Source organism: Pantoea sp. RCC30.1 (genome assembly GCF_058148845.1).
In genome coordinates this window covers 224,676-282,055 of record NZ_JBXUHX010000002.1, presented here as the reverse complement: position 1 = coordinate 282,055, position 57,380 = coordinate 224,676, and the positions used below count along the sequence as shown (strand labels likewise).

At 55.2% G+C, this 57,380-nt stretch carries 52 protein-coding genes, 1 pseudogene and 1 other annotated feature (1 of these 54 only partly in view); of the genes and pseudogenes, 30 read left to right on the top strand and 23 right to left on the bottom strand.

The features are described 5' to 3' along the window. The 5 genes and pseudogenes from trpA to AC2LB6_RS03880 form a co-directional block, all read right to left on the bottom strand. Nucleotides 1–500: the 5' portion of a tryptophan synthase subunit alpha gene (trpA, locus tag AC2LB6_RS03900; protein WP_490092533.1), read on the bottom strand. It extends 304 nt beyond the left edge of the window; 500 of the gene's 804 nt are visible here — the first part of the coding sequence; its start codon is at nt 498–500; the stop codon falls past the left edge of the window. Next, nucleotides 500–1,690 (bottom strand): tryptophan synthase subunit beta, encoded by a 1,191-nt coding sequence (trpB, locus tag AC2LB6_RS03895; RefSeq protein WP_490092532.1) that lies wholly within the window; start codon nt 1,688–1,690, stop codon nt 500–502. Before trpB ends, trpA begins: the two co-directional genes overlap by 1 nt. Before the next feature lie 46 nt (nt 1,691–1,736). Continuing rightward, nucleotides 1,737–3,098 carry a bifunctional indole-3-glycerol-phosphate synthase TrpC/phosphoribosylanthranilate isomerase TrpF gene (trpCF, locus tag AC2LB6_RS03890; protein ID WP_490092531.1) on the bottom strand — a complete coding sequence of 454 codons (1,362 nt, stop codon included), beginning with the start codon at nt 3,096–3,098 and terminating at the stop codon, nt 1,737–1,739. 2 nt (nt 3,099–3,100) lie between these two features. After that, a pseudogene (gene trpD / locus AC2LB6_RS03885) lies at nt 3,101–4,695 on the bottom strand (bifunctional anthranilate synthase glutamate amidotransferase component TrpG/anthranilate phosphoribosyltransferase TrpD). Beyond that, nucleotides 4,695–6,260, bottom strand: a complete 1,566-nt coding sequence (locus AC2LB6_RS03880; RefSeq protein WP_490092530.1) for an anthranilate synthase component 1 — start codon at nt 6,258–6,260, stop codon at nt 4,695–4,697. The pseudogene trpD and the gene AC2LB6_RS03880 overlap by 1 nt, the downstream one beginning before the upstream one ends. 23 nt (nt 6,261–6,283) lie before the next feature. Beyond that, nucleotides 6,284–6,385 (bottom strand) — a sequence feature (Trp leader region). Between the two features lie 153 nt (nt 6,386–6,538). On the opposite strand from AC2LB6_RS03880, the gene rnm reads away from it, so the two are divergent. Next, nucleotides 6,539–7,423: an RNase RNM gene (gene rnm / locus AC2LB6_RS03875; RefSeq protein ID WP_490092529.1), complete on the top strand. Its 885-nt coding sequence runs from the start codon at nt 6,539–6,541 to the stop codon at nt 7,421–7,423. A 12-nt stretch (nt 7,424–7,435) separates the two neighbouring features. Next, nucleotides 7,436–8,056: an L-threonylcarbamoyladenylate synthase gene (locus AC2LB6_RS03870; protein ID WP_490092528.1), complete on the top strand. Its 621-nt coding sequence runs from the start codon at nt 7,436–7,438 to the stop codon at nt 8,054–8,056. A 12-nt stretch (nt 8,057–8,068) separates the two neighbouring features. Here the strand turns inward: AC2LB6_RS03870 and AC2LB6_RS03865 are convergent, their stop codons facing one another. After that, nucleotides 8,069–8,716 carry a serine protease gene (locus AC2LB6_RS03865; RefSeq protein WP_490092527.1) on the bottom strand — a complete coding sequence of 216 codons (648 nt, stop codon included), beginning with the start codon at nt 8,714–8,716 and terminating at the stop codon, nt 8,069–8,071. 780 nt (nt 8,717–9,496) lie between these two features. On the opposite strand from AC2LB6_RS03865, the gene rluB reads away from it, so the two are divergent. After that, nucleotides 9,497–10,387: a 23S rRNA pseudouridine(2605) synthase RluB gene (gene rluB / locus AC2LB6_RS03860; protein WP_013358018.1), complete on the top strand. Its 891-nt coding sequence runs from the start codon at nt 9,497–9,499 to the stop codon at nt 10,385–10,387. Between the two features lie 54 nt (nt 10,388–10,441). On the opposite strand, the gene cobO is transcribed toward rluB, so the two are convergent. Together cobO and AC2LB6_RS03850 are read right to left on the bottom strand one after the other, a co-directional pair. Next, complete coding sequence (gene cobO / locus AC2LB6_RS03855; RefSeq protein WP_490092526.1) at nt 10,442–11,032, bottom strand: cob(I)yrinic acid a,c-diamide adenosyltransferase; 591 nt, start codon at nt 11,030–11,032, stop codon at nt 10,442–10,444. Next, nucleotides 11,032–11,793 carry a YciK family oxidoreductase gene (locus AC2LB6_RS03850; RefSeq protein ID WP_490092525.1) on the bottom strand — a complete coding sequence of 254 codons (762 nt, stop codon included), beginning with the start codon at nt 11,791–11,793 and terminating at the stop codon, nt 11,032–11,034. Before AC2LB6_RS03850 ends, cobO begins: the two co-directional genes overlap by 1 nt. A gap of 173 nt (nt 11,794–11,966) precedes the next feature. Between AC2LB6_RS03850 and sohB the strand changes: the two genes are divergently transcribed. Beyond that, complete coding sequence (gene sohB, locus AC2LB6_RS03845; protein WP_490092524.1) at nt 11,967–13,013, top strand: protease SohB; 1,047 nt, start codon at nt 11,967–11,969, stop codon at nt 13,011–13,013. Between the two features lie 27 nt (nt 13,014–13,040). Here the strand turns inward: sohB and AC2LB6_RS03840 are convergent, their stop codons facing one another. Beyond that, entirely contained in the window at nt 13,041–13,289 is a 249-nt protein-coding gene (locus AC2LB6_RS03840; protein WP_490092523.1) for a YciN family protein, read from the bottom strand. A 371-nt stretch (nt 13,290–13,660) separates the two neighbouring features. Between AC2LB6_RS03840 and topA the strand changes: the two genes are divergently transcribed. The 5 genes from topA (at nt 13,661) to acnA (ending at nt 21,440) form a co-directional block, all read left to right on the top strand. Beyond that, the gene (gene topA, locus AC2LB6_RS03835; protein ID WP_490092522.1) at nt 13,661–16,285 is read left to right on the top strand and encodes a type I DNA topoisomerase; all 2,625 of its coding nucleotides are present in this window, start codon (nt 13,661–13,663) and stop codon (nt 16,283–16,285) included. Between the two features lie 238 nt (nt 16,286–16,523). After that, entirely contained in the window at nt 16,524–17,498 is a 975-nt protein-coding gene (gene cysB / locus AC2LB6_RS03830; protein WP_490092521.1) for an HTH-type transcriptional regulator CysB, read from the top strand. 496 nt (nt 17,499–17,994) lie between these two features. Next, the gene (locus AC2LB6_RS03825) at nt 17,995–18,153 is read left to right on the top strand and encodes a YmiA family putative membrane protein (protein ID WP_003853864.1); all 159 of its coding nucleotides are present in this window, start codon (nt 17,995–17,997) and stop codon (nt 18,151–18,153) included. A gap of 4 nt (nt 18,154–18,157) precedes the next feature. Further along, a complete protein-coding gene (locus AC2LB6_RS03820) occupies nt 18,158–18,337 on the top strand; it encodes a hypothetical protein (protein ID WP_490092520.1) in 180 nt (59 codons plus the stop codon). A 421-nt stretch (nt 18,338–18,758) separates the two neighbouring features. Continuing rightward, nucleotides 18,759–21,440 (top strand): aconitate hydratase AcnA, encoded by a 2,682-nt coding sequence (acnA, locus tag AC2LB6_RS03815; RefSeq protein WP_490092519.1) that lies wholly within the window; start codon nt 18,759–18,761, stop codon nt 21,438–21,440. 30 nt (nt 21,441–21,470) lie between these two features. Here acnA and ribA read toward each other — a convergent pair whose 3' ends face one another. Beyond that, nucleotides 21,471–22,064 carry a GTP cyclohydrolase II gene (gene ribA / locus AC2LB6_RS03810; RefSeq protein WP_490092518.1) on the bottom strand — a complete coding sequence of 198 codons (594 nt, stop codon included), beginning with the start codon at nt 22,062–22,064 and terminating at the stop codon, nt 21,471–21,473. A gap of 227 nt (nt 22,065–22,291) precedes the next feature. Between ribA and pgpB the strand changes: the two genes are divergently transcribed. From pgpB to yciH, 5 genes are all read left to right on the top strand, one after another. Continuing rightward, nucleotides 22,292–23,050, top strand: coding sequence for a phosphatidylglycerophosphatase B (pgpB, locus tag AC2LB6_RS03805; protein ID WP_136198461.1), 759 nt, complete (start codon nt 22,292–22,294; stop codon nt 23,048–23,050). A 134-nt stretch (nt 23,051–23,184) separates the two neighbouring features. Continuing rightward, nucleotides 23,185–23,493: a LapA family protein gene (locus AC2LB6_RS03800; protein WP_010244487.1), complete on the top strand. Its 309-nt coding sequence runs from the start codon at nt 23,185–23,187 to the stop codon at nt 23,491–23,493. 6 nt (nt 23,494–23,499) lie between these two features. Further along, entirely contained in the window at nt 23,500–24,669 is a 1,170-nt protein-coding gene (gene lapB, locus AC2LB6_RS03795; protein WP_490092517.1) for a lipopolysaccharide assembly protein LapB, read from the top strand. Nucleotides 24,670–24,866: 197 nt separating this feature from the next. Then, nucleotides 24,867–25,586 (top strand): orotidine-5'-phosphate decarboxylase, encoded by a 720-nt coding sequence (pyrF, locus tag AC2LB6_RS03790; RefSeq protein WP_490092516.1) that lies wholly within the window; start codon nt 24,867–24,869, stop codon nt 25,584–25,586. Continuing rightward, entirely contained in the window at nt 25,586–25,909 is a 324-nt protein-coding gene (gene yciH, locus AC2LB6_RS03785; protein WP_039660138.1) for a stress response translation initiation inhibitor YciH, read from the top strand. Before pyrF ends, yciH begins: the two co-directional genes overlap by 1 nt. 78 nt (nt 25,910–25,987) lie before the next feature. Here the strand turns inward: yciH and osmB are convergent, their stop codons facing one another. Next, a complete protein-coding gene (gene osmB, locus AC2LB6_RS03780) occupies nt 25,988–26,203 on the bottom strand; it encodes an osmotically-inducible lipoprotein OsmB (RefSeq protein ID WP_136198436.1) in 216 nt (71 codons plus the stop codon). A gap of 352 nt (nt 26,204–26,555) precedes the next feature. Here osmB and araD point away from each other — a divergent pair, with 352 nt between their 5' ends. From araD to AC2LB6_RS03765, 3 genes are all read left to right on the top strand, one after another. Then, a complete protein-coding gene (gene araD / locus AC2LB6_RS03775; RefSeq protein WP_490092515.1) occupies nt 26,556–27,254 on the top strand; it encodes an L-ribulose-5-phosphate 4-epimerase in 699 nt (232 codons plus the stop codon). A 216-nt stretch (nt 27,255–27,470) separates the two neighbouring features. Continuing rightward, nucleotides 27,471–28,454 carry a 2-keto-3-deoxygluconate transporter gene (gene kdgT / locus AC2LB6_RS03770; protein WP_490092514.1) on the top strand — a complete coding sequence of 328 codons (984 nt, stop codon included), beginning with the start codon at nt 27,471–27,473 and terminating at the stop codon, nt 28,452–28,454. 145 nt (nt 28,455–28,599) lie between these two features. Then, nucleotides 28,600–29,466 carry a crotonase/enoyl-CoA hydratase family protein gene (locus AC2LB6_RS03765; RefSeq protein ID WP_003853843.1) on the top strand — a complete coding sequence of 289 codons (867 nt, stop codon included), beginning with the start codon at nt 28,600–28,602 and terminating at the stop codon, nt 29,464–29,466. 12 nt (nt 29,467–29,478) lie between these two features. Here AC2LB6_RS03765 and pdeR read toward each other — a convergent pair whose 3' ends face one another. From pdeR to AC2LB6_RS03740, 5 genes are all read right to left on the bottom strand, one after another. Next, nucleotides 29,479–31,464: a cyclic di-GMP phosphodiesterase gene (pdeR, locus tag AC2LB6_RS03760; protein ID WP_490092513.1), complete on the bottom strand. Its 1,986-nt coding sequence runs from the start codon at nt 31,462–31,464 to the stop codon at nt 29,479–29,481. A gap of 159 nt (nt 31,465–31,623) precedes the next feature. After that, nucleotides 31,624–31,914 (bottom strand): YbdD/YjiX family protein, encoded by a 291-nt coding sequence (locus tag AC2LB6_RS03755; protein ID WP_490092512.1) that lies wholly within the window; start codon nt 31,912–31,914, stop codon nt 31,624–31,626. Further along, nucleotides 31,907–33,976 (bottom strand): carbon starvation CstA family protein, encoded by a 2,070-nt coding sequence (locus AC2LB6_RS03750; RefSeq protein ID WP_490092511.1) that lies wholly within the window; start codon nt 33,974–33,976, stop codon nt 31,907–31,909. The genes AC2LB6_RS03755 and AC2LB6_RS03750 overlap by 8 nt, the downstream gene beginning before the upstream one ends. A gap of 200 nt (nt 33,977–34,176) precedes the next feature. After that, entirely contained in the window at nt 34,177–36,111 is a 1,935-nt protein-coding gene (locus AC2LB6_RS03745; protein ID WP_490092510.1) for an exoribonuclease II, read from the bottom strand. A 112-nt stretch (nt 36,112–36,223) separates the two neighbouring features. Further along, entirely contained in the window at nt 36,224–38,527 is a 2,304-nt protein-coding gene (locus AC2LB6_RS03740) for an FdhF/YdeP family oxidoreductase (protein WP_490092509.1), read from the bottom strand. Nucleotides 38,528–38,787: 260 nt separating this feature from the next. Between AC2LB6_RS03740 and AC2LB6_RS03735 the strand changes: the two genes are divergently transcribed. The 4 genes from AC2LB6_RS03735 (at nt 38,788) to AC2LB6_RS03720 (ending at nt 44,060) form a co-directional block, all read left to right on the top strand. Next, complete coding sequence (locus AC2LB6_RS03735; RefSeq protein ID WP_490092508.1) at nt 38,788–40,374, top strand: PTS transporter subunit EIIC; 1,587 nt, start codon at nt 38,788–38,790, stop codon at nt 40,372–40,374. 179 nt (nt 40,375–40,553) lie between these two features. Further along, a complete protein-coding gene (locus tag AC2LB6_RS03730) occupies nt 40,554–42,098 on the top strand; it encodes a methyl-accepting chemotaxis protein (RefSeq protein ID WP_490092507.1) in 1,545 nt (514 codons plus the stop codon). A 142-nt stretch (nt 42,099–42,240) separates the two neighbouring features. Continuing rightward, on the top strand, nt 42,241–42,972 hold the full coding sequence (locus tag AC2LB6_RS03725; RefSeq protein WP_490092506.1) for a YoaK family protein: 732 nt from the start codon (nt 42,241–42,243) through the stop codon (nt 42,970–42,972). Between the two features lie 191 nt (nt 42,973–43,163). After that, complete coding sequence (locus tag AC2LB6_RS03720; protein ID WP_490092566.1) at nt 43,164–44,060, top strand: LysR family transcriptional regulator; 897 nt, start codon at nt 43,164–43,166, stop codon at nt 44,058–44,060. 5 nt (nt 44,061–44,065) lie between these two features. Here the strand turns inward: AC2LB6_RS03720 and AC2LB6_RS03715 are convergent, their stop codons facing one another. From AC2LB6_RS03715 to AC2LB6_RS03690, 6 genes are all read right to left on the bottom strand, one after another. Beyond that, on the bottom strand, nt 44,066–45,175 hold the full coding sequence (locus tag AC2LB6_RS03715; RefSeq protein WP_490092505.1) for a CMD domain-containing protein: 1,110 nt from the start codon (nt 45,173–45,175) through the stop codon (nt 44,066–44,068). A 209-nt stretch (nt 45,176–45,384) separates the two neighbouring features. After that, nucleotides 45,385–46,173, bottom strand: a complete 789-nt coding sequence (gene fabI, locus AC2LB6_RS03710; RefSeq protein ID WP_090960651.1) for an enoyl-ACP reductase FabI — start codon at nt 46,171–46,173, stop codon at nt 45,385–45,387. A gap of 141 nt (nt 46,174–46,314) precedes the next feature. Then, nucleotides 46,315–47,118, bottom strand: a complete 804-nt coding sequence (sapF, locus tag AC2LB6_RS03705; protein WP_490092504.1) for a putrescine export ABC transporter ATP-binding protein SapF — start codon at nt 47,116–47,118, stop codon at nt 46,315–46,317. Between the two features lies 1 nt (nt 47,119). Further along, nucleotides 47,120–48,115 (bottom strand): putrescine export ABC transporter ATP-binding protein SapD, encoded by a 996-nt coding sequence (gene sapD, locus AC2LB6_RS03700; RefSeq protein ID WP_490092503.1) that lies wholly within the window; start codon nt 48,113–48,115, stop codon nt 47,120–47,122. Further along, nucleotides 48,116–49,006: a putrescine export ABC transporter permease SapC gene (sapC, locus tag AC2LB6_RS03695; RefSeq protein ID WP_490092502.1), complete on the bottom strand. Its 891-nt coding sequence runs from the start codon at nt 49,004–49,006 to the stop codon at nt 48,116–48,118. It abuts the gene before it with no gap. Between the two features lie 296 nt (nt 49,007–49,302). After that, on the bottom strand, nt 49,303–49,506 hold the full coding sequence (locus AC2LB6_RS03690; RefSeq protein ID WP_490092501.1) for a hypothetical protein: 204 nt from the start codon (nt 49,504–49,506) through the stop codon (nt 49,303–49,305). Nucleotides 49,507–49,806: 300 nt separating this feature from the next. Here AC2LB6_RS03690 and AC2LB6_RS03685 point away from each other — a divergent pair, with 300 nt between their 5' ends. The 9 genes from AC2LB6_RS03685 to AC2LB6_RS03645 all read left to right on the top strand — a co-directional run bounded on the left by AC2LB6_RS03685 (nt 49,807) and on the right by AC2LB6_RS03645 (nt 56,957). After that, on the top strand, nt 49,807–50,766 hold the full coding sequence (locus AC2LB6_RS03685) for a LysR family transcriptional regulator (RefSeq protein ID WP_490092500.1): 960 nt from the start codon (nt 49,807–49,809) through the stop codon (nt 50,764–50,766). A 353-nt stretch (nt 50,767–51,119) separates the two neighbouring features. Then, nucleotides 51,120–52,574 (top strand): NAD(P)-binding domain-containing protein, encoded by a 1,455-nt coding sequence (locus tag AC2LB6_RS03680; protein ID WP_490092499.1) that lies wholly within the window; start codon nt 51,120–51,122, stop codon nt 52,572–52,574. Continuing rightward, nucleotides 52,571–53,053, top strand: a complete 483-nt coding sequence (locus tag AC2LB6_RS03675; protein ID WP_490092498.1) for a CMD domain-containing protein — start codon at nt 52,571–52,573, stop codon at nt 53,051–53,053. The genes AC2LB6_RS03680 and AC2LB6_RS03675 overlap by 4 nt, the downstream gene beginning before the upstream one ends. Then, nucleotides 53,050–53,616 (top strand): peroxidase-related enzyme, encoded by a 567-nt coding sequence (locus AC2LB6_RS03670; protein ID WP_490092497.1) that lies wholly within the window; start codon nt 53,050–53,052, stop codon nt 53,614–53,616. Before AC2LB6_RS03675 ends, AC2LB6_RS03670 begins: the two co-directional genes overlap by 4 nt. A 12-nt stretch (nt 53,617–53,628) precedes the next feature. Beyond that, the gene (locus AC2LB6_RS03665; protein ID WP_490092496.1) at nt 53,629–54,366 is read left to right on the top strand and encodes an amino acid ABC transporter ATP-binding protein; all 738 of its coding nucleotides are present in this window, start codon (nt 53,629–53,631) and stop codon (nt 54,364–54,366) included. A gap of 20 nt (nt 54,367–54,386) precedes the next feature. Beyond that, nucleotides 54,387–55,202, top strand: a complete 816-nt coding sequence (locus AC2LB6_RS03660; protein ID WP_490092495.1) for a transporter substrate-binding domain-containing protein — start codon at nt 54,387–54,389, stop codon at nt 55,200–55,202. Between the two features lie 79 nt (nt 55,203–55,281). Then, nucleotides 55,282–55,971 (top strand): amino acid ABC transporter permease, encoded by a 690-nt coding sequence (locus AC2LB6_RS03655; RefSeq protein ID WP_490092565.1) that lies wholly within the window; start codon nt 55,282–55,284, stop codon nt 55,969–55,971. Nucleotides 55,972–55,987: 16 nt separating this feature from the next. Then, nucleotides 55,988–56,680, top strand: a complete 693-nt coding sequence (locus AC2LB6_RS03650) for an ABC transporter permease subunit (RefSeq protein WP_314984011.1) — start codon at nt 55,988–55,990, stop codon at nt 56,678–56,680. 73 nt (nt 56,681–56,753) lie between these two features. Continuing rightward, nucleotides 56,754–56,957, top strand: a complete 204-nt coding sequence (locus AC2LB6_RS03645; protein WP_490092494.1) for a hypothetical protein — start codon at nt 56,754–56,756, stop codon at nt 56,955–56,957. Between the two features lie 174 nt (nt 56,958–57,131). Here the strand turns inward: AC2LB6_RS03645 and AC2LB6_RS03640 are convergent, their stop codons facing one another. Further along, nucleotides 57,132–57,338 (bottom strand): TraR/DksA C4-type zinc finger protein, encoded by a 207-nt coding sequence (locus AC2LB6_RS03640; protein ID WP_490092493.1) that lies wholly within the window; start codon nt 57,336–57,338, stop codon nt 57,132–57,134. Nucleotides 57,339–57,380 lie beyond the last annotated feature (42 nt).

Below are 57,380 nucleotides of genomic sequence, written 5' to 3'. Positions count from 1 at the left end.
GCAATCTCACGCAGCAGTTCATCGCTGGCGTTAGGTGGACAGATAAAGATAGGCGCCACGCCATGGCGCAGAGCCGCCTGACGGAAAGGCGCAGACTCTTCAACCGGCACATCCGCCACCAGCACTGAATCAACACCGGCTTCTGCACAACGGGCATAGAACTCATCCACGCCGTTAGTGAAGACCAGGTTGGCGTACATCAGCAAACCAATCGGCAGCTCCGGGTATTTACGGCGGATAGTCGCCAGCATCTCAAAACACTGGCTGGTGTTGGTGCCCGCCGCAAAGGCACGCAACGTCGCGTTCTGAATGGTCGGGCCATCCGCCAGCGGATCGGAGAAGGGAATACCCAGCTCCAGCGCATCGGCGCCACCGTCAACCAGCGCATCAATCACACGCAGTGAAAGCTCAGGGGAAGGATCGCCCAGCGTAACAAAAGGAACGAAAGCGCCTTCGTTATTCGCTGACAGACGGGTAAAAAGTTGATTGTAACGTTCCATCAGATTTCTCCCTGCGCTGTCAAAATGTCATGAACGGTGAAAATATCTTTGTCGCCACGGCCAGATAGGTTGACCACAATCAGTTGCTCTTTTTCCGGCTCAGCGTGAATCATCTTCATGGCGTGTGCCAGGGCGTGAGACGACTCCAGCGCCGGAATAATCCCCTCCGCACGGCACAGGAGTTTAAAGGCATCCATTGCTTCGTTATCGGTAATGGAGACATACTCCGCACGACCGATGCTGTTGAGGTGCGCATGCTGCGGACCCACCGATGGGAAGTCGAGACCAGCAGAGATTGAGTAAGACTCCTCAATCTGGCCATCATGGGTCTGCATCATCGGCGATTTCATACCGAAGTAGATGCCAACGCGACCGTGCTTGAGCGGTGCGCCATGCTCGCCGGTTTCAATGCCATGGCCCGCAGGCTCTACGCCGATCAGCTTCACGCTGGCCTCATCGATAAAGTCGGCAAACATCCCGATGGCGTTGGAGCCTCCCCCCACACAGGCGAGGATTGCGTCGGGCAGGCGTCCCTCTCTTTCCAGAATCTGCTTTTTAGTCTCTTCGCCGATCATGCGCTGGAACTCACGGACAATAGTCGGGAAGGGATGCGGACCCGCCGCGGTGCCGAGCATGTAGTGCGAGGTCTCGTAGCTGCCAGACCAGTCGCGCAGCGCTTCGTTACAGGCATCTTTCAGCGTGGCGGAGCCGCTGTGAACCGGGATCACTTCTGCGCCCATCAGACGCATACGGAACACGTTAGGTGACTGACGCTCGACATCTTTCGCGCCCATATAGATGCGGCATTTCATGCCCAACAGCGCACAGGCCAGCGCGGAAGCCACGCCGTGCTGACCGGCACCGGTTTCGGCAATGATTTCGTTTTTGCCCATGCGTTTGGCTAACAGCGCCTGACCCAGTACCTGGTTGGTTTTGTGCGCGCCTCCATGCAGCAGATCTTCACGCTTCAGGTAGAGGCGGGTTTTCGTGCCTTTTGTCAGATTTTTGCACAGAGTCAGGGCAGTAGGACGACCCGCGTAGTTCTTCAGCAGGTCGGTAAATTCGGCCTGAAATTCAGGATCTTTCTGGGCGTCGACAAACGCCTGTTCCAGCTGGCGCAGGGCTGGCATCAGGATCTGCGGAACATACATTCCGCCAAATTCGCCAAAGTAGGGATTGAGTAACGTCATTTTTTATCTTCCTTTCTCGGGCCCGCCGTTGAGCAGGCCAGGCAAATCAGTAGGCACGCAGTGTCTGAAACACAGCGGCAATTTTACGGGCATCTTTGATGCCAGGCGCGCTTTCCACGCCAGAGTTGAAGTCCAGTCCGGCACAGCCTAGCTGCGCGGCTTCTACACAGTTATCTGCGCTCAGGCCACCGGCCAGCAGCACATTGTTCAGGTTCTGACCCTGTAACAGCGACCAGTCGAAACGCTGTCCGGTGCCGCCATCGCCATTATCAAACACATAACGGTCAACATGTGGCCAGTCGCGCGCCGGTAAGGCACCTTCAATGCGCAGCGCCTTCCAGATTTGGATCTCTGCTGGCAGTGCCTCGCGCAGTTCAGCCACAAATTCCGGTGTCTCACTGCCATGCAGCTGCACGGCTGACAGTGAAAGTTCGGTGGCCAGCGTGACAACGTCACTGATAGAGTTATTGCGGAATACGCCGACGAAGCGCAGCGGTGCGGCGGCGATCACGATTTGCGCCGTGGCTGTGTCAATCAGGCGCGGTGAACCTTCAGCGAAGATCAGCCCGCCGTAAATTGCGCCGGCTTCATAGGCGGCACGCGCATCTTCGGCACGGGTTAAGCCGCACACTTTATTGCTGCCCAGCGTGACACGACGCACCGCGCCTGTCAGGTCCGCTTCTTCCATCAGGGCAGAGCCGATCAGGAAGCCATTCGCGAAGTGGCTCAGCTCGCGGATATCAGCATAGCTGTTAATACCCGATTCGCTGATCACCGTAACGCCGTGCGACAGGCGTGGCGCCAGCTGGCGGGTACGGTTGAGATCGATAGAGAGGTCACGCAGATCGCGGTTGTTAATCCCAACGACTCTGGCCTGCAGCGCGATAGCCCGCTCAAGTTCCTCTTCGTTACTCACTTCCGTCAGAATGCCCATCTTCAGGCTGTGTGCCACGGCGGCCAGCTGACGATACTGCTCATCATCCAGCACCGACAGCATCAGCAGGATCGCATCCGCCTGGTAGTAACGGGCCAGATAGATCTGATAAGGGTCGATGATAAAATCTTTGCACAGCACCGGCTGGGTGATAGCGGCGCTGACAATCGGCAGAAAGGCGAAGTCGCCCTGAAAATATTTCTCATCGGTCAGCACGGACACCGCGGAAGCGTAATGGCGGTAAACCCCGGCAATGGCGGCTGGATCGAAATCCTCGCGAATCACGCCCTTAGACGGCGACGCCTTTTTACACTCCAGGATAAACGCGGTTCTTGCACCCTGCAGCGCGTCGTAAAAATGACGGCGGGCAGGTTCAATGCTGTTCTGAAAGGTGGAGAGAGGCTGCTGCTGCTGACGGGCTTCAACCCAAATCGCTTTGTCCTGAACAATTTTTTCTAACACGGTGCCTTTCATGATTATCCTCTTGCTGCCAGTGCGACTACACGCTCATAAGCCTGTCCGCTGCGGATGGCGTTAAGCGCCTGCTGTGCGTTTTCACGCAGATCTTCCTGACCGAACACTTTAAGCAACATCGCCACGTTGACGGCGACCGCCTCTTCATGGGCCTGCTGGCCATTACCCTGGAGTAAAGCCGTCAGAATGTCACGATTTTCTTCCGGCGTGCCGCCCGCCAGCGCTTCTTTGGGATGGAAGCCAAAACCAAAGTCTTCTGGCGAGAGTTGATAGCGGGTAATTTCCCCCTCACGCAGCTCAGCCACATGGGTCACATCGTGCAGCGCCACTTCATCCATGCCGCCACCGTGAACGACCGCCGCACGCTGATAACCCAGCACTTTCAGGGTCTGCGCAATCGGCATCACCAGCTCCGGGCTGTAGACGCCAATCACCGCCAGCGGAGGACGCGCCGGGTTGATCAGCGGACCTAACACATTAAACAGCGTGCGGGTCTTCAACTGCTGGCGAACCGGCATCGCGTGGCGAAAGCCGGTGTGATACTGCGGCGCAAACAGGAAGCAGACGTTCAGATCGTCCAGCGCCTGGCGCGCGCGGTCAGCGGGCATATCAAGATTGATACCAAAAGCGGCCAGCAGATCCGACGAACCCGATTTACTGGAGACGCTGCGGTTGCCGTGCTTCGCCACTTTCAGACCGCAGGTCGCGGCCACAAAGGCGCTGGCCGTCGAGATATTAATGCTGTTACTGCCATCTCCGCCGGTGCCCACGATGTCGGCAAAAGCGTAATCAGGGCGGGGAAACGGCTTAGCATCTTCCAGCAGCGCCGTAGCGGCTCCGGCGATCTCTTCCGGCGTTTCACCGCGTACTTTCATGGCGACCAGCGCGGCAGCGAGCTGCGTTGGCTCCAGCTGTCCGGTAATAATGGCGCTGAACAGCTGATGACTCTCAGCCTGATTCAGCGTCTGCGCCTGGTAAAGTTTTTCCAGTATCTGTTGCATCATTATTCTCCCTGTTACTTCGCCAGCGCCCAGGCCAGCGTCTGCTCAAGCAGACGCGCGCCCTGAGAAGTCAAAATTGATTCAGGATGGAACTGAAACCCGCAGACGCGATCGGTTTCATGTCGAACGGCCATTACCATCCCGTTGTAACTGGCGTTGACTGTCAGCTCATCCGGCGTGTTGCTGCCTACCAGCGAGTGATAGCGCGCCACAGGCAGTGGATTGCTCAGGCCGGTAAACATCGCCTCGCCGTCATGGACGATAGATGAGGCTTTGCCGTGCAGGATCTCGCCTGCCTGACCCACATGGCCGCCATAGGCTTCCACAATTGCCTGATGTCCCAGGCAGATGCCGATAATCGGCAGACGGCCGCGCAGCACCCGCAGCAACTCCGGCATACAACCAGCATCTTTTGGCGCGCCTGGGCCAGGGGAGAGCATCAGCACCGGGTTTTCCATCCGCTGCAGCTGTTCAATTAACAGTTCTGCAGGCAGGTTGTTGCGGTAGATCACCACGTTGTGACCAAAGGTCCGCAGCTGATCAACCAGGTTGTAGGTAAAAGAGTCGATGTTATCGAGCAGCAGAATATCAGCCATCAGAAGATCTCCTTGCAGTGATGGGCAGTCGCGATAGCGCGCAGAACGGCGCGGGCTTTATTGCGGCTTTCATCCGCTTCAGCCTGCGGATTTGAATCCAGCACCACACCGGCGCCCGCCTGAACGGTGGCGACACCATCTTCGACATAGGCCGAACGAATAACGATACAGGTATCGAGATCGCCCTGAGCAGTGAAGTAACCCACCGCGCCGCCGTAGCTGCCGCGACGGGTGCGTTCAGCACCGGCGATCAGCTGCATGGCACGAACTTTTGGCGCGCCGCTCAGCGTGCCCATGTTCATACAGGCGCGATACGCGTGCAGAACATCGAGGTCGGCGCGCAGCGTGCCCACCACGCGGGAAACCAGATGCATTACAAACGAGTAGCGGTCGACTTTGGTCAGGTCAGCCACATAACGGCTGCCGGGCACGCAGATACGCGCCAGATCGTTACGCGCCAGATCCACCAGCATCAGATGCTCAGCCAGCTCTTTATGGTCGGTGCGCATCTCCAGCTCAATGCGGCTGTCGAGATCGCGGTCCAGTGATCCATCGGCATGGCGGCCACGCGGGCGGGTACCGGCAATTGGGTAGATCTCAATCTGACGTGAAGTCGCGTCATACTTCAGCGAGCTTTCAGGCGACGCGCCAAACAGCGAGAAATCCTGATCCTGCATAAAGAACATGTACGGGCTTGGGTTGCTGTTTTTCAGCGTGTCGTAGGCGGCCAGCGGTGACGGGCACGGCAGCGAGAAGCGGCGCGAGGGCACGACCTGGAAAATTTCGCCGATGCGAATCGCCTGCTGCATGGTGCGAACCACGTCGCAATACTCTTCATCACTCTGGCTGGTGGTCAGCGTCATCTGTTCAACTGACTGGACCGGCAGAGCGGGCGCTGGCTGCAGCATCTGACCATGCAACTGTTCGATGCGGCGTTGCAGGCGCTGGAACTCACTGGTGGACGGGCAGAACAGGCTGGCCTGCAGACGCGCACTGCGGGTCTGGTGATCGATCACCAGTAAAGTCTCTGCCAGGTAAAAACAGTAGTCGGGACAACGCTGCTGATTATCCAGCTCCGGCAGGGTTTCAAAACCGGCCACCAGATCGTAAGCAAACAGGCCACCCAGCAGCACGGCTTCGCGCTCGTCGGCAGAGGAGTTAACCAGCTGTGGAATCAGACGCAATGCATCAAACACCGACAGTGCCTTAAGGCGGGAATCTTCGTCCTGCTGATGGTCGGTGCTCTGCGGGAAAGTCAGCTCGCGTCCATCGGGACGGACCTGATTGATGACGGAGGCAGGCAGAGCCTCATCCAGCAGCGGCAGCACGGCGCGGCCATTTTCTGACAGCGCCTGAACGGTAACCGTATTACCCATGGCGCTGATACGCAGCGCACTGTCGACAATCAGCAGACTTTTTAAATTGCGCTTGCTGTCGATGTCAGCAGATTCGAGCAGCAGGGTTGCCGGACGTGCGCCGCACAGCTGATGAAACACTGCGGCCGGATCTTCGCGGTAGGGCGCGTTGCCGGTAATCAACTTCACTGTAGGTTTCGCATTTGGCATGATGATTTCTCTGAATTTCGCTCAAAAAAAAGCCCGCTCGGTGGCGGGCTCAGGTATTAGCACAGCGTTTACGCAAAGTGTGCACGACCCAGTCGCCCGTTTTCGGGAACATCGCGCCAACCGTTTAAATGCGTGATTACAACAGCCATGATTAAATACCCGTTACGTGTGAACTTGTGTACTAGTTAACGGGTTCAGGGCGGAAATGTCAATAGCCTTTTTCACTGAGCGTTAAAATCGTTATCATGCTGGCCGGTTTAGTTTCAGCAGGAGTTCTCTTGAGCGATATCGCCCGTTTCCCGGTTTATGATTTACACAGCCACACGCGTGCCTCCGATGGCTTACTGACGCCAGCCGCGCTGGTGCAGCGAGCCGTTGAGATGCGTGTCGGCGTACTGGCGATCACCGATCACGACAGCGTTGCAGGGGTAGAGGAAGCGCAGCAAACGGCACTCGACCACGATTTACCAATAAAAGTGCTGGCAGGCGCAGAGATCTCCACGCTGTGGGAGAACCATGAGATTCACATCGTCGGCCTGAATATTGATATCCACCATCCGGCGATGGTGACGTTTCTTGCCGGACAACACGCCTGTCGGCAGACGCGGGCGGAAGAGATTGGTGAGCGACTCGCGAAGGCGCGTATACCGGATGCGCTGGCGGGTGCGCTGCGACTGGCGGATGGCGGCATCATTACCCGTGGTCACTTTGCTCGTTTTCTGATCGAGCAGGGCAAAGCGGAGAACATGGCGCAGGTATTCAAAAATTATCTGGCGCGTGGCAAAACCGGCTACGTGCCGCCACAATGGTGTACAATTAAACAAGCTATTGATGCGATTCATCATTCTGGTGGTTGTGCCGTGCTGGCCCATCCTGGCCGTTACGGATTATCGGCGAAGTGGCTCAAACGGCTGGTCGCCCATTTCCGTGAAGCGGGCGGCGATGCGATGGAAGTTGCGCAGTGCCAGCAGCCACCCAATGAACGCACGACACTGGCGCAATACGCCAGAGATAATGAACTGGCCGCATCACAAGGTTCTGATTTTCATCAACCCTGCCCGTGGATTGAGTTGGGCCGCAAACTCTGGCTGCCCGCGGCGGTTGAGCCGGTCTGGGAACGCTTCCCGGATCTCGCTCCCAGCCTGGCAATCATGGAAAGGTGACACGAGGTTTTTATGAGTCAATTGTTTCACATTCATCCGGACAACCCACAGCCGCGCCTGATCAGTCAGGCGGTTGACTACCTGAACAAAGGCAGCGTCATCGTATATCCTACCGATTCCGGCTATGCGCTGGGCTGTCGGCTGGAAGAGAAGGGCGCGATGGAGCGCATTTGCCGTATCCGTCAGCTCGATGGGCAGCACAACTTCACCCTGATGTGTCGGGATCTCTCTGAGCTGTCGGTCTATTCGCAGGTGGGCAACTCCGCCTTTCGCCTGCTGAAAAACAACACGCCAGGCAACTACACCTTTATTCTCAAGGCGACGAAAGAAGTGCCGCGTCGCCTGATGAATGAGAAGCGTAAGACCATTGGTCTGCGCGTGCCCTCCAACCCCGTGGCGCTGGCGCTGCTGGAAGCCCTGAATCAGCCGATGATGTCGACATCACTAATCCTGCCGGGCAACGATTTCACCGAGTCCGATCCGGAAGAGATTCAGCACAGTATTGGTAAGCTGGTCGATCTGATTATTGACGGCGGTACGCTGGGACAGCAGCCGACCACGGTGGTCGATCTGACCACCGATGCGCCGGAAATCGTGCGTGAAGGTGTGGGCGATACCCGCCCGTTCCTGTAATTAAGTCGGGCTTCAGACACCGCGGGTCGGTGTCTGAGCCAGATTCGACTCTAACCAGTTCTTAAACTGGCCGTAAGGAATATAAAGTGACACATCTTTCAGGATCACTTTGTTATTACGACCATTCTTAATCGAATCAGAATAGCCAACAATAACGCCGCTTAGCGTATCATCACGGTTATAAACACCGCCGCCCGACATTCCCTGAACCACGCCTGCGTTAGACGCCATTGCTATACAGGGACTCTTATTCCAGTCATTCCGAATCGCCGTGCGGGCTAAGTTCACCCCTGAGGATTCAACCGGCATCGCGGAAATAAAGCTGTAGCCATACATTTTAACGGGATCGCCGATGTCACCGCTGCGGAATTTAGCCAACGTGCCGGCATCATTTTTATGATAAATAATCGCAAGGTCGCAATAAGGATGATAAGACTTCACGCGCTGCACGGCAGTTTTAGCAACATGCGCAGCGGTGAGGCTATATTCAGGCGTCAGAGGTATGCTGGTGCCCAGCGTGCCGAGACCGAGGATCGTCGGAATGCCAGTCACGCTCATATCAACGTGCTGCATCGCCGTTCGACTGTACTCAGTGTGGCCCACAGAGCAACCGCTCAGGACCAGTGCAGCAAGCACCGGGCACAGAAACAGGTTTCTCATGATGGTTTTCTTTGTTCAGGCATGTCGGGAAATCCCTGGTGAAGATTTTTGACATGCAAGCAAGGTTCATCACTGAACCGTATTAACGCAACAGTCCGGATGCGCCGGTTTATTGGATTAATGTAAAAACGCTATTTTTATTTACGTATGAAATAAGCCAGAAGGTAATGTCGCAAGACCGCTTTATCGCGTGCTTTGCTTTTTTATTGTGCTGCTGAGATAAAGTGTATCAGCTTAATAGTGTCATGCAATTTATTAAATCTAATAAAAACAAAATGTCATGAGAAATAAGGTTTTAAATAAATCTTCTTTAAGAATAATCTGGCTTTTCCAAATTCACTGTTCACTTATGGTGGCTAAAATCAATCGACTAGTGCTTTATGCTGACTTTAATGTTTTTTGCAGGGGATTAAAAGCAAGAGTTAAACTCGGGAAGTGTAAGATAGTGCTAAGGTTTTCATCCTTAGAACATCACTTTGATGAAAAAGGAGTGGTTAGAAAATTTAATTGTCATCAGCTATAAAGTTTTCGACACTTTCGTTTTATTAAGCACATTTTCTTATCATATAGGGGGCATTATTTAATTCAGTATTAAGGATTATAAGATCTCAAATTATCAGAGGTTAAACCTTCTTTATTTATCGTTGGGTCATTCATAAAGCGCGTTACATCAGCGTTAAATGTCTGTATAATGGGGCAAACTTGCTAAGTTAACCTGTTGATTTAGAAAGGATTATCACCCAATTATGACGCCTGGGAAGGCGACAAAGAGGAAGCTCAATGAGCGAAAAGTTACAGAAAGTCTTAGCGCGTGCCGGTCATGGCTCGCGTCGTGAAATCGAATCAATGATTGCTGCTGGCCGTGTCAGCGTTGACGGCAAGATCGCTACCCTGGGCGACCGCGTTGAAAGCAGCAAATCCCTGAAAATCCGTATTGATGGCCATCTGGTATCGATTGCTGAATCAGCAACCGAAGTTTGCCGCGTGCTTGCTTACTACAAACCGGAAGGTGAACTCTGTACCCGCAGCGATCCTGAAGGCCGCCCAACGGTGTTTGACCGTTTGCCGCGTCTGCGCGGTTCACGCTGGATTGCCGTTGGCCGTCTTGATGTGAATACCTGTGGTCTGATGCTCTTCACCACCGACGGTGAACTGGCGAACCGCCTGATGCATCCGAGCCGTGAAGTGGAACGTGAATATGCGGTTCGCGTGTTTGGTCAGGTCGACGATGATAAAATTCGTCAGCTGAGCAAAGGCGTTCAGCTGGAAGATGGTCCGGCTGCCTTTAAAACCCTGAAGTTTGGCGGCGGAGAAGGCATCAACCAGTGGTACAACGTGACCCTGACTGAAGGACGTAACCGTGAAGTGCGTCGTTTGTGGGAAGCGGTCGGCGTGCAGGTTAGTCGTCTGATGCGTGTCCGCTACGGCGATATCACGTTACCAAAAGGCCTGCCACGCGGTGGCTGGACCGAACTGGATCTGCCAGCGGTGAACTACCTGCGTAACCTGGTGGAGCTGGATGATGAAACCGTCACCAAGCTGGTGGTCGAGAAAGATCGTCGTCGCACCAAGGCGAACCAGATTCGTCGTGCGGTGAAACGTCACAGCAAAGTGAGCAGCACCCCCCGTGCGCCACGCCGCAATCCGGGCAGCAAACGTAACTCCGGTTAATCCCGTTGCCCGATCGCGAAAAACGCAGCCCCAGGGCTGCGTTTTCTTTTTCTGCTACCAGTCAATCCCCTGCTGAGCCTGTATACCGGCATCAAATGCGTGCTTCACTGGCCGCATCTCCGTTACCGTATCCGCCATTTCAGTCAGGCTGCGATGACAGCCACGTCCGGTAATTATCACGCTCTGATGGGCCGGACGCTGTTGCAGGGCGGTAATCAAATCGTCCAGCGGCAGATAATCCATGCTGACCATATAGGTGATTTCGTCGAGCACTACCAGATCGAGCTGATCATCGGCCAGCATCCGTTTTGCATGCTGCCACACGGCCAGACAGGCAGCGGTATCCGTTTCGCGGTTCTGCGTGTCCCAGGTAAACCCGGTTGCCATCACCTGAAACTCGACACCGTGCTGTTCCAGCAGGTTACGCTCGCCATTTGGCCAGTCACCTTTAATAAACTGAATCGCCGCCGCACGCTTGCCATGTCCGGTGGCGCGGAGAGCCGTGCCAAAGGCTGCAGTGGTTTTGCCTTTGCCATTGCCGGTGAACACCATCAGGATGCCACGAACTTCGGTGGCCGCCGCAATGCGCGCATCGACCTGCTCTTTTAACCGCTGCTGGCGCTGTTGATGACGATCATCAGCCATTATTCCGCGGCTCCCGGTTTTCTGCCCGGCTGTGCATCAAAGCTGATACCGGTTTTGCGTCGGCTGTCATCACCCATCAGATAAAGGTAGAGCGGCATCAGATCGGCGGGGGTTTTCAGCTTATTAGCATCTTCCTGCGGGAATGCGCTGGCGCGCATTTTGGTGCGTGTGCCGCCGGGGTTAATACAGTTCACCCGCAGCGACTGAGTTTTATACTCATCAGCCAGCACCTGCATCATGCCTTCGGTGGCAAATTTAGAGACGGCGTAAGCGCCCCAGCCTGCGCGACCAGTGCGACCAACGCTGGAGGTGGTAAACACCAGTGAACCTGCATCTGACTTTAACAACAGCGGCAACAGCGCCTGCGTCAGGAAGAAGGTGGCATCCAGGTTGATGTTCATCACCTGCTGCCAGACCCGTGGGCCGAGTTCCGCCAGCGGCACAATCTCACCAAGGATACCGGCGTTATGCAGCACGCCGTCAAGACGCGGAAACTGCTGTGACAGCTGTTCTGCTATCTGGTGGCAACGTTCCGGTGTTGCATCGGCCAGATCGAAAACCACGGAATGAGCAGGGCATTGATTAAGTTGACTGATGGCCTGTTCGACCTGCTGAAGTTTCTCAGGATTTCTGCCCATGAGGATCACTTCAGCGCCATAACGGGCGTAAGTCAGCGCCGCTTCCCGGCCAATGCCATCTGAAGCGCCAGTAACCAGGATAATACGGTGATTGAGCAGGTCGCTTTTCGGTTGATAATGCACAGTGGGTTCCTCCGGCGAAAACAGCATGATTCCGCTTTATGCCTGAATTTATGAATGGGCGCAATCGCCAACCCACGCATTCTGTGCCAGCTGCTGGCATTTCAGGCGACGGAGCAGGGCAAAACGGCTAAACTGGCGAACTGTTTTTGATTCTCAATTACTAAGGCGACCTGATGGATTTTATTTCAACGTATGGACTATTTTTAGCGAAAGCGGTGACACTGGTGGTTGCCGTCGCTGCGATTGTCATGATTATCATGAATGCCGCGTTACGCAAACGGGCACAAAGCGGTCAGCTTCGCCTGACTCATCTGGGTGATGACTATCAGCAGATGAAAGAGGATTTACAGCTGGCAAAAATGCAGCCTCAGGCGCAGAAAGTCTGGCTGAAGAATCATAAAAAAAGCGAAAAGCTGAAAGCCAAAGCGGAAAAGCAGGCAGCGAAGCAGGGCCGTACTGACACAGTTAAACCGACGCTCTATGTGCTCGATTTCAAAGGCAGCATGGATGCTGGTGAGGTGGCCTCACTACGTGAAGAGATTTCAGCCGTGCTGGCGGTGAAGCAGCCTGGCGATGAGGTGCTGCTGCGTCTTGAAAGTCCTGGCGGAGTGGTACATGGCTATGGTCTGGCGGCCTCGCAGCTGCAGCGTCTGCGCGATCAGGGGCTGCGCATCACGGCAGCCGTGGATAAAGTGGCGGCCAGCGGCGGTTACATGATGGCATGCGTGGCCGATCGTATTGTGGCAGCGCCGTTCTCGATCATTGGCTCCATCGGCGTGGTTGCGCAGATCCCGAACTTTAACCGCCTGCTGAAGCGTAACGATATCGATGTTGAGCTGCATACTGCAGGGCAGTACAAGCGCACGCTGACGCTGTTTGGTGAGAACACCGAAGAGGGACGTGAGAAATTCCAGGAAGATCTCGACGAAACGCACCTGCTATTCAAGCAGTTTGTTCACCAGATGCGCCCGACGCTCGATATTGACCGGGTGGCAACCGGTGAACACTGGTATGGCCGACAGGCGCTGGATCTGGGTCTTATTGACGAAATCGGCACCAGCGATGATCTGATCATCCGTCAGATGGATCAGTTCAACGTGCTCGGCGTGCATTACGCCCGCCGCCGCAAAATGATGGACCGCTTTACCCAGAGCGCCGGTTCGGTGGCAGAGGGCCTGCTGCTGAAACTCTGGCAGCGCGGCGAGAAGCCACTGCTCTGATGCGAAACCCGGCCCGTGCCGGGTTTTTTATTCCAGGTGGTAGAGCGGCGACAGCACCACGGCAAGGTATTTAAAGACGTTAAACACCGCTGTGGTTTTCGCGGTTGGCAATCCCTCTGCATCGAGAAAAAACGGTCCGCGAAATACCAGCACATCCCCTTGCTGAATCACCTCATCCGCCTGCATGCCCGCCAAATAATCATCATGTTCTTTGATCAGCGCATTGGCCTTTTCCAGCAATGTCTGGCGGGAAATAGCTTCAGTCGATCTTTGCATCTATTCACTCCTTTTTCACAGCATCCTGATTCCTTCTATATTACTGTCCAGTCAGGCGGCGTGACAAATCGGTCTGAACGATGAAAACCTGGCGTAAGTTCGGGCTGAGTGCTAATTAAGTTGCGTAACAGATTTTATCAGGTAGAGTGTGGGCGATTCCGATTTCAGGGATTTTGCACCGGGATGTGCGAAGAGTTCAGATTGAAAAAGCATGTTTTATCATGTAGTTGCATAACGCCATATCGTCTGATCTGAGATTGACCCCTCCGCCTTGAAATGTTAAACAGGCGCAGCAATATTGAACCCAATGGGTTTTTGGGCATCCAATCCTCTCCCGTTAAGCAGGATGTTTTCATTAGGTAAAGGTAAATATGGGTAAAGCACTCGTTATTGTTGAGTCCCCGGCAAAGGCTAAAACAATCAATAAATACCTGGGCAGTGACTACGTGGTTAAATCCAGCGTTGGTCATATCCGGGATCTGCCGACCAGTGGTTCAACCGCGAAGAAGAGTGCTGACGCCTCGACTGAAAAGAAAGCCAAAGACGCTGCGACTGACAAGAAAGTCAAAAAAGTTAAAAAAGATGAGAAAGCCGCACTCGTTAGCCGCATGGGTGTTGACCCTTATCACGGCTGGGAAGCGAATTATCAGATTCTGCCCGGCAAAGAGAAAGTCGTTGCGGAACTGAAGGCGTTAGCCGCCAATGCTGACCACATCTATCTCGCAACCGACCTTGACCGCGAAGGGGAAGCCATTGCCTGGCACCTGCGGGAAGTGATCGGTGGTGACGACTCACGCTTCAGCCGCGTGGTCTTTAACGAAATTACCAAAAATGCGATTCGTCAGGCGTTTGAAAAGCCGGGCGAACTGAATATTGATCGGGTGAATGCTCAGCAGGCGCGTCGTTTCATGGACCGCGTGGTGGGCTACATGGTCTCGCCACTGCTGTGGAAGAAGATCGCCCGTGGTCTCTCTGCCGGCCGGGTGCAATCCGTTGCCGTTCGCCTGGTGGTGGAACGTGAACGTGAGATCAAAGCCTTTGTTCCCGAAGAGTACTGGGAAGTTAATGCCGCGCTGACCACGCCGAAAGGCGATGAGCTGTCGATGGACGTAACGCACAAAGGCGATAAAGCCTTCCGTCCGGTCAACCGCGACGAGACTTATGCCGCCGTCGCGCTGCTGGAAAAAGCACGCTATGAGATCGTCGATCGTGAAGATAAGCCGACCAGCAGCAAGCCGGGCGCGCCTTATATCACTTCGACGCTGCAGCAGGCTGCCAGCACCCGTCTAGGCTTTGGCGTCAAGAAGACCATGATGATGGCCCAGCGCCTGTACGAAGCGGGTCACATCACTTACATGCGTACCGATTCGACCAACCTGAGTCAGGATGCGGTGGCGATGGCGCGTGGCTATATCGAAAGCAATTTCGGTAAAAAGTATCTGCCTGAAACTGCCATTACCTACGCCAGCAAAGAGAACTCCCAGGAAGCGCACGAAGCGATTCGTCCTTCTGATGTGGAGGTTTTGGCTGAACAACTGAAAGATATGGAAGCGGATGCGCAGAAACTCTATCAGCTGATCTGGCGTCAGTTTGTGGCCTGTCAGATGACACCGGCCAAATATGACTCCAGCACCATTACTGCGGCGGCGGGTGAATTTAAACTCAAAGCGAAAGGCCGCATTCTGCGGTTCGACGGCTGGACGAAAGTGATGCCAGCGCTGCGTAAGAATGATGAAGATCGTACGCTGCCTGCGGTAACGGTGGGTGATGTTCTGGACCTGCAACAGTTACTGCCTGGCCAGCACTTCACCAAACCACCGGCGCGCTTCAGCGAAGCGTCACTGGTGCGTGAGCTGGAGAAGCGCGGCATTGGCCGTCCATCGACCTATGCTGCCATCACCTCGACCATTCAGGATCGTGGCTACGTGCGGGTGGAAAACCGCCGTTTCTATGCGGAAAAAATGGGTGAAATCGTCACCGATCGTCTGGAAGAGAACTTCCGCGAACTGATGAACTATGATTTCACCGCCCGCATGGAGAGTAGCCTCGACCAGGTTGCCAACAACGAAGCGCAATGGAAAGCGGTGCTCGACCACTTCTTCACCGACTTTACTCAGCAGCTTGAACTGGCTGAGAAAGATCCTGAAGAGGGCGGTATGCAGCCGAACCAGATGGTGCTGACCTCCATTGAGTGTCCGACCTGTAGCCGTCAGATGGGGATTCGTACCGCCAGTACCGGCGTCTTCCTGGGCTGTTCCGGCTATGCGCTGCCACCTAAAGAGCGCTGCAAACAGACCATCAACCTGATTCCGGAAAATGAAGTCCTCAATATTCTGGAAGGGGATGATGCTGAGACCAACGCCCTGCGTGCCCGTCGTCGCTGCCAGAAGTGTGGCACGGCCATGGACAGCTATCTGATCGACAACGAACGTAAACTGCATGTCTGTGGTAATAACCCGGAATGTGATGGTTACGAAATCGAGAAGGGCGAATTCCGCATCAAAGGCTATGACGGCCCGATAGTGGAGTGCGAGAAGTGTGGTTCTGAAATGCACCTGAAGATGGGACGCTTTGGTAAATACATGGCGTGTACCAACGAAGAGTGCAAAAACACCCGCAAAATACTGCGTAGTGGTGAAGTCGCACCGCCAAAAGAAGATCCGGTTCCACTGCCAGAACTGGCGTGTGAGAAGTCAGATGCTTACTTCGTGTTGCGTGACGGCGCAGCGGGTGTTTTCCTCGCGGCCAACACCTTCCCTAAATCACGCGAAACGCGTGCGCCGCTGGTGGAAGAGCTTCAGCGTTTCAGGGATCGTCTGCCTGAGAAGCTGAAATACCTGGCTGACGCGCCAGCAGCCGATCCGGAAGGCAACAAAGCGATGGTGCGCTTCAGCCGGAAGACCAAACAGCAATATGTCTCCTCTGAAAAAGAGGGCAAGGCAACGGGCTGGTCCGCCTTCTATATAGATGGCAAATGGCAGGTCGCGAAGAAGTAATCCCTACAGGCCAGCGTTTGCTGGCCTTTTTTGCGCTATTACGGTTTCGTCAGTGACATACAGGCCAGCGCTCGCTGGCCTTTTTCTGAGCCTTATATCAATCCGTTCTACTCTCTCACTTAAACTGATATAGTTGTTATAGCATTTCCGACCTTTCCTGATGCATAGCATCTCTTTACCCTCGCGACTATACGTCAACCGGGGATGCGACTCTGTAACTTACCGGGATGGAATAGATATGAAATTACAGCAGTTGCGCTATATCGTTGAAGTGGTCAATCACAATCTCAACGTCTCTTCGACGGCGGAAGGTCTCTACACCTCTCAACCCGGCATCAGTAAACAAGTGCGTATGCTGGAAGATGAACTGGGCGTGCAAATCTTTGCCCGCAGCGGTAAACATCTCACCCAGGTCACACCTGCAGGGGAAGAGATCATCCGTATAGCGCGTGAAGTTCTCTCCAAAGTGGATGCGATCAAATCAGTGGCCGGTGAGCACACCTGGCCGGATAAAGGCTCGCTCTATGTCGCAACCACGCACACCCAGGCACGCTATGCGCTGCCAGGGGTGATCAAAGGCTTTATTGAACGCTATCCTCGCGTCTCTTTGCACATGCATCAGGGTTCTCCGACTCAAATCGCCGAAGCGGTCTCCAAGGGCAATGCGGATTTTGCGATTGCCACCGAAGCGCTGCATCTCTATGACGATTTAATCATGCTGCCGTGCTACCACTGGAACCGGGCGATTGTCGTCACGGCTGATCATCCGCTGGCGGGGAAAGGGCAGGTGACTATCCAGGAGCTGGCTGAATATCCGCTGGTGACTTACACCTTTGGCTTTACCGGGCGTTCAGAACTGGATACGGCCTTCAACCGGGCAGGATTAACGCCACGTATTGTTTTCACCGCTACCGACGCCGACGTTATCAAAACTTATGTCCGGTTAGGTCTGGGCGTGGGTGTTATCGCCAGCATGGCGGTGGATCCGGTGGCCGATCCTGACCTGATTCGCATAGAAGCCGCCGACATCTTTACCAACAGCACCACCAAGATTGGCTTCCGCCGCAGCACCTTCCTGCGCAGCTATATGTATGATTTTATCCAACGTTTTGCGCCACACCTGACGCGCGACGTGGTGGATACCGCGGTGGCGTTGCGCTCTAATGAAGACATTGAGGCGATGTTTAAAGATATCAAACTGCCGTTTAAATAGAGTTTACGCTTCTCACTTACACTTAAGGCTGCCCGGTGCAGCCTTTTTTGTCTCCAGGCTTTAGCGCCAAAAGAGACTCAAAAGTTTTTATGATTTTTTTGTAAATGAAACATTGATCACATGTTTCCCCATCGGGCTTTCTTAAATGCGAATTACAACACATTTTTAACTATGTCACTTTGCGGCTAGCCAGGATAATTCCCATACTCCAGTTAAGAGCCAACGTGGGAAGCCAGTAAAAATAAGGTTCTTAAGTGTTACCTATAGTTTTAAGTGGATCTGTTTTTAAATTAACTCAAATTTTTTAGCTGTCTGTTTAAATAAATATTTGTTCCGGAGTTAATGATTTCTAACGTTACTGAAGTCTATTGATTAATACCGTTAATCGTTTTACTCAATAAAAATAACTGGATTTTTGGCCTTAACGCGTTTAGGATTACTCCTAAATCTTAATCGATGTTATCAATCATTTTGTTGAGAGTGATTATCAAAAACTATGAATACACGACTGACTGTACAACCGGGTTTCCCGGCAAAAAGCACCAAGGTTGAGCGTACTGGCAACACTCGTCGCAATGCCTGGTTAACTGTATTCGCTGCCTCTGCGCTGTTCTGGGTGGTTGTAGCGTTAATGATCTGGCGTATCTGGGGCTAAAGCCATGTGGGCAAACACACTCAGCCATAAACGTTCCCTGACCTCACGTCAGCACAAGCCGGTTACCTGCAAAGGAAAAGAACCACTTGCAAAGGACGAGAAAGTGTCTATCCCCGAGTCATGGGATTTGAGTGATAACCAGAGACTTTTTATTGAGTCATTTCTGGACCCTATAAATAAATAACGTTTTCATACCAGCGGTTAGTGACTGTTCTTTTATTACCGGAGTTTCCGGCGGGCTTTTTTAAATGCCCCTTTCCACATCCTGTACGACCAAAGGGTGTCGCCTTTTCAGATAGGGTGACCGCAAAAACTTTTACGCCCGATTCCGGCGAAGGAGTGAACCAAATGAATATGATAAAAATGTCCTGGCTCAGCGCGTATGCTTTCTCCTTTGCGTTCTGGTCTGCGGCGGTGTGGATAACGCTCTAATTTGAATTAAAATCACCTTTTTTATGATGCCTCGTGACTTCACGGGGCATTTTCGTTTATGCGCGATTGTAGCAATTTGTGTTGTAATCAAAACGTTAACGAATTTGTGGTCTATCTTTAACATAAACCTTTGTCTCTCTAAGGTTTAAGACCATGAATGAAAAGGAGGAGCTATGTCGTCTACCCTACGCGAGCAAAGTCAGGAAATACTGCAGGTCGACACCAATAAATATCACATCTTCAGTCTTCCCCGCGCTGCTCAACAACTCGGCAATATCGATAGCCTGCCCAAATCTCTCAAAGTTTTGCTGGAAAATTTACTGCGCTGGCAGGATGGTGACTCCGTTACTGCAGAGGACATTCAGGCGCTGGTTGACTGGCAAAAAGATGCCCACGCCGATCGTGAAATCGCCTATCGTCCCGCCCGCGTATTAATGCAGGATTTTACCGGCGTACCCGCCGTGGTTGACCTGGCGGCGATGCGCGAAGCGGTGAATCGCCTGGGTGGCGATGTGGCCAAAGTAAATCCGTTATCGCCCGTCGATCTGGTTATCGATCACTCGGTCACGGTTGATCATTTTGGCGACGATGACGCCTTTGAAGAAAACGTCCGGCTGGAGATGGAGCGTAACCATGAGCGCTACGTCTTCCTGCGCTGGGGCCAGAAAGCGTTTGATAAATTCCGCGTCGTGCCGCCGGGAACCGGCATCTGCCATCAGGTGAACCTCGAGTATCTCGGCAAAGCGATCTGGCATGAAACAGTTAACGGTGAAGAGTATGCCTGGCCCGATACGCTGGTCGGCACGGACTCCCACACCACCATGATCAACGCGCTGGGCGTGCTGGGATGGGGAGTAGGGGGAATCGAAGCCGAAGCCGCCATGCTCGGTCAGCCTGTCTCCATGCTGATCCCCGATGTGGTGGGTTTCAAACTCACTGGCAAACTAAAGCCAGGGATTACTGCTACCGACCTGGTGCTGACCGTCACCCAGATGCTGCGTAAACATGGTGTTGTGGGCAAATTCGTTGAGTTTTACGGTGATGGCCTGGCCGATCTGCCGCTGGCAGACCGCGCGACCATCGCCAACATGGCACCGGAATATGGCGCGACCTGCGGTTTCTTCCCGGTTGATGACGTCACCCTGAGCTACATGACACTGACCGGCCGCGATGCCGAACAGGTCGCCTTAGTGGAAGCCTATGCCAAAGCGCAAGGTCTGTGGCGCAATCCGGGCGATGAGCCGCGCTTTACCAGTACCCTGGCGCTGGATATGAACGAAGTGGAGTCAAGCCTCGCCGGACCAAAACGTCCGCAGGATCGGGTATCACTGGGCGATGTGCCGGCTGCGTTTGATGCCAGCAATGAGCTGGAAGTGAATCAGGCGCAGAAAGCGCATAAAAATGTCGAATATACCGACAGCGATACCGGACTGACTCATACGCTGACCGATGGCGCGGTCGTGATCAGTGCGATTACCTCCTGTACCAACACCTCTAATCCCAGCGTTCTGATGGCGGCTGGCTTACTGGCGAAGAAAGCGGTCGAGCGTGGTCTGAAACGCCAGCCGTGGGTTAAAGCTTCACTGGCGCCAGGTTCTAAGGTGGTTTCCGATTATCTGGCCGTCGCGCAACTGACCTCGTATCTCGACGCGCTGGGCTTTAACCTGGTCGGTTATGGCTGCACTACCTGTATTGGTAACTCCGGCCCGCTGAAAGATGAGATTGAGTCTGCGATTAAAGCGGGCGATCTGACGGTAGGGGCTGTGCTGTCCGGCAACCGTAACTTTGAAGGTCGTATTCATCCGCTGATTAAAACCAACTGGCTGGCGTCACCACCGCTGGTGGTGGCCTATGCGCTGGCCGGTAACATGAAGATCAACCTGCAGACGGAGCCGCTGGGCCACGATCGCCAGGGCCAGCCGGTTTATCTGAAAGATATCTGGCCGTCGCCGGAAGAGATCGCCACAGCCGTGCAGCAGGTCACCAGCGACATGTTCCACAAAGAGTACGCCGAAGTCTTCGATGGCACGCCCGAGTGGCAGGAGATTAAGGTCAGTGAAGCGGCAACTTACGACTGGGATGAGGGCTCGACCTACATCCGTCTGTCGCCATTCTTTGATGATATGGAGAAAGAGCCTAAGCCGGTGCAGGATATTCGCGGTGCGCGGGTGCTTGCCTTGCTGGGCGACTCCGTCACCACTGACCATATTTCGCCAGCGGGCAGCATTAAGGCGGAAAGTCCGGCCGGGCGTTATCTGCTGTCACACGGCGTTGAGCGCAACGACTTTAACTCCTATGGTTCCCGTCGCGGTAACCATGAAGTGATGATGCGCGGTACGTTCGCCAACATCCGTATCCGCAATGAGATGGTGCCGGGCGTGGAGGGCGGTTACACCCGCCACTATCCGAGTGGCGAACAGCTGGCCATCTATGACGCGGCGATGAAGTATCAGGCGGAAGGCGTGCCACTGGCGGTGATTGCCGGTCTTGAGTATGGCTCTGGTTCAAGTCGCGACTGGGCGGCTAAAGGACCCCGGCTGCAGGGTGTCCGGGTCGTGATTGCGGAGTCTTTTGAGCGAATTCACCGCTCGAACCTGATCGGGATGGGGATTCTGCCGCTGGAATTCCCGCAGGGCGTAACCCGCAAAACCCTGGGATTGACCGGTGAAGAGCGTATCGATGTGGAGAATCTTCAGGCATTGACGCCAGGCTGCAGCGTGAAAGTAACGCTGACCCGTGCTGACGGCAGTAAGGAAGAGCTGGATACCCGCTGTCGCATTGATACCGGTAATGAGCTGACCTATTACCGCAATGACGGCATCCTGCACTACGTTATCCGCAATATGCTGGACTGACAAAAAGCCGGGGAGACCCGGCTTTTTCATTTATGACTTCGGCAGCAGATGCCCCATCTTTTCCGCTTTCGTATCCAGATAGTGCGCATTCTTTGGGTTACGTCCCACGACCAGCGGCACACGCTCAAGAATGTTGATCCCGGCTTCGCTCAGGATCTCCACTTTGCGTGGGTTATTGGTCAGCAGACGCACTTCATTAACGCCCAGCAGTTTGAACATATCGGCGCACAGGGTGAAGTCGCGCTCATCGGCGGCAAAGCCCAGCTGATGGTTCGCTTCTACGGTGTCATAACCTTTGTCCTGCAACGCATAGGCGCGGATCTTATTCAGCAGGCCAATATTACGGCCTTCCTGACGGTGATAAAGCAGCACGCCGCGACCCTCTTCCGCGATGGCATTGAGTGCGGCTTCCAGCTGAAAACCACAGTCGCAACGCAGGCTGAAGAGTGCATCGCCGGTCAGGCATTCGGAGTGAACGCGTGCCAGTACCGGCTCGTTATCGTTAATATCACCAAAGACCAGTGCAACGTGGTCATGTCCGGTTGCCAGTTCTTCAAAACCAACCATCAGGAAATCTCCCCATGGCGTGGGCAGTTTGGCTTCTGCCACCCGTTTAAGCTGCATGTGACTCTCCAGAACCTTCAGAGGATGCACTATCATCATGATAGTGCACAGGCCGGTGTGGCCCGACAAACGTGCAATATTGTGCCACAACCCGCAAGCGGGCTGGTAATCTCTGATACCAATTGCAGTGATAAAGCACAATTATCCAATCGGCAACGGTTATGTTATTCTTTTTTAAGCTAAAGTTATGCAATTGTTGTCTTTTAACACCGGGATAAGGGAAGAGGATGTTTAAGATTTCGCGTCGAACCACCTTCGGAATGCTGCTGCTGCTGATCATGCCAGTTGCCGTCTGGCTTACCGGCTGGCGCTGGCAGCCGGGTGAAAGCAATGCGGTGCTGAAAGGTCTCTTCTGGATGACCGAAACCGTCACCAACCCGTGGGGCATTGTCACCAGCGTGCTGCTGAGTGCCTGGATGCTCTGGTGCCTGCGCTTTCGCCTGAAGCCCGCCATTCTGCTGCTGCTGATCATGAACGCGACGATTCTGGCCGGGCAATACACCAAATCCTTTATCAAAGAGCAGGTTCAGGAGCCGCGTCCCTATGTGATCTGGCTGGAACAGCATCACGGGCTGGATGATAAGACCTTCTACGAACTCAAACGCAAACAGCGTGGCGAGATGGTGACCTCGCTGATTGCCGATGAGACGCAGATCCCAGGCTGGCTGAAACGGCACTGGGCGTTTGAAACCGGTTTTGCTTTTCCATCAGGCCATACAATGTTTGCCGCCAGCTGGGCGCTGCTGGCATTGGGTCTGCTCTGGCCGCGTCGTCACTATAAAACCGTGGTGGTGATTTTCCTGTGGGCCACTGGCGTGATGGCGAGCCGTCTGCTGCTGGGCATGCACTGGCCGCGCGATCTGGCAATGGCAACTGTACTTTCCTGGATACTGGTCACCGTTGCCACCTGGCTGGCACAGCGTTTCTGTGGCCCGCTGACGCTTCCGCCGGAAGAGCAAAAAGAGGTGGCGCAGCGGGAGCCCTGATTGTAATTCACCCTTAAGACCCCATATTATTAGGCAGGCCTGCGCAAAAGCGACTCGCCCGATGCTGCTGGGAGCAGCATTTTTGCTGGAGTTTTGGCATAATTCTACCTGACAACCTCACAACAGGATACACTGTGAAATATTTGCTGATTTTTTTAGTGGTACTGGTCATTTTCATTATTTCCGTCACCCTGGGTGCGCACAACGATCAGGTCATTACTTTTAACTATCTGCTGGCGCAGGGTGAGTTCAGCATCTCGACCTTACTGGCATCACTGTTTGGCGCAGGTTTCGTGCTTGGCTGGATCATCTGCGGTCTGTTCTGGTTACGGACCCGCGTCTCCCTGGCGAATGCCAACCGGAAAATTAAGCGTATGCAGACTCAAATCGAGCAGAGCACCGCTCTGGCGACCACGCCCTCTTCTCCGGCTGGCCGGGAATAATCCCCGATGCATGAATTGCTGTTTCTGTTACTGCCGGTGGCGGCTGCGTATGGCTGGTATATGGGCCGTCGCAGTGCGCATCAGGACAAGCAACAGGAAGCCAACCGACTCTCTCGTGAGTATGTCGCTGGCGTAAACTTCCTGCTATCAAATCAGCAGGACAAAGCGGTCGACCTGTTCCTCGATATGCTGAAAGAGGACAGCGGCACGGTTGAAGCGCACCTGACGCTGGGTAACCTGTTCCGGTCCCGCGGGGAAGTTGACCGCGCCATCCGCATCCATCAGGCATTAATGGAAAGTGCTTCCCTGAGCTACGAGCAACGTCTGCTCGCCGTGCAGCAACTCGGTCGCGACTATATGGCGGCGGGCTTATATGACCGCGCCGAAGATATGTTCAAGCAGCTAACCGACGAAACTGACTTTCGGGTGGGCGCGCTGCAGCAGTTGCTGCTGATCCATCAGGCAACCAGCGACTGGCAGCAGGCGATTGAGGTTGCAGAACGACTGGTTAAGCTCGGCAAAGAGAAGCAGAAAGGCGAAATCGCCCACTTCTACTGCGAACTGGCGTTACAGGCAATGAGCAGCGATGACCTGGATCGTGCGATGAGCCTGCTGAAGAAAGGGGAGGCGGCCGATCGCAATAGCGCACGCATCTCTATCATGATGGGCCGAATTCTGATGGAGAAAGAGGATTTCGCCAAAGCCGTTGGTCATCTTCAACGTGTGCTGGATCAGGATAAAGAGCTGGTCAGTGAAACGCTGGGCATGCTGGAAACCTGTTTCCAGCGCCTCAATCAACCAGAAGCCTGGGCTGACTTCCTGCAGCGCTGCGTGGAAGAGAACACCGGCGCGGCAGCAGAACTCTATCTGTCAGACATTCTTGAGCAGCAGCAGGGTGCTGAAGCGGCGCAGAACTACATCAGCCGTCAGCTGCAGCGGCATCCGACAATGCGCGTGTTCCATCGCCTGATGGATTTAAACCTGCACGAAGCGGAAGAGGGCCGCGCTAAAGATAGCCTTATGGTGCTGCGTGATATGGTTGGCGAACAGATCCGTACTAAGCCGCGCTATCGCTGCCAGAAGTGTGGTTTTACCGCTCACGCACTCTACTGGCACTGCCCATCCTGCCGCACCTGGTCATCCGTTAAACCTATTCGCGGTCTCGACGGCCAGTAAAAAGGCCGTTTCAGACTTATCGACAGCGCCCATTATAGTTACAACATACTATGTATATAATTATATTACAGCCCTCAGCAGCCGTGCAAAAATTGCCAGGCAGAGGAGCAATGGCGATTGTGATGGTCAGACACCGCAGGTAGAATGCTTGCCGTTTGTCTATTGCGCCTGCGGGTGCCAACTGCAGAGGAAATGTCATGCCTTCACTCCACAACGTGACCGCTTCGCCGATTCTGGTCGCGCTGGATTATCATAACCTCGACAGCGCCCTGCGTTTCGTCGACCAGATCGATCCCCGCAGTTGCCGTCTGAAAGTGGGCAAAGAGATGTTTACGCTGTTTGGCCCTTCTCTGGTTAAAACACTGCAGCAGCGCGGCTTTGAAGTTTTCCTCGATCTGAAATTCCACGATATTCCCAATACCACCGCACACGCCGTGGCGGCCGCTGCCGATCTGGGTGTCTGGATGGTCAATGTCCATGCCAGTGGCGGGGCGCGCATGATGAATGCGGCGCGTGAGGCGCTGCTTCCCCTGGGTAAAGATGCACCGCTGCTGATTGCGGTGACTGTACTGACCAGCATGGATGCAGACGATCTCAAAGGGCTGGGAATCACGCTTTCTCCAGCTGAACAGGCAGAGCGGCTGGCGAAGCTGACACAGTCGTGTGGGCTGGATGGAGTGGTCTGTTCCGCGCATGAAGCGGTTCACTTCAAACAGGTTCTGGGGCAGGACTTTGCGCTGGTCACGCCGGGGATTCGCCCGACTGGCAGTGATGCAGGCGATCAGCGTCGCATCATGACTCCCCAGCAGGCAAAGCAGGCGGGCGTGGACTACATGGTCATCGGGCGTCCGATCACCCAATCTGCCGATCCCGCTGCCACCCTGCAGGCAATCCTGGACAGTCTGGAGACACAATAATGGCAGATGATAATCGACTCGTTTACTCCACCGACAGCGGACGCATTACCCAGCCGGAGACCAAAGCGGAACGGCCAAAAGGGGATGGCATTGTGCGCATCCAGCGTCAGACCAGCGGACGTAAAGGCAAAGGCGTCTGCCTGATCACCGGCATCGACCTGGATGATGCGGCACTCACGCTGCTGGCGGCTGAACTGAAAAAGAAGTGCGGCTGTGGCGGTTCGGTAAAAGAGGGCGTGATCGAAATTCAGGGTGATAAACGCGATTTACTGAAAAGTCTGCTGGAAGCCAAAGGCATGAAGGTAAAACTGGCGGGCGGCTGAATAAAAAATCGGGCTACCCGAGTAGCCCGATTGTCATGTAGATGCTTAGCGTAGCCGACTATTCTTTTAATAAGGTCCTTAGTGGACCTGATGACCGATAATACCACCGACAGCGGCGCCACCGACTGTGCCGAGTGCGCTACCATTGGTCAATACTGAACCCCCAATCGCACCCGCGCCCGCGCCGATGGCGGTGTTGCGGTCACGCTTGGACCAGTTAGAACAGCCGCTCAGTGCAACAGCTAACGTGGTCGCCAGTACAACGGCAGTGATTCGTTTCATTGTTATTGTCATACCCTTCTCCTTTGATGTGCTCACAGAGGCAACACTCTTAGTATAGCTCCGATATTTCCTCAGCCCGCTTGTGTCGCATCATTGCCGCATCCGTGACGGCATAGAAATGTGATCACCATGGACAAACCGTTTGTAGCGGGTGAGTCACAATGCCGACCCAGCAGAACAGGTCCACACATTGCCTGAGGGGATTCTAAGCGTTCTGCAATAATTCCGAAGATAGAAAATTCTGAAATCACGACACATTTTTGCATTCACAGCCATTCCTTCTGCGTTTATAGCCATTTGCTCCATAACCCTTTGGCGTCCGACTCCGCAAAATTCAGGGACGATTGTCAGCAGGAGAAAAGGCATGCTGGAACACCTTAAACAACAGGTTCTGGAAGCGAATCTGGATCTACCTAAATACAACCTGGTGACCTTCACCTGGGGCAATGTCAGCGCTATTGATCGCGAACAGGGTTTGTTGGTGATTAAACCTTCCGGCGTGCGCTATGAGGTGATGAAGCGTGACGACATGGTCGTCGTCGATCTGGCGAGTGGCAATGTGGTGGAAGGGGATAAACGCCCTTCATCGGACACGGCGACGCACCGTGCGCTCTATCTCGCCTGGCCGGAAGTCGGTGGCATTGTCCATACCCATTCGCGTCATGCGACCATCTGGGCACAGGCAGGACGACCGATTCCGGCCTGGGGAACCACCCACGCCGACGATTTCTATGGCGAGATCCCCTGCAGCCGCGCGATGCGCAACGAAGAGATTCAGCACGAATACGAGTGGAACACTGGCGAAGTGATTATCGAGACCTTCGCGCAGCGCGGATTGTCACCCTCAGCAATTCCTGGGGTGCTGGTCAACTCACATGGTCCGTTTGCCTGGGGCAAAGATGCCCACGCTGCCGTACACAGTGCGGTGGTGCTGGAGGAGGTGGCGTACATGGGCCTGTTCAGCCAGCAGTTGACGCCTGACCTGCCGCCGATTAACCAGACGCTGCTTGACCTGCATTATCTGCGAAAGCATGGCGAGAATGCCTGGTACGGGCAAAAATAACGAAAGGGACGCTATGGCGTCCCGTTTTTTTAGTCTCTTTTGAGACTGGTATGGCGATCCCTATCATATTTATCAAAACAAAAGATCAAAAAAAGTAAAACATCGTTTCATTTTATCGAGGGGATCACTGTTTTAGTCACACCAGGTCACTACTTTGCTTGCATCGCCTTCGGGCACTTCCCGCTCTAACACAGGCATAGCAAAGGTGACACCCATATGCACATCAAACGGGCTATAGACAAAATTCCGGGCGGCATGATGCTCATTCCGCTGTTTATCGGCGCACTCTGTCATACGTTCTCTCCCGGAGCCGGCAAATACTTCGGTTCGTTCACCAACGGTCTGATGACCGGCACGGTGCCGATTCTGGCCGTCTGGTTCTTCTGTATGGGCGCGTCGATTAAGCTCAGCGCGACCGGAACGGTGCTGCGTAAATCGGGCACGCTGGTGCTCACCAAAATTGCCGTGGCATGGGTAGTGGCCGCCATCGCCTCACGCGTGATGCCGGAGAATGGTGTAGAAGTGGGGATGTTCGCCGGTTTATCGACGCTTGCGCTGGTGGCCGCGATGGATATGACTAATGGCGGCCTCTATGCCTCAATCATGCAGCAGTACGGTTCTAAAGAGGAAGCGGGCGCCTTTGTACTGATGTCGCTGGAGTCCGGGCCATTAATGACCATGGTTATCCTGGGTACCGCCGGTATCGCTTCATTTGAGCCGCATGTGTTTGTCGGCGCTGTCCTGCCGTTTGTGGTGGGATTTGCATTAGGGAATCTTGATCCGGAGCTGCGCGAGTTCTTCGGTAAAGCTGTACATACGCTGATCCCGTTCTTCGCCTTTGCCCTGGGTAACACCATTAACCTGGGCGTGATTGCGGAAACCGGACTGCTGGGCATCATGCTCGGCGTGGCCGTGATTATCATTACCGGTATCCCGCTTATTCTGGCCGATCGGCTGATTGGCGGCGGGGATGGCACGGCTGGCATCGCGGCATCCAGTACGGCTGGCGCGGCGGTTGCCACACCGGTGCTGATTGCCGAAATGCTGCCGCAGTTTAAACCGATGGCTCCTGCGGCAACGGCGCTGGTTGCGACTTCTGTCATTGTGACCTCTGTTCTGGTGCCAATCATTACCGCCATCTATTCAAAACGTCTTAAGCGTCTTCATGTTGCCGTCGGGCAGCGTGCCGCTATTAAGTAACCTACCTAATCAATCCCCGGCGCGCGAGTCGGGGATCACTCTGGATTTTGTGTTGTAAATCAATCTCTCATTTGGTCTGGCCTCACTCTGCATTACGCTGATGTGGCGTATTTTACGCATCAAAATATAAACAGAGGATGAGACAATGACAGTTATTAACCAAGCAACGTGCAGATTATTTACCGAAGTCGGCAACACCACGCAGTTAGTCGCCTATTACGAAGAAGGGCGTCGTACCATGTGGATGATGTTGCGTGCCCAACCCCGTCCTAGCTTCAACCATGAGCTGATTGAGGAGATCATGAACCTGAGCTATGCCGCTCAGCGTTCTGGTCTGCCAATCGATTTCTGGGTCACCGGTTCACTGGTGCCGCAGATGTTCAACGCCGGTGGTGATTTACGCTTCTTCGTTGAGTGCATTCGCAATAACCGCCGTGAGGCACTGCGGGCCTATGCCCGTGCCTGCGTTGACTGCATCCATTCGGCAGCACGCGGTTTTGATACCGGCGCGGTGACGCTGGCGATGATTGAGGGCAGTGCGTTAGGCGGCGGATTCGAAGCGGCGCTTGCGCATCATTTCATTCTGGCGCAGAACAATGCGCGGATGGGCTTCCCGGAAATCGCCTTTAACCTGTTTCCCGGCATGGGCGGCTACTCGCTGGTGGCGCGTCGTTCCGGCATGAAACTGGCTGAGGAGTTGATCTGTGAAGGGGAGTCCCACAGTGCGGAGTGGTATGAGACGCGCGGACTGGTGGATAAAGTTTTCCAGCCGGGCGACAGCTACCGTGCCACTCGCACCTTTATCGATACGTTACGGCCAAAACTCAATGGCGTGCGGGCTATGCTGAAAGCGCGTCAGCGCGTGCTGCAATTGTCACGCGCCGAGCTGATGGATATCACAGAAGACTGGGTCGATTACGCGTTTACCATCGAACCCAAAGACATTGCTTACATGGAACGCCTGGTCCAGTTACAGAACCGCCACAGCGCATCACTGCGTAAAGCGGGTTAATCTGAACCAGCGTTAAACGCGGGCAGGATGCTTAGCCAGCCAATGCCCAAATTGTTCCGCGGGCATTGGTTTTGCGTAATAGTAACCCTGACGCCCATCGACACCACTTTTAAGGACAAACTTCTCTTCATCCGGAGTCTCAATACCTTCCGCAATCACCTGCAAATCGAGCGCCTTGGCGACGGCGACGATAGCACGCACCAGCGATTGTGAAACCGGCTGCTTGTTAATATCGCGGATAAAGCTTTGGTCGAGTTTAATCGCATTGATCGGCACACGCGCCAGCTGAGAAAGCGAAGAGTAACCGGTACCAAAGTCATCCAGATGAACCTGTGCGCCCAGCTCCTGGAACTGCTTCATCAACCGCAGGGCTTCGGCTTCATTCTCAATCAGACAGCTTTCAGTCAGCTCGATATCAATCGGACAGTCGGTCATATTGGCCTCGTGCAGCGCCTGCTTCAGGTCGGTATAGATGCTTTGATCGATCAGCTGACGTGCCGACACGTTGACGGCGACGCGCAGGAAAATGCCCTGCTGGCGCCAGAGGATAATCTGCTTCAGCACATTGAGCATCACCCAGCGTCCTAGCGGTACAATCAGTCCCGACTCTTCAGCATAGGGAATGAAATCCGCGGGAGAGACCAGACCACGCTCAGGTGAGTTCCAGCGCACCAGGGCTTCGGCGCTGCGAACCTGGCCATCGCTGTCGATCTTCGGCTGGTAATGGACCAGCAGATGATCCAGCTCCAGCGCCTTGCGCAGGTTGGTGTCCAGCCACAGATACTCAAAGACACGCTGATTCATCTCGGCCGCAAAGACGCAAAATTTGCCGCGACCGTTCTCTTTGGCGTGATACATCGCGGTATCCGCATTGCGAATCAGGCTTTCGCGATCCTCGCCATGCAGCGGCGCGAAGGCGATGCCGATAGAACAGCCGCTGTAAACTTCGATCAGTCCGATTCGGAAAGGCTGACGCAGGCGCTCAAGAATGCGGGAGGACATCGCCTCCAGCGCCGCCTGGCTGGTGTGCTCAGCCAGCACCACAAACTCATCACCACCCAGACGACCCAGAGTCTGGTCTTTACCCAGACAGCTAAGAATCGCCAGTGAGACAGCCTGCAGTAACTGATCGCCGAACATATGACCGTAGGCGTCATTCACTTTTTTGAAATTATCGAGATCGAGGTAGACCACGCCGGTCTGATCGCTCTCCGCTCGCTCCAGCGCCAGGCTAATCTGTTGATGAATTGCGTTGCGATTAGGCAAACCGGTCACCGTATCGGTGTTTGCCAGCACCCGAAGGCGTTCCTGGGCCCGTCGCTCCTCTGTGATATCTGTGCCAGAACAGATGAGGAAAATTTCATTTTTGCCACTGCCGCTGTGAACAAACTTATTACGAAACAAGAACAGTCGCTGGCCCTTTTTGGTTTTAACCCAGCGCTCAACCTCATAAGAGTTGCCGTCACGGAAGAAGCCCGCAATGTTGCGTCGCGACTGTGAGGCTTCCTGTTTGGTCATAAACAGCTGAAAGACGTTGCGGCCAATAACCTCATGCTCATTCAGACCGGTATATTCTTCACTGAGGCGGTTAAATCGCTGAATATTGCCGCGCTGATCGAGGATCACGATCACAGAATTGGCTTCAGAAACCACCTGTTCGGCGAATGAAAGACCCAGGGTTAAGTCGCGGGCGACCGCTGATGTATCGCCCCAGGCAGAGGCGGTTCCGGCCCATGAGGCCTGATTCACTTTGCGTCCGACAAAATGCATTGGCACATCAATGCCCTGCAGAGTCATGGTCAGATTAATACTTGAGGTGATGACCGGCATCGCGCGGATCATTGCGGCCTGGCCGGGTGTTAACGGCAGGGCGATATTGGTTTGTGACGACTCATCTTCGGCAAAATGCAACGCATCGCTGTCCGCGGTCAGACGCCAATGAGGGCTGGTTGTACCAAAAAGAGTGTACAACAACGTTTGCCCGTGTTCATCGGTCATGGAAACTTCCTCCGGGAAGTGCTCTGCAGGCGTTATCTCATTATTTTAGCAACAGTATTCATCATCTGATGCAAGCACAAGATGCAAACCGAATATATTTTCCCATCCAGATAAGAATGGCACAAAAAAGCCCCGGCAGAGCGGGGCTGTTGAGTCTATTCAGCAGGGGCATTTGCCCAGTTTACCCGCCTGGCTGGGGAAGCGGGCATCCAGACAGTAACGGTGGAAATCCCGCTCATTCATCGGCGGCTGCTCAGGATGATGCAGTCGCATATGCTGCAGATATTTTTGATAATCCTGCACGCCGACCATTAAGCGAAAGCACTGCTGCAGGCCGCGCCAGAATCCGCGCCAGCTGAACGCCTGCGGCTGTGCCTGAGCAGCTGGGTGGCAGCGGATAATCTGCCACTTTCCCTGTGGAAGGTGGGCCTGATAGATAGCATCAGACATGCCGCACCTCCTTGTTGCGCATTGCTACCGGCGTCTCGCTGGTGGTCGGCACCGTACTGTTCAGCGCACGACGAATGACAAAGAATGCCGAGATCAGCATCGTCACCGCCACCAGCATAAAGAAGGCGCAGAGCGCGGCGTTAATCTGATTGCTAAACACGATGGTCTGCATATCCGCCACGCTTTTTGCTGGCGCGATGATCACGCCCTCATCCAGCCCTTTACGGAACTTATTGGCCTGTGCCAGGAAGCCAATAGCCGGTTTTTCATGAAAGATTTTCTGCCAGCCTGCGGTCATTGAGGTGATAAACAGCCAGATGGTCGGCAGGATGGTCACCCAGGCGTAACGCTGCTTTTTCATTTTGAACAGCACCACGGTGCCGAGAATCAGCGCCATCGACGCCAGCATCTGATTACCGATACCAAACAGTGGCCACAGGGTGTTAATGCCGCCCAGCGGATCGACCACGCCCTGATAGACAAAGAAGCCCCAGCCCGCGACCGCGACGGTCGTGCCTGCCATATTGCCGAGCCAGGAGCGGTTGTTCGCCATAGAAGGCACCACGGTACCAACGAGATCCTGCACCATAAAACGGCAGGCGCGGGTACCAGCATCAACGGCGGTCAGGATAAACAGCGCTTCAAACAGGATGGCAAAGTGATACCAGAACGCCATCATCGCCCGGCTGTTAAAGATCTCGGTAATGATGTGGGCCATGCCCACGGCGAAGGTCGGCGCGCCACCTGCGCGGGAGAGAATCGAGCCTTCACCTACGTCGCGGGCGATGCCGCTCAGCATTTCTGGCGTGACGACAAAACCCCAGCCGTTGATCACCTGAGAGGCGCTTTCAACCGTGGTGCCAATCAGCGCAGCGGGTGAGTTCATAGCAAAGTAGACGCCCGGATCCAGCACCGAGGCACAAATCAGCGCCATGATCGCCACAAAAGACTCCATCAGCATCGCGCCATAACCAATAAAGCGGATATGACTTTCCCGCTCAATCAGTTTTGGCGTGGTGCCGCTGGAGACCAGCGCGTGGAAGCCGGAGATCGCGCCGCAGGCGATGGTAATAAACAGGAACGGGAACATCGCGCCGGAGAAGACCGGGCCGGTGCCGTCAATAAATTTGGTGACCGCCGGCATTTTCATCTCTGGCATGGCGAAGACGATGCCCACCGCCAGACCGACAATCACGCCGATTTTAAGGAAGGTCGAAAGATAGTCGCGCGGAGCCAGCAGCAGCCAGACCGGCAGCACGGAGGCAATAAAGCCGTAGATCACCAGCACCCAGGTCAGCGATGTGCCTTTCAGGGTAAAGAAGGGACCCCAGTAAGGATGCTGTGCCACGTCGCCGCCATAGATAATCGCCGCCATCATCAGCACAAAGCCAATCAGTGACACTTCGGCGATTTTACCTGGACGGATAAAGCGCATGTAAACGCCCATAAACAGCGCAATCGGAATGGTGGCCGCGATGGTAAACAGGCCCCAGGGGCTGTTCGCCAGCGCCTTGACCACCACCAGCGCCAGCGCCGACAGAATAATGATCATCACGCCCAGCGCGCCGAGCATGGTCACCACACCGGCAAACGCACCCAGCTCCTGCCGTGCCATCTCGCCCAGTGAACGGCCATCACGACGGGTTGAGATAAACAGAATCAGAAAATCCTGTACCGCACCTGCCAGCATCACCCCGACCAGGATCCAGATGGTGCCAGGCAGAAAGCCCATCTGCGCCGCCAGAATGGGGCCGACCAGCGGGCCGGCACCGGCAATAGCCGCGAAATGGTGGCCAAACAGCACCCATTTATTGGTCGGGACATAATCCAGTCCGTCGCTCAGCCGCTCGGCAGGCGTCATCCGGCGGTCGTCCAGTTCGAAAATATTGCGGGCGATAAACAGGCTGTAGAAGCGATAAGCAATGCTGTAACAGGCGACAGCGGCTATCACCAGCCAAACTGCATTGACGTGTTCGCCGCGGCTGAGGGCCAGCATGGCGAAAGCGCCCGCGCCGATTAACGCCACCACTAACCAGATCACACTGGTTTTGACGTTTTTCATGACTAACTCCTTGTGAGGACCGAGAGGAAAGCGATCGAAAACAACGAGTTAAACTTAATGTAATGGAATGTAAGTGAAAGTTAATCAGTGGAGAAGTGTGAAGCGGGGTACAAATTTAACTTTTTTGCAACGCGAGCGGGGCGTTAACAGGCGGGATAACCAGGTTATCCCGCCAGATAGACGACTTAAACGGGCGTGATTCAGACGGCGGGACGGGCCACAACGCTGCGGGTTTCCATGCGGACTTCAGCGATGGTGACATCAATCACGTCAGTGACACGGTAAACCTCTTCACCTTTGATCTGTACGCTGCCATTTTCCTGGCTTAAGACCATCTCATCACGCACCGCGTGAATGAACGGCGCCGGGATAAAGGCGACAGCGCCAAACTCAACCAGGCGAACACGCATGCCGCCACGCGACACATCGATAATCTCGGCACTGAAGCGACGGTCGGTGGCCGCGAACGGTGCCAGATAACGGGCGTAGAGCCAGTCGCCGACATCACGTTCCGCCATGCGGTTCAGGCGACGGCGCTCACTCATCGTCACCGTCAGCGCATCGTCCGGACGCGCGATCTGCTCACCGCGAATAATCGCTTTCAGCAGACGATGGTTGATCATGTCGCCGAACTTACGAATCGGTGAAGTCCAGGTGGCGTAAGCCTCAAGGCCCAGACCGAAGTGCGGGCCTGGCTCGGTGCTGATCTCAGCGAAGGTCTGGAAACGACGGATCCGGCTGTCGAGGAACTGGGTCGGCAGGGCGTCCAGCTCACGACGCAGCACACGGAAACCTTCCAGCGTGGTGATCGCCTGCGCATCCACGGTAATACCGTGATTAGCCAGCACGGCGGCGGCCTGTTCAGCATTGGTGGCATCAAAACCGGCATGGACGTTGTAGATACCAAAGCCGAGACGTTCACGCAGCACTTTTGCCGCACAGACGTTTGCCAGAATCATCGACTCTTCAACGATACGGTTGGCGATGCGGCGAGGTTCTGCAACGATTTCCAGCACTTCACCTTTTTCACCCAGCAGGAAGCGGTAATCCGGGCGGTCTTTAAACACCAGCGCGTGAGTCTGACGCCACTCGCTGCGCGCCAGACAGAGGCGGTGCAGCAGACGAATCTGTTCAGCAATCGCCTCACTCTCCGGCTGCCAGGTGCCGCTGTTTTCCAGCCAGTCAGAGACGTCGTCATAAGCCAGCTTGGCTTTGGACTCGATCCAGGCGGCAAAGAACTCGACGTCATCGCCTAAGGTGCCATCGGTTGCCACAGTGACGCGGCAGGCCAGCGCCGGACGGCGCACATTCGGACGCAGCGAGCAGACATCATCAGAGAGTTCGCGCGGCAGCATCGGGATGTTAAAGCCCGGCAGGTAGTTGGTAAACGCACGCTGTGCCGCCAGCTTATCGAGCTGACTGCCTTCCGCCACATAGGCGGTCGGATCGGCGATAGCGATGATCAGACGCAGACTGCCATCGTCCTGAGCTTCCACAAAGAGCGCATCATCCATATCCTGGGTGCTGGCGCTGTCGATGGTGACGAAATCCAGCGCGGTCAGATCTTCACGCGTCAGATTTTCATCCATCATCTCGCCAAAGCTGACATCGGGCGCTTCACGCTCAAGGTTATGACGCGACAGCGTCACCCACCACGGCGCAAGATGGTCATCAGCTTTGACAATAAAATCGGTAAGTTCGGCATAAAAGCCGCGATCGCCTTTCAACGGATGGCGACGCATTTCTGCCACTGCCCAGTCGCCATTCTCAAACTCATGGCTGACATCGCGCGCAGGGCGACACTGGATCGCATCTTTCAGCAGGGGATGATCCGGGACAATCGACAGGCGATCGTCTTTCTTCTGAACCCGGCCAACAAAGCGGGTCAGGAACGGCTCAACCAGGGTTTCCGGCTCAGCGCTTTCGCGATCTTTATCGCTGTGGATCACGGCGGTGATACGATCGCCGTGCATCACTTTCTTCATCTGCGGAGGCGGAATGAAGTAACTTTTCTGCGCATCGACTTCCAGAAAGCCGAAGCCTTTTTCGGTGCCTTTAACGACGCCTTCAGCACGAGGCGTTTGCGAATGGAGCTTCTGTTTCAGCTGCGCGAGCAGCGGGTTATCCTGGAACATAATTTTTACGTTTCGTGGCCTGATTGCGGCTGACAGTTTTACGCGATTCGACGGCGCGCGGCAAGGCAAAAAGCCGGACGAGCCGGCTTTTTAAGGGGGAGTGAAAGGGTTGTCAGGCGATGCGCTGTTCAGGCAGAGCCGACGACAGTTCCAGTTTCACCGGCACCGATTTTGAGGTCGGTGTCCCACTGTCATCACCAAAGCTGTTCAGCGGTACCAGCGGGTTGGTTTCCGGATAATAGGCCGCAAGGTTACCGCGCGGAATATTGTAGGGAACCAGTTTGAAGCCGCTGACGCGACGGGTTATGCCATCATTCCACAGCGTCTCGATATCGACATTCTGGCCTTCAGTGAAGCCCAGGTCTGCCATATCGTCCGGGTTAATGAACACCACTTCGCGCTGACCAAACACGCCACGGTAACGGTCATCGAGGCCGTAAATAGTGGTGTTGTACTGGTCGTGTGAACGCAGCGTCTGCAGAGTGAATGGCACTTCCTGATCCAGATTCGGGAACAGCGAGGTCGGCAGCGCTGAGGCGTTGAACTCTGCTTTCTGGCTCGGCGTATTGAAGCGCAACTCGGCAGCCGCGTTACCCAGATAGAAACCGCCCGGGATATCGCATTTGGCATTGAAGTCGGCAAAGCCCGGAATCGTCGCAGCGATATGCTCACGAATCAGGTTGTAATCACCGGCCAGCTCGCGCCATTTCACTTTTTCATCACCCAGCACCGCCTGCGCGATACCGGCAACAATCCAGGTCTCAGAACGCTGCGTTTCCGCCAGCGGAATACCAATCCCTTCAGAGGCATGCACCATGCTGAAGGAGTCTTCTACGGTAATAAACTGATTGCCGGTCGCCTGCAGATCGCGCTCGGTGCGGCCCAGCGTCGGCAGAATCAGCCCTTCGTGACCCGGCACCAGATGGCTGCGGTTCAGTTTGGTGCTGATATGCACGGTCAGACCACAGCGTGACATCGCCTCTTCGGTGCGCGGTGAATCCGGTGCAGCCGCGGCCAGGTTGCCACCCAGCGCGATCAGCACTTTCACTTCATCACGCAGCATCGCGTTCAGCGCTTCAACGGTGTTGTGGCCCGCTACACGCGGTGGCTCGAAACTGAAATGATTACCCAGCGCGTCCAGGAAGGCTTTAGCCGGTTTCTCATCGATGCCCATTGTGCGGTTACCCTGCACGTTGCTGTGACCGCGAACCGGGCAGAGGCCTGCGCCTTTTTTGCCCAACTGGCCAAACAGCAACTGCAGGTTAGTGATTTCGCGAACCGTGTCGACCGAGTGTTTGTGCTGGGTGATGCCCATCGCCCAGGTACAGATTACCCGGTCAGCGCTCTGGTAGATCGCCGCAGCTTCACGGATCTGCGCCTGCGTCAGGCCAGACTGCGCCACAATCTGCATCCAACTGGTGTTATCCACCGCGTCGAGATAGGCCTCAATGCCGTTGGTTTTGGCATTGATAAAGGTCTGGTCAAACAGGCCACTTTCACTGGCTTCCAGACGCGCGCGATGGGTCTCCAGCAGGGATTTCACCATACCACGCACCGCCGCCATATCACCGCCCAGGTTCGGTTGGTAATAGGAGGAGCTGATGTTGCCCGCTTTTGAGGTGACGACTTCCAGCGGTTTCTGCGGATCGGCAAAACGTTCCAGACCGCGCTCGCGCAGAGTATTGAAGGTGACGATCTTCGCACCGTGGTCGGCAGCATGACGCAGGCTGTGCAGCATACGCGGATGGTTGGTGCCGGGATTCTGACCGAAGACGAAAATCGCATCGGCGTGATCGAAATCATCCAGACGAATGGTGCCTTTACCGACGCCAATACTGCGCTTCAGACCGGTGCCGCTAGCTTCGTGGCACATGTTGGAGCAGTCAGGGAAGTTATTGGTGCCCATCAGGCGACCAAACAGCTGATAGAGCCAGGAGGCTTCATTGCTGGCGCGACCGGAGGTGTAAAGCTCCATCTGGTTCGGATGATCCATCGCCTTGATGTGCTGCGCGATCAGCGCAAACGCATCATCCCAGCTGATAGGTTCATAGTGGTCAGTTTCCGCATTGTAGCGCAGCGGATGGGTCAGGCGTCCCTGATACTCCAGGAAGTAATCACTCTGGGTATAGAGCGTGGTCACGCTGTGTTTAGCGAAAAAGTCGGTGTCGACCATGCGGCGTGTCGCTTCCCAGGTGACCGCTTTGGCCCCGTTTTCGCAGAAGCTGAAGGTACTTTTATTGTCATCACCCCAGGCGCAGCCCGGACAGTCAAAACCGCGTGCTTTATTCATGCGCATCAGGTTGCGCATATTTTTCAGGGCCGCTTTGCTGTCAAGAACGAAACGCGTAGTGGCTTCCAGTGAACCCCAGCCGCCCGCAGCCGCGCGATAGGGTTTGATTTGGCGTTTAAATTTCATATTGAGTGCAGGCTTTTATAGTAGGAATTATTGTTTGGTGTTTGTTATCAGGTTATAGCCTGATGGTGAAAGGAAGTCTGCAGTTATCCTTATACCTTGTCTAATTGATTGACATAATGGTGCGATAGCTGGCGTTTATCGTGCATCGGCCAGAAATGTGATGGTGGTCAGATTTTACCCGCCTTTAACCTGCTGATAACGGGAGTTCTTCTCACAACAGGCTAATACTTGCTGTTCACTATCAGAGAGGGCGCGACTCCATGAAAAAGCTGACCAGCCAGATCCATGCGTTTGGCAAAGCGTTGATGATGCCAATTTCGGTCATTGCGGCCGCCGGTATTTTTCTCGGGCTGGCGGCGGCGATGCAGAACCCGGCGGTGACCGGCGATGCCTTTGCGCAGATGCAGGTGCCACAGTTAATCATTGGCTTTATTCGCAAGGTCGCAGGGGCGCTCTTCGCTAACCTGCCGGTCTTCTTTGCGGTGGCGAGTGCTATCGGGCTGGCGAAAGCGGAAAAGCCCACTGCCGCCTTCGCTGCGGTGATCGGCTATATCGTAATGAACGTCGGCATCAGCGCCACACTGGCGGCCAAAGGGATCACGGCGGTCACCACCACCCCGGCAGCCCTGCAGCAGGCGGGAATGGATCAAACCACCGCCATGATGACTTCGGCGGAATACATCAGCATGCTCGGCGTCTTTACCTACAACATGAGTGTGCTGGGCGGGGTGATAGCCGGACTGATCACGGTGATGCTGCACAATCGCTTCTACACCCAGCAGTTGCCCACGGCAATTAGCTTTTTTGGCGGACGGCGTTTTGTGCCAATCGTCACCGTGGTCTGTCTGCCGCTGGTTGGCGTGCTGCTGGCGCTGGTCTGGCCGACCATTGGCGACGGTATCGCATGGATAGGCCAGATGATTGGTAAAAGCGGCCAGTATGGCGCGTTTCTGCTGGGGGCCTTTGAGCGCATTTTGATTCCCACCGGTCTGCATCACATCCTCAACGAAACCGTGCGCTTCACGCCGATTGGCGGCATGGCGGTGGTCGATGGTCAGACGGTTGTCGGTGCGCTGAACATCTTCAATGCCTCGCTGACCCATCCGGGCTCGATCCCCGATGAGACGCTGCGCATCGCCACACAGTTTCTGGCACAGGGCAAGATTCCGGTGATGATGTTTGGCCTGCCCGCGGCGGCGCTGGCAATCTATCACACCGCGCGGCCCGAACATAAACAGCGGGTCAAAGCGCTGGTGATGGCGGGGGCACTGACCTCGTTTACCACCGGCATTACGGAACCGCTGGAGTTCTGCTTTATCTTTGTCTCACCGGTGCTCTACCTGCTGCACGCTTTCCTGACCGGCCTGTCGTTTATGCTGATGTCGATGCTGCATCTGATGATCGGCAACGTACAGGGCGGCGTCATCGACCTGGTGGTGTTTGGCATGCTGGGCGGGGCGAAAACCCACTGGTGGTGGACGCTGGCGCTGGGCGTGATCTATGCGCCCATCTACTACTATGCGTTCCGACTGGTAATCACCCGGATGAATGTTGAAACCCCGGGTCGCGAGTCGGAGGATGAGAAACCTCAACAGGTCGCAGCGGATGAGCGTACGCAGGTGATTATCAGCGGGCTGGGCGGGCAGGCCAATATCGAGGATGTCGATTGCTGCTTTACCCGGCTGCGCGTGCGGGTCAAAGAGATGAATCAGGTGATCGACCAGACGCTGATGAGCACCGGGGCTAATGGTGTCAATCGCGTCAGCGAGCACGACGTTCAGGTGATCTACGGTCCGCAGGTCGAGAAGATCGCTAACGAGGTAAAAATGGCGCTGGGCGTCGCTTAACGGCAACCTGTTTCACTCTTAGTCACGACGCTAACCGCCCATGTGCGGTTAGCACCTGTTCCCCAGGGCGTTCTGCCCGCTGCCGCCCCGCTTATTGTAACTAAAAAAAGCCCAGCCCTAATGGGCCGCATCTTTCTGCCGATATAGCGACTAATTCTCCCGATTATTGGAACTTAGTGATGTCGTTAAAAAAATCCTCCCTGATTATTTTTTCCTTCCTGCTGGCGTTGTTTCTTACCAGCGTGGCGATCAGTACCTGGCTGCTGATTCAGAGCAATCACTCCCTGAATGCGGTTAACAAAGAGATTCGCGTGGTGCTCTCGGTCATTGACCCGATCAACCACAGCCGTACGCTGCGCGTCCGTCTGATGGAGTACATGAAGGAGATTGAGGGCAGCGATGCCAACAATCCCGCCACGCTGGACAGCGTACGGACCGTGGCCGGCAAAGCGGATGCCGCATTCCAGGCCTACATGAACGCGCCGCGTCTGCCGGGCGAAGAGGCGGATGCGGACGCCTATAACCAGGCTTATCTGGCTTATCGTCAGCAGGGGCTGCAGCCGCTGATTGATGCGGCAGAGGCACACGATCAGGTGCGCTTTAAAAGTCAGATCCCTAATGTGGTTCGCCTCGATCGTCAGTATGAAATCATTCTGGATCGGGTACTGGCACAGCATGAAACCTATGCCAAAAAGCTGAACAGCGACGCACAGAGTCACTTCACCTCCGGCATCACGCTGCTGGGGCTGTTTGGTGTGCTGTTTTTTGCCATCATCGTCGCCATTTACATCTTTATGAAGCGCTATGTGCTTTCGCCAATCAATGAAGCACAGGAACACTGCAAGCTGATTGCGGCGGGCGTGCTGGATGCCACAGTGCCGGTCAAACCGGGTTCACGCAGTGAAATTCAGCTTCTGATGGGTTCGCTGGAGCAGATGCGCAGCGCGCTGACCGCCATTATTCTTCAGGTGCGTGATTCAACGCGTTCAGTCTCGACCGCCTCGCAGGAAATTGCGGCGGGCAACATCGATCTCGCCTCGCGAACCGAACAGCAGGCCGCCGCGCTGACCGAAACCGCGGCCAGCATGGAGCAGCTGGGCGCAACGGTGAAACAGAACACTGAAAACGTTTTTGAAGCCTGCCGTCTGACCAGTGAAGCGGTGAAAAATGCGGAAAGCGGCGAGAAAGTCTCGCAGGAAGTGGTGACTTCTATGGCGCTGATTAACGCCAGTTCGAAAAAGATTGAGGAGATCACCACCGTTATCGACAGCATCGCCTTCCAGACTAATATTCTGGCGCTGAACGCGGCAGTCGAAGCCGCCCGTGCAGGTGAGCAGGGACGTGGTTTTGCGGTAGTGGCAGGAGAAGTGCGTAATCTGGCCCAGCGCAGCGCCACCGCAGCTAAAGAGATTGAGGGGCTGATTGCAGAATCGGTCTCGATCATTCACGCCGGTTCCGATCAGGTCAGCCGGACCGGCGAGGCGATGAGCGCCATTATCTCCTCAGTCAGTCGCGTGAATCTGCTGATGGAGCACATCTCCACGGCGTCTGATGAGCAGAGTCGCGGAATCGGACAGATTGAACAGGCAGTCACCGAGATGGACAGCGTGACTCAGCAGAACTCAGCGCTGGTGCAGGAGTCTGCGGCGGCCTCTGCTTCGCTGGAAGAGCAGGTGCAGTACCTGACGCAGTCGGTTTCCACCTTCCGTCTGGCAACGCATTAATCAGGCCACTCCGTGCTGTGTATGCAGCGCGGAGCCCCGGTACAGAGTAACGCGCGGCAGAGAAGGGTGAGTTTGATTCAGTGCCTTGTGGCGGAGGGCTAATCGGCGGATTATAACGCTTTCTATTGAATACGGGGTGGTCATGCTAATCAGCACGGAAAGTGCCCGCAGCAACAGCGCTGATACCCGACTGGCCTGCACACTGGCCGCTGCCGCAGGTGCACTGAATACCGCTGCCTTTGAGATCGTCGGTTTCTTTTCAGCTAACATGACCGGGAACGTCTCGCTGCTGTCCGATCATCTGGCAAAAGCGAATCTGGGGCCTGGTCTGTTTTTTCTGTCGATCGTCCTGCTGTTCATCGCGGGTTCTGTGTTTTCAACGCTTGCCATTAATGCCGGGCATCGCAGAAACATCCGCACCATCTATGCCTTTGTCATTCTGATTGAGGGCACCGCGCTAATTGCGCTCGGAGTGATTGAGAATCACTTTCCGCCGCTTTCGCCTGGCGTGGTGTTGATCATGAGCCTGAGTTTTTTGATGGGGCTGCAGAATGCGGTAGTCACGCGGATCTCTAATGCCCGCGTTCGCACCACCCATATCTCCGGTACGGCGACCGATATCGGCATTGAGCTGGCGATGCTGTTTGAGGTGCTGCGGCGCAAAGCGTCACCGAAAGATGCGCCGCTCTATCTGGGACGGTTGCGACTGCACTGCATGACTCTGCTGGCTTTCCTCGCAGGGGGAATAGCCGGAATCGGGCTTTACCGACTGCTGAGCTACGATTTCCTGCTGCCAGTGGGGTTCGGCTTAATCTGTCTGGCGCTGAATGCCATATTCACTAAGCCAGCGAAACCTGAGAGCGCGAGGGTTTAATGATGCAATATCCACTGCTGTTAAAATCAGGGTGGTGCTTATCCCTGATTTCATCGTTCCGCCTGGGCAAATGAACCGTGCGGTTAAAACATCAGTGCCTCCACAGGGTAACATTGAGCCTTATACTCTGGTTGATCCTGCCGGTGAGACAGTGACACGAACAGCCTTCAACCTGCTGATGGATAACTAACATCGACATTAAACAACTTATCTACTTATGTAACCTGGAGCGGGAACGCCATTTCGGGCGGGCCGCGGAAGCCAGTTTTGTTACACAGCCAACCCTCTCGATGCGCCTGAAAAATCTGGAGCGCGAGCTGGGCCTGCCGCTGATTAACCGCAGCAATAACTTTGCCGGATTTACGCCTGAGGGCGATCGCGTGCTTGCGTGGGCGCGGGAGATCGTTTCGGTTTATCAGGGGCTGAAGCTGGAAGTTGAATCACTGAAACATGGGGTGAACGGCACGCTGCGGGTTGGCGTGGTGCCACAGTGCAGCATGGCACTGCCGCTGCTGCTGAAAGCGGTGCAGGCGCGTTATCCTCAGCTCGACTATCGCATTGCGGTGCTGAGTGCTGACCAGCTGCTGGAAGCCCTCAACAGCCATACCGTTGATGTCGGAATCGGCTTTTTTGAGATGGCGACTCTGCGGGAACTCCATTTTCAGACCGAGATGCTGGCAGACCGGGGCATTGAAGCCGTATTCCATCCCGACCATTTCCCGGCGCTGGTGGGCGAAACCCCGCTGAGGCTGGATGAGCTGGCTCAACAGCCACTCTGCCTGGCGGAGCCGACGCGCTATTTCCGCCGCTACCTTGATATGGCTTTTCGCGAGGCGGCGCTGGTGCCCCGGGTGATCGTAGAGAGCGCCTCTATCATGCAGCTGATGCAGTGCGCGCAGGTCGGTCTGGGTCTGCTGGTGTCGCCAGTCGGTCATCTGCTGCCCGCGTCACTTCAGGGGCTGCAGCAGCGCGCCATTACGCTGCCGCCGATGGCGCGCCAGGCCGCGTTGGTGATAGCTGAACCGGGCCGTGCGACACCGCTGGCACAGCATTTTTTCGACGAAGCGCGGGGTCTGCTGCCGGTATAGCGCGGCTACTGCGCCTCGCCCAGCGCGTAAAACAGGCGGCTGTTCCAGTTGCCTATCGCAACGCTCTGAATCAGCGCGAACAGCGCCTTAGCCTCCCAGCCCGCCTCCATCAGTGGTTGCAGGTGAGCCGCGCTGAATCGCTCTGGCGAGCGGGTAAGCTGCGCCGCCAGCGCGATTACCTGTTGCTCCTCCCCTTTAGAAACCTCATCCACACCCTCAATTAAAACATCATTTCCAGCCAGCAGCCGGAACGCCCAGCGACTGCCCAGAATACGGGCGGCGGTCGCCTCGGCCAGGCTGTTCTCCTGAGAAAGATGCTGACGCAGTTGCGCCCAGCCATAAAGCGCCGAGGGGTCGTGGGCCAGCAGCCATACCGCCTCCTGCATCCCGGGCAAAGACTGACAGCGGGTTACCGCAGCGAGCTGCTCCGCACTGGCATAACGCAACTCCAGCGGTTTCAGCACCGGCTGCCAGCGGGCAGGCTGGTCAAAACCGGTGGGCTCAGCATCAGGCGGTGCGGTGCTGCCCGGCAGCCAGCGTACCGGCTGAGCCTGCAGCGCCTGCAATCCGGCGACTACCCGTGCCTGATAACTGACAAAGCCGATCACCTGATTCAGCGTCACAATATCGGGTTCGGTCAGGCCGACCGCATCCAGGGCAGTGATCGCGCTGGCGTTAATCAACTCAGGCTGCATCGCCAGCTGGCGCGCATACTGCGTAATCTGAGTCAGACGATTATTACTTTCGCGCGAAGAGTCAGGTCCAGGCAATGGATTCAGGCGGGCAGAATAGTGATTACACAAGCGCTGCACACCCGCGACCTGCGCCACGGTCAGCGCGGTGCTGAGGCGATCGTAGAGCGTTAACGTGTGAGTCAGTGACGTCGCAATGTGATCGGGAAACAGTAATTGCGCCAGATCGCGCGCCGCCAGCAGGGCCGGCTGATTGGTGCGCAGCAGTGACTGCACCACGACATTATCGGCGTAGCATTCCAGCAGGAAACGGTCATCAATATGGGCGGCCTCGGGCACCAGCGGTGCGGCCTGAGCGATACGTGGACTGGTCTGGCTCTCGTAAAACCAGTGGTTATGGCCCGGATAGCGGCGTTGTTCCATGATCAATCCTTTTGCAAATTCGGGTTCGGCATGCAGGGGGCAGAATCTGAAAATGTGCATAAACCGAAGGGCAGGCTTATCGTCGCTGATGGGCAGGCCGGGGCAAAAGAATGATCGGTGATAATTAATAGCGTTACGGTATAACGGGAGCGAAATCAGGCAGGAAGAGCGAGGCGGGAGCAGGGCGAGTCAGGCTCGCCCTTCAGAACTTATTTCAGTTCCAGTTCGTTCATTGCGGCGATACTGAAGCCGCCATCAACGTGTACTACTTCACCGGTAATGCCGCCAGCCAGGTCAGAGCAGAGGAATGCTGCTGAGTTGCCGACATCTTCGATGGTAACGGTACGGCGAATCGGGGTAACCGCTTCGCAATGTGCCAGCATCTTACGGAAATCTTTGATGCCTGATGCCGCCAGGGTGCGGATTGGACCCGCAGAAACGGCGTTAACACGCACGCCTTCCGGGCCCATGGCGTTTGCCATGTAACGCACGTTAGCTTCCAGCGACGCTTTCGCCAGACCCATCACGTTGTAGTTCGGTATTGCGCGCTCAGCACCCAGGTAAGAGAGGGTCAGCAGCGCAGAATTTGGATTCAGCATCTCGCGGCACTCTTTGGCCATCGCGACGAAGCTGTAAGCACTGATGTCATGCGCGATTTTAAAGCCTTCGCGGGTAACGGCGTTCACATAGTCGCCAACCAGCTGATCGCCAGGGGCGAAACCGATAGAGTGAACGAAACCGTCAAATTTCGGCCAGGTTTTTGCCAGTTCAGTGAACAGAGATTTGATGCTCTCATCTTCGGCTACGTCACATGGCAGCACGATGTCTGAACCCAAATCTTTGGCAAACTCTTCCACACGACCTTTTAATTTGTCGTTCTGGTAGGTGAAAGCCAGTTCTGCGCCCTGTTTGTGCATCGCCTGTGCAATACCGTAGGCGATGGAAAGTTTACTGGCAACGCCAGTAATCAGAATGCGCTTACCGGAAAGAAAACCCATAGCTGTAATCCTTATGGTCATTGTAGTTGGCGGCCGCATGATTAATAAGTAAGCGACCGACGTTAATCGACGTGCGGATTCTAGCACGTCTCTCATAAATCAGGTAAATCGGCCCGCAATTTCCGCGATATGCAGCAAAAATCAGCGCTCACGCCGCCAGGCTTCGGCACTCAGAGCTTCACCAAAGTGGCTGCTGATCAGCCGACGGGTCAGATCGTGCAGCGGGGAGGCCAGCACGTCAGCCGTGCCGCCGCGCTCGACCACTTCGCCCTGATGCATTACCAGCACTTTATCGCTGATATGCTTCATCATGCCCAGATGCTGGGTGACATAAATGTAGGCGATCCCGTGCTTCTCCTGCAGCTCCAGCATCAGATTCACCAGCTGGGACCGCATCGTCATATCCAGCGAGGCCAGCGCTTCATCGGCCACAATCACTTTAGGCTGCAGGATTAATGCGCGCGCCAGCCCCAGGCGCTGCTTCTGACCGGGTGCCAGCATGTGCGGATAATAGCCGGCGTGATCGCGCAGTAAGCCCACCTGACGCAGGGTGGCGATAATGCGTTTCTCGCGCTCCTCCGCATTCAGTTCGGTGTTAAGCCGCAGCGGGAACTCAAGAATCTGACTGATGCGCTGACGCGGGTTCAGTGAGGTGGAGGGATCCTGAAAAATCATGCGAATGCGCTGACTGCGATAGCCATAATCGCCGAAGGTCAGCGGATGATCGTCTATCAGAATCTCACCTTCGGTGGGCGCGACCATGCCGCTGAGCATCTTCGCCAGCGTGGACTTGCCGGAGCCATTTTCGCCGATAATCGCCAGCGTCTGTTTCTCACGCAGGGTAAAGCTCACCGATTTCACTGCTTCAACGTGCTGACGACGGAACAGGCCCGTGCGGTAGCGGAAGATTTTACTGAGATTGCGCACTTCCAGCAGGGTCTCCATGCTACTGGCCCTCCATATTCAGCGGAAAATGACAGGCGTAGAGATGCGTTTTGCTGCCGGTGAGGCGAGGCGTTTCAATACATTTGCGCTGGGCATAGGGACAACGTGGTCCCAGACGGCAGCCAATCGGCAGGCTTTCCAGCGACGGGATCGCTCCTGACAGGGTATTGAGGCGGCTTTTGTGCGGCAGGGCGCGACCAAAATCGGGCATCGCCCGAATCAGCGCCTGAGTATAAGGATGATGCGGCGTACTCATTAAATCTTCGCTCTGAGCAGTTTCCACCGTCTGACCACAGTACATCACGTTGATACGGTCAGCCCACTGGCTCATGGTGCGCAGGTCGTGACTGATCAGCAGAATAGTGGTGTTGTTGTTCTGGTTCAGACGGCTCAGCAGGCGGAAAATCTGCGCCTGCGTAGTCGGTTCCATAGCGTTGGTCGGCTCATCAGCAATCAGCAGTCGCGGCTGATTAGCCAGCGCAATGGCAATCATCACTTTCTGGCATTCGCCTTCAGTCAGCTCATAGGGGAAGCTGCGCATGATGTCTTTGTGATCTTTAATGCCGACGCGATGCAGCAGCTCGATGGCGCGGGTCTTGCGCCAGAACCAGAATCGCCTCAGCCACGGACCTTTATAAGTCCAGCGCGGGATCACCTGCATCAGCTGGCGACCGATGCTCTCAGAGGGATCGAGACAGGATTGCGGTTCCTGGAAAATCATCGAGACGTTATGCCCGATAATGCGGCGGCGCTCACGAGGCGACAGGCGCAGCAGGTCTACATCATCAAAAACCATGCGATCGGCGGTCACGCGCCAGTTATCGTTGGTCACGCCGCAGATAGCCTTGGCAACCAGACTTTTACCGGAGCCGGACTCACCGACCAGACCCCGGATTTCGCCTTCACCCAGCGTCAGATTGACGCGATCGACCGCTTTGACCGGCCCGTCAGCGGTCATAAATTCAATGGTCAGATTACGGATATCGAGTAACGGCATTTATTCCACTCCCGCTTCGACGGCGCGACGGATGCCGTCACCGAGCAGGTTAACAATTAATACGCTGACCATCAGCGCCACACCGGGCAGCATAACGGTCCAGGGTGCGACGTAAATCAGCTCCAGCGAATCGCCCAGCATCGCTCCCCATTCCGGCGAAGGCAGCTGTGCGCCCAGGTCGAGGAAGCCGAGTGCGGCAATATCCAGAATCGCCATCGACAGCGCGCGGGTAATTTCGGTGATCAGCAGCGGCAGAATATTGGGCAGGATGGCGTAGCGGAGAATATTGCGGCCGCGTGCGCCATCAAGGCGCGCGGCAACCACATACTCTTTTTCCAGCTCGTCATGCACGGCGCTGTAGATTTCGCGCACCAGACGTGGCATCAGCGCCAGCCAGACCGCCAGCAGTGCATGCTCCAGTCGCGGCCCGAGAAACGCCACCACGATAATTGCCAGTAACAGCGACGGAATAGAGAGCAGGGTATCCAGCACGTGGTTCATTACCGCCGACCGAATACCGTGAGTCATTCCCGCCAGCACGCCCAACACCAGCGCACCCAGTGTGGCGAACAGCGTCACCAGAATCGCTGAACCCACCGTCGGGCCAGCGCCGCTCAGCAGGCGGCTCAGGACATCGCGACCCAGATCGTCGGTACCGAGAAAGAATGAGACATCGCCGTAGCGTGACCAGGATGGCGGCAGCAACTGATATCCCAGAAATTGTTGATCGATACCGTAAGGCGCAATCAGGCTGCCAGAGAGGCAGAGCAACAGCAGCGCACCAAAGCCATACAGGCCGACCATCGAGATCGGATTGCCATAGAAATGGTGCCAGCTCTGACGAAACGCACTGGGCAGGCGTTTTTCGGCATAGATATTATCGGAGGGCATACGCGTTCACTTTACTCTGCTTAACTTCGGGCAACATTACTTTATAAAAATCATTCATATCAGGTGCTTGCCCCGCTCGTATGCTTGATGTTGCTTTGTCATCGATGACTCTGAATCGCTTTAATTTAAGGGTTTCGTGTACAATTTTCCCGGCGTTTTCACCGGGAGGGTAAGCCCGTTCAGCCCATTACAAGGGATTATCCGTCGATATCCCTGTCACAGGCAAGGGAAGGGCGTCAGCAATTTCGACGCTGGATTACAGAGGGTTGCGATTCGCGTCGGCAGATGATCGCATATTAGGCTGGCCTGACCCTGGCTTTTGTCGGGTGTCCATCAGGCCCATCGTCATGGGTGTGGTCCGGATCCGGCTCAATGATCACGATATAATCTTTACCTACCCCATCGCGCGTTAACGTCACTAAATCTCCGGCAACAGGTTTGGTGTCAAACTCATGTTCCTCTTCAACACCAGTATCTTCAAAAATCACAGGGTATTTCATTTTTTATCCTCTTTCTGATAAGCCGTGTCGTTACCTCAGTGTTTTTTGCTGAGGCTTACTTATTGAATCTTAGCCTGGCCTGAAAATACCTCTCAGCAAGTGGATTATTTCAACCTGACAAAGAGTGATTGCTGGCGGGTTTCAGGTAGTCCGGGCCAGCATCACACTCTCCTTTGCAGAGGAGGTAACGATGAGTGGATGGCTTTCTCGTTGTGGCTAATTCGCCAGACTCTCTCTATGATGATTTTTTGCCTGGCTGTTTATCGGGCACGATCAACGACTTAGGGGATTATCTTCGCGATGGCCTTGTTAAATGACCTCGATCTGCGTCAGCTGGAAGCCTTCTCGGCAGTCATTTCTGCGGGCAGCGTCACGGCGGCAGCCAAAGCGCTGAACCGCTCGCAGCCCGCCGTTACTCGTCTGATTCAGGAGTTAGAGCAGTCGCTGGGTTACCCGCTGTTTATTCGCAATGGCCCGCGCATTCATCCGTCAGAAGAGGCGTTACAGTTGCATCAGTATGTGCAAAAAGCACTGCTGTCATTGCAGCAGATCCGCTTACGTGCCCAGGAGATTGCACATCAGCAGCATCGTCCACTGAGTATTGCTGCGACGCCCGCGCTGGCGGCGGGATTGTTGCCGCAGGCACTGGCCACGTTGAACCTGCAAAACAAAGTGCAGATCATCAGTGAGTCCGCTGAACAGACGGCGCATGCGGTGATTACCGCCGAGGCTGACATCGGTTTATGCAGTTTGCCGCTGGAGCATCACGCGGTCGAACTGCACTGGATTGGGCAGTCGCAGTGCGTGGTTGCGCTGCCGGAAGACGATGAGCTGGCGGCGAACAGTGAGCTGTCGCTGAGCCAGCTGGCAGGCCGTCGGTTAATTGCCCCCTGGAGCCCGCAGCGCTTACGCAGGCGCTATGAAAAAGCGCTGAAGAAGGTTAAAGCGCCCCTGCTGGAAACCATCGAGACCAACTCGTCGGCGAATATTCTGGGCTGCGTGCGGGCGGGATTAGGCGTGGCGATCCTCGAACCGGTTACCGGCTGGGGCATGCCGCTCGCGGGTGTGGCTATACGCCCGATTCAGGAAGACATTCCGTACTTCTTTGGCGTGATCACCCCACAAGGCCGCCAGATTTCCAGCGCGGCGCAGGCGCTGGTGGAGGCACTGGCGGATGCCGCTGCGCAACTGTTGCCGGGGTTTGAACGTCTGACCGCCAGTGAACATCCACGCATTATGCGAATCATCAACCAGGATTGATATCGGCTGACATTAACGGTCACCGAAGCGGGTGACTCCTCGTTTTGCCATAATATTCGCGGGTGCGCGTTCAGGTACAGCCGGGCGTACCGCTATAAAAAATTCCTCTCTTTTCAACGCTTATAACATTTCCTGCATAAGATATAAGAAATCCATGGGTCAGATCCTGAGCGCAATTCTTGACTCCTGTTTAGGGCAAGGGGATTATGCAAAAAACTTAGCTTTTATTATGCGATTTGATGATTGTTAGTTGTCTATTATGTGTTTTACAGATAATAGAGAAGCGGGGTCATCGGCGCGTTTTAACCGTTTTCGCTCGCTCTCAGGCGAACGCTGACACCAGGAAACTCTCTATGACGTATGCCGCCAAAGGCCTTGCCGCGCTGGACGCTCAGCTACAGCAGGATCTGGAATTTCTGGAACTGCCCGCCAAACCCTGGGTACCGGAACGCTCTTATCAGAGTGAACGGGTGCGCGATGTGGTGGTGATCGGTGCGGGCATGTGCGGTCTGGCAGCGCTCGCGAAATTACAGCTCACCGGCATCAGCAATGTCGTGGCCTATGACGCCGCACCCGCAGGGCTTGAAGGGCCGTGGATCACCTTTGCGCGCATGGAAACCCTGCGCTCGCCGAAAACGCTTCACGGCCCGGCACTGGGTCTCGCGCAGCTGACCTTCCGCGCGTGGTTCACGGCGCAGTGGGGCAACGAAGCATGGCAGGAACTGGACAAGATCCCTAAAGCGCAGTGGATGGATTACCTGGTCTGGTATCGCAGGGTGCTGAATCTGCCGGTGCAGAACAACGTGCGTATCAGCAATATTGCGCAGGCCGGGGATTTTATTGCGCTGGATCTGGACGGTGCTGAAACCGGCCGTGTCTACACCCGACGTCTGGTGCTAGCCACCGGGCGTTCAGGACTCGGCGGTTTTGCCGTACCGGAATTCCTGCAAGGCATTGACCGCCGGTTCTGGGCGCACACCGCCGATGACATCGATTTTGCAGCGTTACAGGGCAAACGTGTTGCTGTGATTGGTGCAGGCGCCTCGTCGATGGATAACGCGGCCACCGCACTGGAGCAGGGCGCAGCAGCAGTCGATTTACTGATTCGTCGTAAAGAGATGCCGCGTATTAACAAGATGACCGGCATTGGCAGCCAGGGCGTGGTGCACGGCATGTATCAGTTGCCGGACGCGTGGAAGTGGAAGTTTGTCGATTATACCGCCGCGACACAAACTCCGCCGCCGCGTTCTTCAACCTTGCGCGTATCCCGTCATGACAATGCGCGCTTCTTCCTCGACTGCGGCATTAATGCCGTTAAGCAGGAAGCTGATGGCCTGCTGATTGAAACCACCCAGGGGGCACTTCGCTACGATTTCCTGATCGCCGCCACCGGCTTCACCAACGATTTCCACGGTCGCCCGGAGTTTGCTGCTATCGCACCGCATATCCGAAGCTGGTCAGATGGCCGTTATCAGCCTGAGATGGGGCTTGCGCGTCCTGGCATGCTGGAAGCGCCGGATCTTGGTCCTTCGTTTGAGTTCCGCGAACTGACGCCAGGTGCCTGCCCGATGCTGGCTCACATCCACTGCTTTAACGATGCCGCGATGCTGACGCACGGCAAAGTCTCCGGGGATATTCCGGCAGTGAGCGCGGGTGCCGATCGTCTGGTGCGCGGCATTGCTGCTTCGCTGTTTGCCGATGACGTTGAGCAGCACTTTGCGAACTTACAGGCTTTTGACACCCCTGAATTACAGGGCGATGAATGGGTGGATTCAACTCCGCGACTAAAACAGGAGAACGCGCTGTGAGCGACGTTATTGATCAGGCAGCCGGATTAACACCCGAAGAGGCGTTATATCAGACGCGTCGTCTGCGTCCCGAATTTGTTGAAGGTGCAGAAGCGTGCCGTCTGTCCGTGTTGACGCCGGAAGACGACCAGGGATTGTCTGCGGATCTGCGCCTGGCGCTGGCCCAGCGCATGGCGGTACTGAACGGCGATGCACCGCTGCAACGTGATTATCAGGCACAGCTGGCGGCGCTAAACCCGTCTGAAGTGCTACTGACGCTGGCGGCTGGCGGCATGGTGAGTGAAGAGCCGCTGGCAACGATTATACGTCATGCTGACATGGTGACACAGCAACCGATTCAGGCGACCGAACAGCACGTTCGGCTGCTGGAACAGGCCGGCTTAAGTCATCCGCAGATAGTTGCGCTCTCTGAACTGATCGCCTTTGTTAACTTCCAGACGCGCGTCGCGACTGGCTTACGTCTGATGAGGTCCGCATGATTCCGTCGGTTAATCTCAAGCCGCTGCACTGGCATCCTTATATCACGCCAGTGGATGTTGAACAGGCGACACCAACGCAGCTTGATGCCATGAAAGTAACGCCGTCCAACAAGAAAATTTCGGAGTACGTGCGCACGCTGGTCCACGATCCAGAGAGCTATATCGCACGAACCGGATTGTTCAACGCCATTATGTATGTTGAAGGAGGCCTGGCTCGCGCGGATCGTGAGCTGGGTGCACTCGGGGCTTCAATCGTTAACGGTTGCCGCTACTGCGCGGTGGTGCATGCGCGCCGTCATGCACAGCTGGCCGACAGTGACGCCGTGGTCAGTGCTATCTATTTTGACCGGGCGGATGTGTTAGGGGAACGCGACGCGGCGATCTATCACTTTGCGCGCCGTTTATCGGTTACGCCATCTGAAGCCACGCCGGCCGATGTCGCTGCTCTGCGCGCCGTCGGCATGAACGATCAGGAGATTATCGACCTGATCCACGCTATCGCCATCTTTGGCTGGGCCAACCGTCTGATGCATGTGCTTGGCCATGCTGACCTGAACAAATAAGGGCTGCACCGGATGTTAGAACTCAACAATATTACGCTCGCTTACGGCAGCAATCCGATTCTGAAAGGCGTCGATTTGTCGGTAAAACGCGGCGATGTGGTGTCAATCATCGGGCCAAGCGGTACCGGGAAAACCACGCTGCTGCGCTGTATTAACTATCTGGCGAAGCCGTCAGCGGGGACGATTCAACTCGATCAGATCCGCATGGATTATCAGTCACCCGACAAGGCGGCAATCCAGGCAATTCGTCTGCGCACTGCCATGGTGTTTCAGCAGTTCAACGTGTTTAAAAACATGACGGTGCTGGAGAATGTGATGGATCCGCTGATTGTCATCCAGCGTAAAACTAAACAGCAAGCACGCGACATCGCCGTGCAGGAACTGGAGCGCGTAGGGCTGGGGGCTAAGCGCGATCACTATCCGTCGCAACTGTCTGGCGGCCAGTTACAGCGTACCGGTATCGCCCGTGCTTTGGCGGTGCGTCCGGATGTGATGCTGTTTGATGAACCCACCTCATCGCTCGATCCCGAGCTGGTGGGTGAAGTGCTTAAAGTGATTAAAGATGTGGCGTCATCCGGCATTACCTCGCTGCTGGTGACCCACGAAATGCAGTTCGCGAAAAGCATTTCGAATCGCATCGTATTTATGGATCAGGGTGTGGTGGCTGCGGAGGGGACGCCAGTCGGGATATTTGATAACCCAACGCTGCCACGCCTTGCCCAGTTCCTCAACTCAGAAAAAGTATTCTAATAATTAAAGGAATCAGAGACATGCCTGCAATCAAAACCACATTACGTCGCCTTGCCGCGCCTGGCATCATCGTACTGGCCCTGATCAGCGGTAATAGCTTTGCTGACGCCGTACGCACCATCAAAATCGCCACCGCAGCAGAATCCAAACCGCTGTCGTGGGGCGCGATCGGCCATGAGCCAGAGGGCTACGAGCCGGACGTGTTGAAAGCCATCAACGCGAAACTTCCCCAGTACAAATTTGTGATGGAAGGCGCGGCGGACATTGCGCAGGAAACCGGCCTGGTAACCGGCAAATATGATATGGCGACGGGCGGATACTACAAAGCGCCCGCGCGCAGCAAACAGTTCCTGATCCCGGATGCACCTATTGGTGCCAGCCTGATGAAGATCTACAGCCGCAGCGACAGCAATATCAATGGCATGAAAGATCTGGTCGGTAAGAAAATCGTGCCGGTGACGGCAGGCGGTGGTGTGTATAAGTTCGTCACCCAGTGGCAGCAGGATAACCCGAACGATAAAATCGCCATCAAGGCCTCCAGCGCTGGCGTACCTTACCCGGATCGTCTCAAAGAAGTCCAGAACGGTAAATATGACGCGCTGATCCTGCCTTCAAATCTGGGTGAGCAAACGGTGATCGACAACCAGAAGCTGGCGATCAAAGCCAGTGAGCCCGTGGTGATCAACAACACCTATGTGCTGATTCACCGCTCTGCTGAGAATCAGGCACTGAATGACGACATCACCAAAACCCTGAAAGCGCTGAAGGCGGATGGCACGCTGGATAAGCTGGCGCAGAAGTGGTTTGGCGAAGACGTGACGAAGTACATGAAATAACAGATTCACTGCGCCCGGTGCTGAGCCGGGGGCATGCTGTCCCTTTTAGCAGGAGTGTTTCACCGTGAATCTATCCTCCATGATTCCAGAACTGCTGTCGGCGCTGCCTTTGACGCTTGGCATCATGTTTGTGGCGATGATTGTCGGGTTCTTTCTGGCGCTCATCGCGACATTTTTCCGCGTGCGTCGTATCCCCGTGATTAGCCAGCTGGCCGATCTCTATGTTTCCTATGCGCGCAGCGTACCCGTGGTACTGCAGCTGTTTGTCGCCTTCTACGGCATGCCACTGATTACCGATAACTTTGGCTTTAGCGACTTCTTCACGGCCAACGTGGCGGCGATGATCGGTCTGAGCCTGTATCACGGCGGTTATCTGTCAGAAGTCATGCGCCCGGCCTACCTTGCGGTTGAGCGGGGTCAGCACGATGCCACCGACAGTCTGGGCTACAGCTTTCGCCAGAAAATGCTGCGTGTCATCGGCCCACAGGCGGTTCACTTTGCGCTGCCGGGTTACGGCAATGCCATTATCTATCTGATTCATAATGTGGCACTGGTGATGTACATCGGAGCCGCAGATGTGATGGCGACCGCGCACCTGATCATGGAACGCGATTACAACCAGTATCAGTTCGGCACTTATCTGGTGCTGGCCGTGATCTATTCACTGCTGTGCGGTGTGGCGTGGCTGGTTATCCGCTTCTTTGAACAACGTCATGCGAAGTACAGCTCGAAGTCTGCACCGCGCGTGAAGTTCACCACCAGCGTCTGAACAGGGGAGAAGAATCATGTTTGATGCGGAGGTTTTGCTGCCGGACTTCTGGAGCATTCTGGATGCCGTGCCGGTAACGCTCCTGATGGCGGTGACGGTGTTTATCTGTTCGACGCTGTTGGGCGGGCTGTTTGCGTTTATTGAGCATCGCCGCATTCCGGTGCTGCGCCAGCTGGTGATCACCTACAAAATCGTCTTCAAAGGCGTGCCGATGGTGGTGGTGATTTTCCTCGCCTATTACGGCCTGCCACCGGCGCTGCACTTTGTTGCCACGTTATTTGGCGTAGAGGTCAATGCCCATTCATTGCCGAACTGGGTGATCATCATTGTGGCGCTGAGCGCCTGCGTCGCCGCATTCCAGGCTGAAGTGTGGAAAGGGGCACTGAACTCGTTCGATAGCGGACAATCGGATGCCGCCTTGTCGCTCGGCTATAGCGGTGGACAGCTGTTTCGTCGGGTCATGTTCCCACAGATTATCGTGGCGGCGATTCCCGATCTGGCGAATGCGTTTATGGTGATCATGAAAGCCCTGTCGCTGGCGTTTGCTATCGAAGTAGTGGATATCTTTGCTCAGGCACAATTAACGGCGGCACTGAACTTCTACTACCTCGAAGCCTTCCTGATTGCGGTGGTGTTCTACATGGTGATTGCTTATGTGGTCACTAAGATTGCTGACAAAATTGAGGCAGCGCTGCGCGTGCGCACCTGATTTATCGCGCGATAATGAAACGGCAGCCTGGTGAGGTTAATGTGGATAAATTGAAGAATACCTGAACGAGTCAATGATTGTTAACATCCGGAAACGCCGGGTTTCCGGATTTTTTATGCCACTCATTCAGGCCATGGATATCGACGCCGGTTATCATTCTCTCCGTGGCATGCTGCTGATAAAGACAACTGGCAGTTTTCTGGCATTAAAAAGCCCGCTCAATGGCGGGCTCACTAAAACGAATGGGTTGCTTATTTGCTATCAGCCCATTTGGTAATCTGATTATCTATTCTGCCGTCAAGATAATGGATAATCTGAACAGATCCTGCCTTCACTAACAGCGCCATACATGCAGCAAATACCAGTACCAGTAACACTCTGCTAAGACTCATCGCCTTTCCTTGTATGAAACTGCCTGTTTACACCGCACGCGTCAAAATACGCGGCGCGATTAACTGATGCGCTGCTTCTTCTCGCGCTGATGTTTGTGATAATCCTCATCACACTCGCTTGAACAGAAAGCCGTTTCGGCCACGACAGCTTCATCTTTGCACCAGACGCATAAGCCGTTAGGACTTTGAAGTTTGCTCTTACGAGCTGCCAGGGAGGCGGCGAGATGCGCTTCTTCACGCGCCTGTGCCAGATCAACATCATCCATAAATATTCAGAACCTCATCAAATTTTAACGATTTAAACACAA

Bases quoted from the DNA above. Each gene is read 5' to 3' on its own strand.
- trpB (WP_490092532.1), bottom strand. From the start codon at position 1,690: ATGACGTTACTCAATCCCTACTTTGGCGAATTTGGCGGAATGTATGTT.
- trpCF (WP_490092531.1), bottom strand. From the start codon at position 3,098: ATGAAAGGCACCGTGTTAGAAAAAATTGTTCAGGACAAAGCGATTTGG.
- AC2LB6_RS03880 (WP_490092530.1), bottom strand. From the start codon at position 6,260: ATGCCAAATGCGAAACCTACAGTGAAGTTGATTACCGGCAACGCGCCC.
- AC2LB6_RS03870 (WP_490092528.1), top strand. From the start codon at position 7,436: ATGAGTCAATTGTTTCACATTCATCCGGACAACCCACAGCCGCGCCTG.
- AC2LB6_RS03865 (WP_490092527.1), bottom strand. From the start codon at position 8,716: ATGAGAAACCTGTTTCTGTGCCCGGTGCTTGCTGCACTGGTCCTGAGC.
- rluB (WP_013358018.1), top strand. From the start codon at position 9,497: ATGAGCGAAAAGTTACAGAAAGTCTTAGCGCGTGCCGGTCATGGCTCG.
- cobO (WP_490092526.1), bottom strand. From the start codon at position 11,032: ATGGCTGATGATCGTCATCAACAGCGCCAGCAGCGGTTAAAAGAGCAG.
- sohB (WP_490092524.1), top strand. From the start codon at position 11,967: ATGGATTTTATTTCAACGTATGGACTATTTTTAGCGAAAGCGGTGACA.
- AC2LB6_RS03840 (WP_490092523.1), bottom strand. From the start codon at position 13,289: ATGCAAAGATCGACTGAAGCTATTTCCCGCCAGACATTGCTGGAAAAG.
- topA (WP_490092522.1), top strand. From the start codon at position 13,661: ATGGGTAAAGCACTCGTTATTGTTGAGTCCCCGGCAAAGGCTAAAACA.
- cysB (WP_490092521.1), top strand. From the start codon at position 16,524: ATGAAATTACAGCAGTTGCGCTATATCGTTGAAGTGGTCAATCACAAT.
- AC2LB6_RS03825 (WP_003853864.1), top strand. From the start codon at position 17,995: ATGAATACACGACTGACTGTACAACCGGGTTTCCCGGCAAAAAGCACC.
- AC2LB6_RS03820 (WP_490092520.1), top strand. From the start codon at position 18,158: ATGTGGGCAAACACACTCAGCCATAAACGTTCCCTGACCTCACGTCAG.
- acnA (WP_490092519.1), top strand. From the start codon at position 18,759: ATGTCGTCTACCCTACGCGAGCAAAGTCAGGAAATACTGCAGGTCGAC.
- ribA (WP_490092518.1), bottom strand. From the start codon at position 22,064: ATGCAGCTTAAACGGGTGGCAGAAGCCAAACTGCCCACGCCATGGGGA.
- pgpB (WP_136198461.1), top strand. From the start codon at position 22,292: ATGTTTAAGATTTCGCGTCGAACCACCTTCGGAATGCTGCTGCTGCTG.
- lapB (WP_490092517.1), top strand. From the start codon at position 23,500: ATGCATGAATTGCTGTTTCTGTTACTGCCGGTGGCGGCTGCGTATGGC.
- pyrF (WP_490092516.1), top strand. From the start codon at position 24,867: ATGCCTTCACTCCACAACGTGACCGCTTCGCCGATTCTGGTCGCGCTG.
- yciH (WP_039660138.1), top strand. From the start codon at position 25,586: ATGGCAGATGATAATCGACTCGTTTACTCCACCGACAGCGGACGCATT.
- osmB (WP_136198436.1), bottom strand. From the start codon at position 26,203: ATGACAATAACAATGAAACGAATCACTGCCGTTGTACTGGCGACCACG.
- araD (WP_490092515.1), top strand. From the start codon at position 26,556: ATGCTGGAACACCTTAAACAACAGGTTCTGGAAGCGAATCTGGATCTA.
- kdgT (WP_490092514.1), top strand. From the start codon at position 27,471: ATGCACATCAAACGGGCTATAGACAAAATTCCGGGCGGCATGATGCTC.
- AC2LB6_RS03765 (WP_003853843.1), top strand. From the start codon at position 28,600: ATGACAGTTATTAACCAAGCAACGTGCAGATTATTTACCGAAGTCGGC.
- pdeR (WP_490092513.1), bottom strand. From the start codon at position 31,464: ATGACCGATGAACACGGGCAAACGTTGTTGTACACTCTTTTTGGTACA.
- AC2LB6_RS03755 (WP_490092512.1), bottom strand. From the start codon at position 31,914: ATGTCTGATGCTATCTATCAGGCCCACCTTCCACAGGGAAAGTGGCAG.
- AC2LB6_RS03750 (WP_490092511.1), bottom strand. From the start codon at position 33,976: ATGAAAAACGTCAAAACCAGTGTGATCTGGTTAGTGGTGGCGTTAATC.
- AC2LB6_RS03745 (WP_490092510.1), bottom strand. From the start codon at position 36,111: ATGTTCCAGGATAACCCGCTGCTCGCGCAGCTGAAACAGAAGCTCCAT.
- AC2LB6_RS03740 (WP_490092509.1), bottom strand. From the start codon at position 38,527: ATGAAATTTAAACGCCAAATCAAACCCTATCGCGCGGCTGCGGGCGGC.
- AC2LB6_RS03735 (WP_490092508.1), top strand. From the start codon at position 38,788: ATGAAAAAGCTGACCAGCCAGATCCATGCGTTTGGCAAAGCGTTGATG.
- AC2LB6_RS03730 (WP_490092507.1), top strand. From the start codon at position 40,554: ATGTCGTTAAAAAAATCCTCCCTGATTATTTTTTCCTTCCTGCTGGCG.
- AC2LB6_RS03725 (WP_490092506.1), top strand. From the start codon at position 42,241: ATGCTAATCAGCACGGAAAGTGCCCGCAGCAACAGCGCTGATACCCGA.
- AC2LB6_RS03715 (WP_490092505.1), bottom strand. From the start codon at position 45,175: ATGGAACAACGCCGCTATCCGGGCCATAACCACTGGTTTTACGAGAGC.
- fabI (WP_090960651.1), bottom strand. From the start codon at position 46,173: ATGGGTTTTCTTTCCGGTAAGCGCATTCTGATTACTGGCGTTGCCAGT.
- sapF (WP_490092504.1), bottom strand. From the start codon at position 47,118: ATGGAGACCCTGCTGGAAGTGCGCAATCTCAGTAAAATCTTCCGCTAC.
- sapD (WP_490092503.1), bottom strand. From the start codon at position 48,115: ATGCCGTTACTCGATATCCGTAATCTGACCATTGAATTTATGACCGCT.
- sapC (WP_490092502.1), bottom strand. From the start codon at position 49,006: ATGCCCTCCGATAATATCTATGCCGAAAAACGCCTGCCCAGTGCGTTT.
- AC2LB6_RS03690 (WP_490092501.1), bottom strand. From the start codon at position 49,506: ATGAAATACCCTGTGATTTTTGAAGATACTGGTGTTGAAGAGGAACAT.
- AC2LB6_RS03685 (WP_490092500.1), top strand. From the start codon at position 49,807: ATGGCCTTGTTAAATGACCTCGATCTGCGTCAGCTGGAAGCCTTCTCG.
- AC2LB6_RS03680 (WP_490092499.1), top strand. From the start codon at position 51,120: ATGACGTATGCCGCCAAAGGCCTTGCCGCGCTGGACGCTCAGCTACAG.
- AC2LB6_RS03670 (WP_490092497.1), top strand. From the start codon at position 53,050: ATGATTCCGTCGGTTAATCTCAAGCCGCTGCACTGGCATCCTTATATC.
- AC2LB6_RS03665 (WP_490092496.1), top strand. From the start codon at position 53,629: ATGTTAGAACTCAACAATATTACGCTCGCTTACGGCAGCAATCCGATT.
- AC2LB6_RS03660 (WP_490092495.1), top strand. From the start codon at position 54,387: ATGCCTGCAATCAAAACCACATTACGTCGCCTTGCCGCGCCTGGCATC.
- AC2LB6_RS03655 (WP_490092565.1), top strand. From the start codon at position 55,282: ATGATTCCAGAACTGCTGTCGGCGCTGCCTTTGACGCTTGGCATCATG.
- AC2LB6_RS03650 (WP_314984011.1), top strand. From the start codon at position 55,988: ATGTTTGATGCGGAGGTTTTGCTGCCGGACTTCTGGAGCATTCTGGAT.
- AC2LB6_RS03645 (WP_490092494.1), top strand. From the start codon at position 56,754: ATGATTGTTAACATCCGGAAACGCCGGGTTTCCGGATTTTTTATGCCA.
- AC2LB6_RS03640 (WP_490092493.1), bottom strand. From the start codon at position 57,338: ATGGATGATGTTGATCTGGCACAGGCGCGTGAAGAAGCGCATCTCGCC.